This window comes from Microbacterium sp. 16-032, assembly GCF_041079455.1.
GTDB classification, from domain to species: Bacteria; Actinomycetota; Actinomycetes; order Actinomycetales; family Microbacteriaceae; genus Microbacterium; species Microbacterium testaceum_A.
The window spans coordinates 512,023-569,693 of the sequence record NZ_JBFYGQ010000001.1; the positions used below are offsets into that span (position 1 = coordinate 512,023).

40 protein-coding genes and 2 tRNA genes (2 of these 42 only partly in view) are annotated in these 57,671 nt (G+C 68.5%); 22 read left to right on the forward strand and 20 right to left on the reverse strand.

Annotated elements, in window-relative coordinates; all coding sequences use genetic code 11:
- A protein-coding gene (locus AB6V31_RS02345) for a CCA tRNA nucleotidyltransferase (RefSeq protein ID WP_369363798.1) crosses the window boundary here: on the reverse strand, positions 1 to 20 show its 5' end (the start). 1,408 nt of this gene lie to the left of the window's left edge; 20 of the gene's 1,428 nt are visible here — the first part of the coding sequence; the start codon lies at positions 18 to 20; its stop codon lies off the left edge, out of view.
- A 53-nt stretch (positions 21 to 73) separates the two neighbouring features.
- Positions 74 to 1,588 (reverse strand): methyltransferase, encoded by a 1,515-nt coding sequence (locus AB6V31_RS02350; RefSeq protein WP_369363800.1) that lies wholly within the window; start codon positions 1,586 to 1,588, stop codon positions 74 to 76.
- Between the two features lie 107 nt (positions 1,589 to 1,695).
- Between AB6V31_RS02350 and AB6V31_RS02355 the strand changes: the two genes are divergently transcribed.
- The 4 genes from AB6V31_RS02355 (at position 1,696) to trxA (ending at position 6,983) form a co-directional block, all read left to right on the forward strand.
- Positions 1,696 to 3,942, forward strand: coding sequence for a DUF6049 family protein (locus AB6V31_RS02355; protein ID WP_369363802.1), 2,247 nt, complete (start codon positions 1,696 to 1,698; stop codon positions 3,940 to 3,942).
- Entirely contained in the window at positions 3,939 to 5,537 is a 1,599-nt protein-coding gene (gene murJ / locus AB6V31_RS02360) for a murein biosynthesis integral membrane protein MurJ (RefSeq protein WP_369363804.1), read from the forward strand. Before AB6V31_RS02355 ends, murJ begins: the two co-directional genes overlap by 4 nt.
- 74 nt (positions 5,538 to 5,611) lie before the next feature.
- Positions 5,612 to 6,598 (forward strand): thioredoxin-disulfide reductase, encoded by a 987-nt coding sequence (trxB, locus tag AB6V31_RS02365; protein WP_369363806.1) that lies wholly within the window; start codon positions 5,612 to 5,614, stop codon positions 6,596 to 6,598.
- A 61-nt stretch (positions 6,599 to 6,659) separates the two neighbouring features.
- Positions 6,660 to 6,983: a thioredoxin gene (gene trxA, locus AB6V31_RS02370; protein WP_056225032.1), complete on the forward strand. Its 324-nt coding sequence runs from the start codon at positions 6,660 to 6,662 to the stop codon at positions 6,981 to 6,983.
- Between the two features lie 252 nt (positions 6,984 to 7,235).
- Here the strand turns inward: trxA and AB6V31_RS02375 are convergent, their stop codons facing one another.
- The 4 genes from AB6V31_RS02375 to AB6V31_RS02390 form a co-directional block, all read right to left on the reverse strand.
- On the reverse strand, positions 7,236 to 7,583 hold the full coding sequence (locus AB6V31_RS02375) for a tryptophan synthase subunit alpha (protein WP_074694510.1): 348 nt from the start codon (positions 7,581 to 7,583) through the stop codon (positions 7,236 to 7,238).
- Between the two features lie 83 nt (positions 7,584 to 7,666).
- A complete protein-coding gene (locus AB6V31_RS02380; protein WP_056225037.1) occupies positions 7,667 to 8,641 on the reverse strand; it encodes a ParB/RepB/Spo0J family partition protein in 975 nt (324 codons plus the stop codon).
- Positions 8,641 to 9,558, reverse strand: coding sequence for a ParA family protein (locus AB6V31_RS02385; RefSeq protein ID WP_369363809.1), 918 nt, complete (start codon positions 9,556 to 9,558; stop codon positions 8,641 to 8,643). The genes AB6V31_RS02380 and AB6V31_RS02385 overlap by 1 nt, the downstream gene beginning before the upstream one ends.
- Positions 9,559 to 13,199: 3,641 nt before the next feature.
- Positions 13,200 to 13,754, reverse strand: a complete 555-nt coding sequence (locus tag AB6V31_RS02390) for a hypothetical protein (protein ID WP_369363811.1) — start codon at positions 13,752 to 13,754, stop codon at positions 13,200 to 13,202.
- 225 nt (positions 13,755 to 13,979) lie between these two features.
- Here AB6V31_RS02390 and AB6V31_RS02395 point away from each other — a divergent pair, with 225 nt between their 5' ends.
- Positions 13,980 to 14,558: a TetR/AcrR family transcriptional regulator gene (locus tag AB6V31_RS02395; protein WP_369363812.1), complete on the forward strand. Its 579-nt coding sequence runs from the start codon at positions 13,980 to 13,982 to the stop codon at positions 14,556 to 14,558.
- Positions 14,559 to 14,680: 122 nt separating this feature from the next.
- Here the strand turns inward: AB6V31_RS02395 and rsmG are convergent, their stop codons facing one another.
- Genes rsmG through rpmH form a run of 6 tightly spaced genes read right to left on the reverse strand, consistent with a single transcriptional unit; the run spans position 14,681 to position 17,751 of the window.
- The gene (rsmG, locus tag AB6V31_RS02400) at positions 14,681 to 15,310 is read right to left on the reverse strand and encodes a 16S rRNA (guanine(527)-N(7))-methyltransferase RsmG (protein WP_369363814.1); all 630 of its coding nucleotides are present in this window, start codon (positions 15,308 to 15,310) and stop codon (positions 14,681 to 14,683) included.
- A gap of 8 nt (positions 15,311 to 15,318) precedes the next feature.
- Complete coding sequence (locus tag AB6V31_RS02405; protein WP_056225050.1) at positions 15,319 to 15,822, reverse strand: R3H domain-containing nucleic acid-binding protein; 504 nt, start codon at positions 15,820 to 15,822, stop codon at positions 15,319 to 15,321.
- Between the two features lie 15 nt (positions 15,823 to 15,837).
- Positions 15,838 to 16,911 carry a membrane protein insertase YidC gene (gene yidC, locus AB6V31_RS02410; RefSeq protein ID WP_176786308.1) on the reverse strand — a complete coding sequence of 358 codons (1,074 nt, stop codon included), beginning with the start codon at positions 16,909 to 16,911 and terminating at the stop codon, positions 15,838 to 15,840.
- A gap of 2 nt (positions 16,912 to 16,913) precedes the next feature.
- Positions 16,914 to 17,270, reverse strand: a complete 357-nt coding sequence (yidD, locus tag AB6V31_RS02415; RefSeq protein WP_143017815.1) for a membrane protein insertion efficiency factor YidD — start codon at positions 17,268 to 17,270, stop codon at positions 16,914 to 16,916.
- Positions 17,267 to 17,605: a ribonuclease P protein component gene (rnpA, locus tag AB6V31_RS02420; RefSeq protein ID WP_056225054.1), complete on the reverse strand. Its 339-nt coding sequence runs from the start codon at positions 17,603 to 17,605 to the stop codon at positions 17,267 to 17,269. The genes yidD and rnpA overlap by 4 nt, the downstream gene beginning before the upstream one ends.
- 8 nt (positions 17,606 to 17,613) lie before the next feature.
- On the reverse strand, positions 17,614 to 17,751 hold the full coding sequence (gene rpmH / locus AB6V31_RS02425) for a 50S ribosomal protein L34 (protein WP_013584598.1): 138 nt from the start codon (positions 17,749 to 17,751) through the stop codon (positions 17,614 to 17,616).
- Positions 17,752 to 18,046: 295 nt separating this feature from the next.
- Here rpmH and dnaA point away from each other — a divergent pair, with 295 nt between their 5' ends.
- From dnaA to AB6V31_RS02475, 10 genes are all read left to right on the forward strand, one after another.
- Positions 18,047 to 19,471, forward strand: a complete 1,425-nt coding sequence (gene dnaA, locus AB6V31_RS02430) for a chromosomal replication initiator protein DnaA (RefSeq protein ID WP_369363817.1) — start codon at positions 18,047 to 18,049, stop codon at positions 19,469 to 19,471.
- Positions 19,472 to 19,922: 451 nt separating this feature from the next.
- Positions 19,923 to 21,074 carry a DNA polymerase III subunit beta gene (dnaN, locus tag AB6V31_RS02435; RefSeq protein WP_056225062.1) on the forward strand — a complete coding sequence of 384 codons (1,152 nt, stop codon included), beginning with the start codon at positions 19,923 to 19,925 and terminating at the stop codon, positions 21,072 to 21,074.
- A gap of 45 nt (positions 21,075 to 21,119) precedes the next feature.
- Complete coding sequence (gene recF / locus AB6V31_RS02440; protein ID WP_056225064.1) at positions 21,120 to 22,274, forward strand: DNA replication/repair protein RecF; 1,155 nt, start codon at positions 21,120 to 21,122, stop codon at positions 22,272 to 22,274.
- Positions 22,267 to 22,755, forward strand: coding sequence for a DUF721 domain-containing protein (locus tag AB6V31_RS02445; protein WP_056225066.1), 489 nt, complete (start codon positions 22,267 to 22,269; stop codon positions 22,753 to 22,755). The genes recF and AB6V31_RS02445 overlap by 8 nt, the downstream gene beginning before the upstream one ends.
- A 119-nt stretch (positions 22,756 to 22,874) precedes the next feature.
- A complete protein-coding gene (gene gyrB, locus AB6V31_RS02450) occupies positions 22,875 to 24,908 on the forward strand; it encodes a DNA topoisomerase (ATP-hydrolyzing) subunit B (protein ID WP_056225069.1) in 2,034 nt (677 codons plus the stop codon).
- Between the two features lie 47 nt (positions 24,909 to 24,955).
- Positions 24,956 to 27,586 (forward strand): DNA gyrase subunit A, encoded by a 2,631-nt coding sequence (gyrA, locus tag AB6V31_RS02455; protein WP_056225072.1) that lies wholly within the window; start codon positions 24,956 to 24,958, stop codon positions 27,584 to 27,586.
- Positions 27,583 to 27,984, forward strand: coding sequence for a DUF3566 domain-containing protein (locus tag AB6V31_RS02460; RefSeq protein WP_056225075.1), 402 nt, complete (start codon positions 27,583 to 27,585; stop codon positions 27,982 to 27,984). The genes gyrA and AB6V31_RS02460 overlap by 4 nt, the downstream gene beginning before the upstream one ends.
- 65 nt (positions 27,985 to 28,049) lie before the next feature.
- Positions 28,050 to 28,123, forward strand: a tRNA-Ile gene (locus AB6V31_RS02465).
- Positions 28,124 to 28,136: 13 nt separating this feature from the next.
- Positions 28,137 to 28,209, forward strand: a tRNA-Ala gene (locus tag AB6V31_RS02470).
- Positions 28,210 to 28,449: 240 nt separating this feature from the next.
- Positions 28,450 to 30,291 (forward strand): prolyl oligopeptidase family serine peptidase, encoded by a 1,842-nt coding sequence (locus AB6V31_RS02475; protein WP_369363821.1) that lies wholly within the window; start codon positions 28,450 to 28,452, stop codon positions 30,289 to 30,291.
- Positions 30,292 to 30,315: 24 nt separating this feature from the next.
- Here AB6V31_RS02475 and AB6V31_RS02480 read toward each other — a convergent pair whose 3' ends face one another.
- The 8 genes from AB6V31_RS02480 to AB6V31_RS02515 are packed head-to-tail and all read right to left on the reverse strand — an operon-like array spanning position 30,316 to position 42,712.
- Complete coding sequence (locus tag AB6V31_RS02480; protein WP_369363822.1) at positions 30,316 to 31,578, reverse strand: ATP-grasp domain-containing protein; 1,263 nt, start codon at positions 31,576 to 31,578, stop codon at positions 30,316 to 30,318.
- Positions 31,578 to 32,567: a hypothetical protein gene (locus AB6V31_RS02485; protein WP_369363823.1), complete on the reverse strand. Its 990-nt coding sequence runs from the start codon at positions 32,565 to 32,567 to the stop codon at positions 31,578 to 31,580. The genes AB6V31_RS02480 and AB6V31_RS02485 overlap by 1 nt, the downstream gene beginning before the upstream one ends.
- Positions 32,564 to 33,826, reverse strand: coding sequence for an acetyl-CoA carboxylase biotin carboxylase subunit family protein (locus tag AB6V31_RS02490; protein WP_369363824.1), 1,263 nt, complete (start codon positions 33,824 to 33,826; stop codon positions 32,564 to 32,566). The genes AB6V31_RS02485 and AB6V31_RS02490 overlap by 4 nt, the downstream gene beginning before the upstream one ends.
- Positions 33,826 to 34,578, reverse strand: coding sequence for an ABC transporter permease (locus tag AB6V31_RS02495; RefSeq protein ID WP_369363825.1), 753 nt, complete (start codon positions 34,576 to 34,578; stop codon positions 33,826 to 33,828). Before AB6V31_RS02495 ends, AB6V31_RS02490 begins: the two co-directional genes overlap by 1 nt.
- 56 nt (positions 34,579 to 34,634) lie before the next feature.
- The gene (locus tag AB6V31_RS02500) at positions 34,635 to 35,465 is read right to left on the reverse strand and encodes an ABC transporter permease (RefSeq protein ID WP_369363826.1); all 831 of its coding nucleotides are present in this window, start codon (positions 35,463 to 35,465) and stop codon (positions 34,635 to 34,637) included.
- Entirely contained in the window at positions 35,458 to 36,492 is a 1,035-nt protein-coding gene (locus AB6V31_RS02505) for an ABC transporter ATP-binding protein (RefSeq protein WP_369363827.1), read from the reverse strand. Before AB6V31_RS02505 ends, AB6V31_RS02500 begins: the two co-directional genes overlap by 8 nt.
- A gap of 8 nt (positions 36,493 to 36,500) precedes the next feature.
- Positions 36,501 to 37,241, reverse strand: coding sequence for a thioesterase II family protein (locus AB6V31_RS02510; RefSeq protein ID WP_369363829.1), 741 nt, complete (start codon positions 37,239 to 37,241; stop codon positions 36,501 to 36,503).
- Entirely contained in the window at positions 37,238 to 42,712 is a 5,475-nt protein-coding gene (locus AB6V31_RS02515) for an SDR family NAD(P)-dependent oxidoreductase (RefSeq protein ID WP_369363831.1), read from the reverse strand. Before AB6V31_RS02515 ends, AB6V31_RS02510 begins: the two co-directional genes overlap by 4 nt.
- Before the next feature lie 229 nt (positions 42,713 to 42,941).
- On the opposite strand from AB6V31_RS02515, the gene AB6V31_RS02520 reads away from it, so the two are divergent.
- The 7 genes from AB6V31_RS02520 to AB6V31_RS02550 all read left to right on the forward strand — a co-directional run.
- Entirely contained in the window at positions 42,942 to 48,257 is a 5,316-nt protein-coding gene (locus AB6V31_RS02520; protein WP_369364123.1) for a beta-ketoacyl synthase N-terminal-like domain-containing protein, read from the forward strand.
- 30 nt (positions 48,258 to 48,287) lie between these two features.
- A complete protein-coding gene (locus AB6V31_RS02525; RefSeq protein ID WP_369363833.1) occupies positions 48,288 to 48,923 on the forward strand; it encodes a GNAT family N-acetyltransferase in 636 nt (211 codons plus the stop codon).
- Complete coding sequence (locus AB6V31_RS02530; RefSeq protein ID WP_369363835.1) at positions 48,920 to 49,528, forward strand: flavoprotein; 609 nt, start codon at positions 48,920 to 48,922, stop codon at positions 49,526 to 49,528. Before AB6V31_RS02525 ends, AB6V31_RS02530 begins: the two co-directional genes overlap by 4 nt.
- Entirely contained in the window at positions 49,525 to 52,122 is a 2,598-nt protein-coding gene (lanKC, locus tag AB6V31_RS02535) for a class III lanthionine synthetase LanKC (RefSeq protein ID WP_369363836.1), read from the forward strand. Before AB6V31_RS02530 ends, lanKC begins: the two co-directional genes overlap by 4 nt.
- Before the next feature lie 161 nt (positions 52,123 to 52,283).
- Complete coding sequence (locus AB6V31_RS02540; protein ID WP_369363838.1) at positions 52,284 to 53,543, forward strand: hypothetical protein; 1,260 nt, start codon at positions 52,284 to 52,286, stop codon at positions 53,541 to 53,543.
- Between the two features lie 2 nt (positions 53,544 to 53,545).
- On the forward strand, positions 53,546 to 53,785 hold the full coding sequence (locus AB6V31_RS02545) for an acyl carrier protein (RefSeq protein WP_369363840.1): 240 nt from the start codon (positions 53,546 to 53,548) through the stop codon (positions 53,783 to 53,785).
- On the forward strand, positions 53,782 to 57,671 hold the 5' portion of the coding sequence (locus tag AB6V31_RS02550; RefSeq protein WP_369363842.1) for an AMP-binding protein. 883 nt of this gene lie beyond the right edge of the window; the window shows 3,890 of its 4,773 coding nt (coding positions 1–3,890); the start codon lies at positions 53,782 to 53,784; its stop codon lies beyond the right edge, outside the window. The genes AB6V31_RS02545 and AB6V31_RS02550 overlap by 4 nt, the downstream gene beginning before the upstream one ends.

The following is a 57,671-nucleotide window of genomic DNA, read 5'->3' on the forward strand; positions in this document are numbered from 1 at the left end:
CCCTCAGCCATGTTCAGCATGCCTTCGAGCCTATCCGGGGCCGCCGACGGCTCCGTCGGGCAGTCGCGACGCGTCAGTCGTCGGCGAAGCCCAGCAACCCCGTCACCAGCAACTCACGCACCCGCGGCAGCAGGTCGGTGCGCAGGGCCTCGGCATCCACCTCCATGAGCTGGGCGATCGCATCGATGAGGGCTCCCACGGCCAGGTCGCCGTCGCAGGCGCCGACGAGGGCCGCGAGCCCCGGGTCCACCTCGAGCGTGCGCGCGAAGCCGCCGCCCTGTCGGAGCTCGATGACCGAGGGGTCCTCCTCGCCCGGTCGGTGGTGGCGCGCCTCGGTGACGTCGGGAGCCACGCGCAGCACGCTCGAGGCCAGTCCGTCGTCGTCGAGCAGGGCGGCCCGGTCATGGGCGGCGAGGGATGCCGAGAGGTGCGGTCCGAACGCCGATTCGCCTCCGCCCGAGACGCGTTCGTACCGCGCGAGGGTCGGCCCGCCCGCGAGGGGGCGCCGCAGCAGCACGTACCCGAACCCGACGCCGGTCACTCCCCGTGCCGCGAAGTCGTCGAGCCACGCGTCGATGAGCCGCGCGTACTCGGGTGTGCCGGGAACGGTGCCACCGTCACGCACCCACAGCTCGGCGTACGCGAGGGGGTCGAGCACTTCGCGCTCGATCACCCACGCGTCGAGCGACGAGCCGACCCACCCGCGCACGCGGTCGAGCCCCGACTCTCCCCACCGGTACTCCCAGTTTCCCAGCGACTGCGCCACCGCCCCGGGCGCGAGATGTTCCCCCACGCCCGAGATGACCGCCGCGACGAGGGAGTCGCCCTCCATTCCGCCGTCGCGGTACTCGTACGCCGGAACGCCGGCGACGCGCGGCGTGATGACGAACGGGGGATTGGATGCCACTCGGTCGAACGTCTCGCCGGCGACGGGCTCGAACAGCGAGCCCAGGCGGGTCTCGATCCCGTCCACGCCGTTCACGAGGGCGTTGAGGCGGGTGAAGCGCAGCGCGCGCTCGGAGATGTCGGTCGCGACCACGTGGTCGACGAGCCGGCGCAGTCGGAGGGCCTGGATGCCGCAGCCCGTGCCGATGTCGAGGGCCGTGCGCGCTCGGCGGGTGAGTTGCAGGCGCGCGAGGGTCTGGGAGGCCCCGCCGACGCCGAGCACGTGGTCCTCGGGGAGCGGACCCTCGAGGGCCGCCTCGTCGAGGTCACTGGCGATCCACCACTCGACCTCCCCCTCGTCGTCGGCGAAGGCCTGAGGCCTCACGAGCACGGCGGGGGTCACGGCATCCCCCGAGATCTCCAGCAGTCCGAGCGCGGCCGCTCCGTCGACGCGCAACGTCGGCAGCGCCGCTTCGGCGTCACCGCGCGGGACGGGCAGCCCGAGCCCCCACAGACGACCCAGCACGGCGAGCGCATCGCCGCGCTCACCCAACGCGCGCGTGGCCGGGCGGCGGAGACCCCTCGCGACGGCGTCGTCGGCCTGGGGTCCCCAGGCGGCGCGGAGGGCGGCGCTCGTGTAGTCCGCGGTGCGGAGGTCGTCGGCGAGGGCCTGGCACAGCTGGGGATCGGGTTCGGGAAGCACCGGTCCATTCAACCGTCTGCGCGAGGCTATCGGGGGGCTTGTAGGTAGGCGGGCCTAGACTCGCAGGCGGTGCGAGGCCCCCTCGCTCCACCGACGCTCGTATGACCGTGACCTCCCAGCCTTCGGGCGCACCCGTGCCGCGGCGCTCCTTCACGCGCCGGCTCCTGGCGACCCTCGCCGCCGGGGCCATCGTCGCGGGCGTGGCGCTGCCGGTCTCGGCGGCTTCCGCTGCGACGCCGAGCCCTTCGCCGTCGGCTTCGAGCTCGCCGTCCGTGCTCATCGCGGCTCCCTCGGCGAACGGCATCCTGCGTCCCGGTGACGCCCTGTCGGTCGTCGTGAGTCTCGCGGCAGGGTCGTCGGCTGCGCCCGCCGGTCCCGTCGCCCTGTCGATCGGGTCCGCCCCTCTGGCCGACGACGCCTCCATCGATCGATGGCTCAGCGGTGACGCCTCCGGCATCGCCTTCCAGCAGGTCGCGACGGGAACCCTGGATGCCACCGCCTCCGGCGCCCAGTCGATGACCACCCTCACGGCACCGGGGACCGACCCGGCCCTCGCGAACCGCGCCACCGGCGTCTACCCGGTCCTCGCGACGAGCGGCGGGCTGACGGCACCGAGCGTGGTCGTCGTTCCGGCTGACGCGGGGGCGCAGACGCCGATCGCCCTCGTCGTTCCGATCACGGCGGCCCCCCTGACGCGCGGTCTTCTCACCGCGAACGAGCTGGCCGAGTTGACCGCGGTCGACGGTGGTCTGTCCGCGCAGCTCGACGCGGTGGACGGCACCGCGGCCACCCTCGCCGTCGATCCCGCGATCCCCGCGGCCATCCGGGTGCTCGGCTCGGCCGCCCCGCCCACCGCGGTGGCGTGGCTCCAGCGACTTCTGGCCCTGCCGAACGACCGGTTCGCCCTCCAGTTCGGCGACTCCGACGTCGCCGCGCAGCTGCACGCCGGGCTCACGGCCCCGCTCGGCCCCACCTCGCTGCAGAACTACATGGCCGCGGCTGACTTCGTGCAGCCCGCCCCGGCGGTGTCCGCCGTGTCGACGCCCGAACCGGCGTCCAGCACGACGCCCGGCCAGCCCTCGTATCCGTCCCTCTCGACGCTGCTCGACATCGGGGTCGCGACCCCCAACGTGTACTGGCCCGCGACCGGAACCGCGGGAGCGGACACCGTCGCCACCCTCGGCGCGCTCGGCAGCGCCGACGACCCCACCCACGTGCTCATCCCGTCGACCAGCGTCTCCGGCGGGGGGCGGCAAGCCTCCGCCCGCGTCGGAGGGGTCTCGACGCCGGTCTACGACGCGGAGGTCTCGCGCGCCCTCGCCGACGCGGCCGGTCAGAACGACAGCACCCGTCGCGGAGCCTCGCTGGCGGCAGCCCAGGCCTATCTCTCCATCGCCCGCACCGTCACCGCCGACCAGCCGGTCCTCGCCGTCCTCGACCGGGGCACCGATCGTTCGCGCGTGAGCCTGCGAGCGACCCTCGGCCTCGCCGCCACCGCGCCGGGGTATACGGCGTCGACCCTGCGCGCCGTCGCCTCGGTGCCGGCATCTGACATCTCACTCGAGGCGCCCGACGTCGATGCGGCTCGTGTCGACGAGGTCCGCAACCTCGTGAGCGACGAACAGAACGTCGATCGGTTCGCGTCGATCCTCGATCAGCCCGAGCTGCTCACCGGACGCGAACGCGCGGAGCTCCTCCAGGTCACGAACGTGTCGTGGACGGGGGATGCCGCCCGCCAGGCCGTCGCCGACCACCGCGCCGCCACGCGCACGACGCTCGACTCCGTCGGCATCCTGTCATCCGATTTCCGTCTGGTCAGTTCGAGCGCGCCGCTGCGCCCGTGGGTGCGCAACGACCTGCCGTGGCCGGTGACGGTCGTGATGTCCGTCCGCACCAACGACGCCCGCCTGCGCGTGCAGGACCGCACCACGATCGATGCCCAGGCCTCGGCCAACACACGCGTCGAGGTGCCCGTCGAGGCGCGTATCGCCAACGGTGAGGTCAGCGTCGACCTGCAGCTCTACAGCGCCTCGGGCGTGCCGATCGGGTCGCCCCAGGCGGTCGACGTCGAGGTGCGCGCGGAGTGGGAGAACATCGGCATCGTCGTCGTCGTCGCCCTCATCGTGGGCTTCCTGAGCCTCGGGGTCGTCCGCACGGTCGCGCGCCGCCGCCGGCTGCGCGCCGAGGAGGCGTCGTCCCCGGTCTCCGATGACGACGAGCCCGTGGATGGGATCGGCGTGAAGGATCCGGATGCCGACGGGCGCGGCCCCGCCGAGGACGCCGACGATCCCCTGACCGACGAGCACGCCCCCCACGAGAACCCTTCGGACATCGAGCAGGAGACACGCCCGTGAGCAGCATCGGACGGGCCAGTGTGCTCATCGGGGCCGGGACCATCGTGTCGCGCGTCAGCGGGGTGCTGCGCACCATCGTGCTCGTGGCCGCCATCGGGTCGATCAGCAGCGCGGGTGACGCATTCGCCGTCGCCAACCAGTTGCCGAACAACATCTACGCGATCATCTCGACCGGCCTGCTGACCGCCGTCGTCGTCCCGCAGATCGTGAAGGCCGCCGCGCACGCGGACGGGGGACAGGCGTTCATCTCGAAGCTGTTCACCCTCGGCACGGTGGGCCTGCTCGGCGCCACCGCTCTCGCGATGATCGCCGCACCACTCCTGGTGCACGTGTACGCGGGCAAGTTCACCGACGATCAGCTGGCCCTCTCCACCGCATTCGCCTACTGGTGCCTGCCGCAGATCTTCTTCTACGGTCTCTACGCCCTGCTCGGCGAGATCCTCAACGCCCGTCGCGTCTTCGGTCCGTACACGTGGGCGCCGATCGTCAACAACATCGTGTCGATCGCGGGCTTCGGTGCGTTCATCCTGCTCTTCGGGGGACAGCAGGTGCGCGTCGACGCGTGGACGCCCTCGATGATCGCCGTTCTCGCCGCCACCGCGACCGGCGGCATCGTCGTGCAGACGGCGGTGCTGATGTTCTTCTGGCGCCGCGCGGGACTGACCCTGCGTCCCGACTTCCAGTGGCGAGGCGTGGGGCTCCGACACATCAGCCGCCTCGCGGGCTGGACCTTCCTGATGGTCGTCGCCGGCCAGCTCGCCGGAATCGTGCAGTCGAACGTGCTCTCGGGCGCCTCCGGCAACGATCCCGCGATCTTCGCCTCGCAGAACGCCTGGCTGCTGTTCATGCTGCCGTACTCGATCATCGTGCTGTCGATCGGAACGCCCTACTTCACGCGGCTCAGCGAGCACGCCGCCGCGGGACGCGACGACGAGGTACGAGCCGACATCGCTCGCAGCATCCGCACCCTGGGGTTCTTCATCGTCGCGGCCACCGCCGCCCTCGCCGTGGCCGCCGTCCCCGCCAGCCGGATCTTCACGAACGGATCGGAGCAGGCCCTCGCCGCCGCTCCCGTCCTGTGGTGCTTCCTGGTCTGCCTCGTGCCCCTCGCCGTGCTCTTCGTCATCCAGCGCACCTTCTACGCCTACAACGACACTCGCACCCCCTTCTTCTTCACCCTGCTGCAGTGCGCGCTCGTCGCAGGAGGGGCCATCGCGGCCGGCGCGTTCGTCGATCGGTCGGACCTGGCCGCCGGCGTCGCCCTGACCCAGTCGTTCGCGAGCATCGTGCAGGTGGTCGTGGCGACGGTGCTGCTGCGCCGCCGCCTCTCCGGCATCGGCACGGGCTCCTGGCTGTCGGCACTCGGACGTTTCGCCCTCGCCGCGATCCCCGCCGCCGCGGCCGGGTGGGGCGTCCTGATCCTGCTGGGCGGCCCCGAAGGATGGATGACCAGCAGCGTCGCGGCCGGGATCGCCGGTGCCGCGGTGCTGGGTCTAGTCGTCCTCGCCGTGTACATCGGCATCCTGGCCCTGTTCCGCACTCCCGAACTCGCCCCGGCGCTCGCGCTCGGCCGGCGGTTCCTCCCCAAGCGCTAGCCCCCGGGGCCGTGGAATACCCCGCGGCTACCATGGGTTTCATCCGACGGAATCAACGAGAGGAAGGCGCAAACGTGCGTCACGTCATCATCATCGGATCGGGCCCGGCCGGATATACGGCCGCCATCTACGCTGCCCGAGCCAACCTCGAGCCCCTCGTCGTCGCGAGCTCCGTCGAAGCCGGCGGCGACCTCATGAACACGACCGAGGTCGAGAACTTCCCCGGGTTCCCCGACGGCATCCAGGGGCCCGACCTCATGGCCAAGATGCAGGCCCAGGCCGAGCGCTTCGGCGCCCAGGTGCTCTACGACGATGTCGTGTCGCTAGAGCTCGACGGTCCCGTCAAGAAGGTTACGCTCGGGAGCGGCAAGGTCGAAGAGGCCGTCTCGGTCATCTACGCGACCGGTTCCGCCTACCGCAAGCTCGGTCTCGAGGGCGAAGAGCGCCTGTCCGGCCGCGGTGTCTCGTGGTGCGCGACGTGCGACGGCTTCTTCTTCCGCGACCGCACGATCGCCGTGGTCGGCGGCGGCGACTCCGCGATGGAAGAGGCGAACTTCCTCACCAAGTTCGCGTCGAAGGTCTACATCATCCACCGCAAGGACTCGCTCCGCGCGTCGAAGATCATGCAGGAGCGCGCGTTCGCAAACCCGAAGATCGAGTTCATCTGGAACAGCGCCGTCGACGAGATCCTCGGAGACGAGGCCGTGAACGGTGTGCGCCTGCGCTCCACGGTCGACCACTCGACGCGTGAGCTGCCGCTGGACGGTCTGTTCGTCGCGATCGGCAACGACCCCCGCACGCACCTCGTCCACGACAAGCTGCAGCTGACCGACCAGGGCACCATCTGGGTCGACGGCCGCTCGTCGCGCACCTCGGTGGAGGGTGTCTTCGCCGCCGGTGACGTCATCGACCCCACCTACCGCCAGGCCATCACCGCCGCGGGCAGTGGAACCGTCGCCGCTCTCGACGTGGAGCACTTCCTCGCCGCCCGCGGCGAGGCCGGCGAGCCCGCTGTCGCCGAGAGCCCCATCGAGGGCCTCCCGGACGCCGCGGTCGTCTGAGGAACAAAACCCGGTTCACCGGCGTTTTCATCAACTGACGCTTTCACTAAGGAGAAATGCAATGACTGCCAAGGCGACGACCTCCGCAACGTTCGAGCAGGACGTCCTGCAGGCCGACGGACCCGTTCTCGTGGACTTCTGGGCTGAGTGGTGCGGACCGTGTCGCATGGTCGCCCCCGTCCTCGACGAGATCCAGAACGAGAACGCGGGAAAGATCACCGTCCTCAAGCTCAACGTCGACGAGAACCCGGACCTCGCGATGAAGTACCAGATCACCTCCATCCCCGCGATGAAGGTCTTCCAGGGCGGTGAGGTCAAGACGACCATCATCGGCGCGAAGCCCAAGTACGCGCTCGAGCAGGACCTCGCCGCGTTCCTCGGCTGAGACCTCTGACTCAACGTCCCCGGTGCCTCAGGGCGCCGGGGACGTTCGCATGTGCGGTCGGTCCGCGCTGAAGCAGAAAAGCCGACTCAGGATGCCATCACCCCCGGCGACGGCGCTGACGACGGATCTGATCGACGAGGCGCGCGGAACGGCGTCGATCACACGAACGCCCGCCGTGCAAGCGCTCACCGGCGATCTGAGGGCCGTTCGACGCTGTATCGACCCGGGAGTGCCCGAGCGGCGACCGAGGGCTCAGGAGGCGTCGAGCCTGACGTTGGCGTCCCACCGGCGGTGGGGTTCTTCCTCGCCCAGGATCCTCCACACGGCTTTCGTGAGCGGGGGGTAGTCGAGCGCGATCTGGCGAAGCACACGGTAGTTGCGCGAGCGGTTGGGGCGAACTCCGCCGTTCTCGAAGATGTTGTCGGCGCGCAGAGTGAGGACGACGAGTTCGTCGACACTGGGCAGGTCTTCCATGAAGTCCCACGGATCTTCACCGCCGCGCAGACGCTCGTGAATGAGGACCGCGAGTTCGTCGGAGGCTTCCGCGCGCAAGAGCTCGAGGCTGGCGCGACGGCGCGGGGTATCGTCGTTCGCTGTCACCGTTCCAGCGTACGTCGACCTACCGACACCGGGCGCGGGGCCGCGTTCGCTCGCCGCGAGATCAGCTTGCCGACGGTCCCGCTTCAGCCGGTGTAGCCCTCTTCACCCAGCGTCGCGAGGATGCGATTGAGGTCCTGAATGCTGGCGAAATCTATGCTGATCTGGCCTTTTTTGGCGTTGAGAGACACGCGGACCTTGGTGTCGAACCTGTCTCCGAGACGATCCGCGATGTCGTCAAGTCCCGACCGGCGCGATCCGGCCTTCGGCTTCTGACGAACGGGGGCGACACCCGGCATTTTGGCGGCAGCCTCAGCCGCGCGAACCGACAGGTCCTCGTTGACGATCTTGTCCGCGAGCTTCTGCATCTCTTTGGGGTCGTCCAGAGAGAGGATCGCGCGAGCATGCCCGGCGCTGAGAACGCCGGCAGCGACTCGCTGTTGCACCGGAACGGGCAATTTGAGCAGGCGGATCGTGTTGCTGATCTGCGGACGCGAGCGACCGATGCGCGTCGCCAGCTCTTCTTGAGTGATGCCGAAGTCCTCGAGCAGCTGCTGATACGCGGATGCCTCTTCGAGGGGGTTCAGCTGAGAACGATGAAGGTTCTCGAGCAGCGCGTCGCGAAGGAGATACTCGTCATCGGTCTCGCGGACCACCGCCGGGATGCTCTCGAGCCCGGCCTCGCGGGAGGCGCGCGTGCGTCGCTCACCCATGATCAGCTCATAGGTACCGTCGCCCTTGTCGCGAACGACCACGGGCTGGAGGACACCGAACTCGCGGACCGAGTGGACGAGCTCCGCGAGGTCATCCGCATCGAAGTGCGTACGAGGCTGACGAGGGTTGGGGACGATGGTCTTCGGGTCGATGTGCACGAGGCGTGCGCCCGGCACCGACACCAGCGCCGCGTCGTCCTCGGTGCGATCCGCCTCGGTCTTCGCCGCCGCATCCTTCGCCGCGGCGACCCCGTCGGGGAAGAAGACATCGACGGGACGCGCCTCCGACGGCTCCATCGTGGGGATGAGGGCGCCGATACCGCGCCCCAGACCGGTCCTCTTGGCCATCAGGAGCCCTTCTTGGTGGTGTCGCGAGCGACGATCTCTACTGCTGCCTCGCGGTAGGCGATGGCGCCCGCTGACTGGCCATCGTACGCGATGACGGTCTGCCCGAAGCTCGGCGCCTCGGACACACGGACGGATCGAGGAATGACGGTGTCGAGCACCTCGTCCGTGAAGTGCGATCGAACCTCCTCCGCGACCTGCTGTGCGAGACGCGTACGCCCGTCATACATGGTCAAGAGGATTGTCGATACGTGAAGACCAGGGTTCAGGTGCTTCTGGATCATCTGCACACTGCCGAGCAACTGGCTCAGCCCCTCGAGCGCGTAGTACTCGCACTGGATGGGGATCATGACCTCGTCGGCCGCGGTGAACGCGTTGATCGTCAGCAGTCCCAGCGAGGGAGGGCAGTCGATGATGACGAAATCGAGGTGATTGCCGTCGATCGCGAGATAATCCCGCAGCGCACCCCGAAGGCGATGTTCACGCGCGACCTGTGATACCAGCTCGATCTCGGCACCGGCGAGGTGGATGGTGCTCGGAGCACAGAGCAGGTCGGGGGACTCGGGGCTGACCTGCACGATATCCGCGAGAGGGAATTCATCGATGAGCACGTCGTAGACGCTGGGCGTATCAGCGTTGTGGGGAACGCCCAGGGCGGTCGACGCATTTCCCTGGGGGTCGAGATCGATGACGAGGACGCGAGCACCGACCGAGACGAGTGCGGCAGCGATGTTAACAGCGGTCGTGGTCTTGCCCACTCCGCCCTTCTGGTTAGAGACCGTGAAGACACGGGTTCGACCGGACAACTCGACGGTGGTCTCGTCGAGCACACGCCTCCGCGCCGAGAGATTCGCGATCTCACGTGCAATGGGGGAGTCCTCGAAGGATGACGGCGTGGCTGCCTCATCGGACTGTTTCACGTGAAACACACCTTCCCGTCGCCAACCCGATCAGTCTACCCGCGGGTGCTGACATTCCTGATGGGCGGATGAATTGGATCACGTGCAGCAGAGGCATGAGCGCCGGGGGCCCAGCCCGACTCACAAGGGGGTCGCACCCCCGGAGTGGGCTTCTGTGTTCGTTTCACGTGAAACGTCGCGTTCTTGTCTGACCATTTGGTGGTTGTGGTCTCGCGCTGCAAAGTTGAGTACGCGTAGCCCTGTGACGGATGTTTCACGTGAAACATGTGCGGAGAATTGAGACTCCGCCGAAAATGCGCAGAGGAAGGTCGCCACACAACCAGTTTTCGTGCGTTCGGCGCTTTGCGTCAGCTGCAGGTTCTCTGCTCGAGCTGAGCTGCAAGACGTTTCACGTGAAACATGCGATACCGCGGCTTGCTCCGCGCCTCCTCATGCTGGGCTGGCTTGGTGCGACCGCCGTGAGCGCGGCCATGCGTCCGTTCGGCTGGGGAGGTCATGTTTCCGCGACTATCCACGAGAAGTTGCGCAGTCTCGCGATCACTACAAACACCCCACCCAGGACGGGGAGGGCGTAGTCCATCGGGGCGCGAGGAACTGACCGCCATCATCAGCAGATGTCGACGAGCCCCAGCGATACAGGATGACGGCGACTCCTGGCGACAACAGGGAACTCCGAGTCTCGTCGCAAGCGCGACCAGCCAGCCCGTGTCTCCGGGAGGCGTTTACGTTCTTGTCACCCGCGCCAGCGCACAGTCTTCAGGCTGGCCTCACAACCTGGGCGTGTGACGCACGGTTGCGCGCGATGCACACACCCGAGAGCACTCGTACGGCTGCTGGCGGCACACGTCCTGGACCTCCGACCCGGCAATGGCTCCGGGAGCTCACACGGCAGCGGATTCGGCACGTGCGATGCGAGCCGCGCCGCCGCGGGCATCACGCACCGCGAACGGGAGCGAACCGGAATCAGACGGAGTCGGGCAGTTCCACGAGACGGCGGGCGCCAGCCTGAGGGGATCCACACCTCTGCGAGAGCCGGGCACGGCCCAGGGGGTCGGCCGGAATCACGCGGGGTTGAGCAGCTCCGTCCGACGACGACCGCCGACCCGGTGCGAGCCACGCCTTCGTAAGAGCCGCGCGGGGCACAGGGGTCGGCCGGAATCACGCGGGGTTGAGCAGCTCCGTGCGACGACGACCGCCGACCGGGTGCGAGCCACGCTGGCGTAACTGCCAGGGCACGACGCAGGGGAGCGGACCGAGATCAGGACGCGTCGAGCAGTACCGCCAGAAGACGACCGCCGGCCACCGATACCAGCGAGTCGCTCGATGCCCACGTGGGCGATGAGCGGCAGGGGAGAAGAACTCGCACCACAACGGCATGAACCCGCGGCCGCCGTGCGTAGAGCGCGCTCCGCCGGCCGCGCCCGCCACCAGTCCTCCCGCGAGGCCTGCGCGGTGAACGGACGCACACACCTCACGCAGGCGGGCAATGCCAGGCCTGAGCCACCTTCGACCCTTGGCCGGGGACTGAGGCCCCTCTCGAGACGAGCCGAAAGCCTTGCGATCTCACCGGCTTCCAGGCTCGATTGGGTGGATACCGGTGACTCACCGGCCGGGTCCCCAGACTGCGGCGCGACAGCTGCGCTCGATCGGCGGACCGTCGGCGATACATGCGCGTTCGGATGACACCTGGGGCGTTCACGTCAGCGTGCGGTAATCAGGGGTTCTGCGCACGGCCACCTAAGCGCCGAGCTCCGCCACCATGTGGCCACAGCGCTACGCGTCGATATTGGCACGCGCGTCCGACGTGGGCCTACCAGCTTCACGCACGTCCCGCGCGGTGCGATGTTTCACGTGAAACGTCGCGTGAGTTGATCCCAGTAGGGCTCGGCCTTCTTCCAAGGGTTGGCAATCAAATCGTCCGCTATTCAGGCGTGCCCTGCACTCCCCGGTCCTCGACAGCATCAGGCCGTGGGCCTCGGGCCCGACAAGCAGCCCTCTTCCGTCCCCAGGAAGACCAGTGCACGAGCGAGAAGAGATCGACCGCCAGCGCGGAACGGCTTTGTCACACCCATTGCCTACCGATACCCGAATGGAGAGCAACCGCACGCGCTCCGTCCGCGTTGAGCCCGCTCCCAAAGAGGTGTTGGTCACCAGCCCAGATCACTCCACCGCTGGAAGCAGGCGAGCCACTGCCGCCCGTGTCCTTCACCGTGGTGCCATCCCGACGGGCGCGGTCGTATTCGTGGGCGCAACCGGACCGCCGTGAAGCCGCGCTTCACGTTGTCAAAGGGAGGTCCTGCTGCCTTTCGTCTCGTCCCGCGAAACATGACCGACGACATGTTTCACGTGAAACATACCCCGCGCCTTCCGCACGAAGCGACCAGGTGGGTCGTGGCTGACCTTCTGACGCAGCAAGGTTGCCGGCTCCGCGTGATCAATCGCGCACGGCTGCAGCGCCCGGTCCGTGACACCCACTCCATCACGACGGGTTCCGGGGGAGGGGATTCCCGCTTCTCGGTGCATGACGTCCGCCGGGGGAGCAGTCTTCTTCAGGTGGCGGCCCGAGGGCCACGCGAAGCGGTGTCGGGGGAGGGGCTGCGCGCCTACGTCAGAGCGCCGTCCGTGTCGCGCTTCCGTGGCGGAAAGCACTTCAGGGAGGAGGGCGGCACCACTGCGACACCCCGCGCTCCCCACAACAACACGAGTAGAGCGACCAAAGGTGATTCGGTGCTGTGAAGCAGCGCCCTCGACATTCGAGAACGCATCGGACCGCCAAACGCTGGCTAGCCCGCCCTTAGAGACTCCCCGCAGCCCCAAGGAGGGCCTCATGCCTCACCCCCGCGGATGGCATCGCGCCAATCTCGGAAGACGACAAACTCGGCCCACCGATAGGCGCTGGGTGGCCACGAACGAGCGCGAAGGCCGGCGGAGCAGAACAGATCACCCATCGCGAAAGCAATCCACTCTTTCCACACCTCTCGACATGGACCGAGCCGACAGGGACCCGCTGCACCAGGATGATCTCCACCACTCGCCGAGCTCGAGATCGTCTGCAGAGAAGCCCAGCTCCAGCACCATCCGCGACCGTCAAAGGTTTCACGTGAAACATCGCAATAAGAGCCGCGCGTTCGCACTGCCGCCGGCCAGGGGGAGCGGAGCATTCGGTATGCGACCAGGACCCGGCATCACACCCCACCCGCGGCCGGCACACACCCATCGACGACGAAACCACTAGCGGCCGACTGCGGCTTGCTGAAAGGCTCGGGACACTTAACGTACTCCCCGACCTCAGCCGTAAAGTGTTGTCCCCGATCGCCGACAACACCCACGCGGACCCGGACAGTCGTTCGATCACCACCATGAGAGAGCGCACGAGACATCCCTACCCACGGGATGCCGAGTTAGCGCGGACCACTCTCAGCGGAAAGGACGGCCCACCCCACCAGACGCGGGGGCCTGCCCAATGACCAGGCGCTGGCACCCGGACCCCGGTTCGCTCCACACAACCGCCACGTCGAGACAACCTCCCCACCGGCTTGTTCAGCGCCCGTTTCACGTGAAACGCACGCGTCTCGCGCTTGGTGTCCCACCGTCCCACCACTGCAAGGCACGCGCGCTCGATCCTGCCGAAAGCGCAAGCATCACGTTCGCGTCTCACAGAAGCAGCTCGAGCTGATCGACGACGAGATCGGGACGCGGGACGAAGGGATGGTGGCCGGGCGCAAGCTCGACGAACCTTTGCGCACGAGCAGCATCAACGCGCTGCAGGACGACAGACGTACTGCGGTCCTCTTCGGCACACGATGTACGTCGAATCCACCCCGTGCCAGCCCGCGCACGAGACCGGAGTCGCGAAAACCGACGTGGATTGAATCGTGACTCGGTCCCAGGCTTCGGACTGGATGGCGGCATCGGCGTCTTGGAGGAAATCGCCGCCCGAACGACGAGACATCCTCTCCCTCGAGCTCGAGGAGCCCTCCATCGCCGAGCTTCACGCGCACCAGGTCAGGGTCATCGCTCATGATGCCTCCTTGCGATTGACCCACCTGCGGCAGATAGGAGGTTGCGTACAGCGGCTTCTTCACCGCAGGATGATGGCCCGCCTCTGCGATGACGGTGCGGCCGTAGGAGTGGCCGACGACAACCGCCGCATCCACCTGATCCAGAGCGAAACGCAGGTCCGCGGCATCCGCCACCAGACCTCCAGACGCGGGCCAGCCGTCTCACCGCACGAAGGAAGCGCGACAGCGCGGCTCACGATCCCGGTACGGTCCCGTAGGAGATCAGCCGTCGGCTTCCATCACCACGCGCCACCCCGCACCAATGCTCCGTGCGCAGACACGACCTCCATGGCCGCGCCCGTTCGTGTTGACCCCGCGTCAAGGTTAGACGTACCTGCTATTACGTGAAATGATCGCACCGTGGGCAGACAGAAGCAGCCGGCAATCGCAGAAGACCTGTTGGATCAATGCGCCGAACACGCTCTTACTCACGGGCTCCCCGATGGCCTCGAGCCGTTCGCCCAGGCGACGGGCACATCCGCCCGGATGCTGCTCTACCACTTCGGCACCCGCGACGAATTGTTCCGCGCCGTGCTGCGTCGCGCACGCGAGATGCACCTCGCCTCCTTCGGCGAGCTGCTCCGGGTCGTCCCGGGGGAGAGCTACACGCACACGCTGGCCACAGCCTGGGTGGGTGTGACCGAACCCGAGGGCCAGTCCTTCTTGCGGATGTTCACGCAGCTCCCTGAGCAGCGCGAGAACTCGCTGTGGCCGGGCTTTCGCGCACGAGCGACCACCGACTGGCTCCCGCTGCTCGCCCAGGGTCTGTCGACGATCGACCCGCCGCCGTCCGCAACGCTGGTCCTCGCCGTCATCCGCGGATTGATCATGGACCTGGATGCGACGGCGGACTTCCGCCGCGTCGATCAGGCCTTCACCATGTTCCTCCGGAGCATCGACCCGGGTGCACCCGAGGTGTCACATCCGCACGACCCGTAGCTCGGACCGGCGCCCCGCCGGCGGTCGACCACGACCTCGCGCGCTCGTCGACGACGACCCGTGACGTCGGGATGCCGTGTGATTCGGCTCGCTCGCGACCGTCAGTCCGACACGCAGGTCTCTCAGTGCGAAACAGTGGCCACGAACACGCGCGTGGGTTCGTCGAGCACTCCCTCGCCGACGACCTCGATCGCGACGTCAGTCAGCCCGAACTTCCGCACCTGCTTCGCGGCCGCGTCAACCTCGGCGCCCACGTTGGCGCCCTTCAAGAAGACGAGTCTGCCACCTGGTCGAACCAGGGGAGCGGTGAACGGCAGAAGCGTGCGCAGAGCGCTGACCGCGCGGGCCGTCGCCACGTCGAACACCCGCCCCTCGGACCACTCCTCGCCACGCATACGCGCGACGGTCACATTCTCGAGTTCGAGCTCAGCCACCTGCTCCGACAGCCACGCGGTACGGCGCTCCATCGGCTCGATGAGCGTCCACTCCACGTCCGGACGAGCGATCGCGAGCACGAGACCCGGCAGACCCGCACCCGATCCCACGTCGACGGCGCGCCCCTGGAAGTACGGCGCGGCGATCGCGCTGTTCAGAATGTGGCGTGTCCACAGTCGCGGCACCTCGAGCGGGCCGATGAGCCCGCGTTCCTCCCCGTGAACGGCGAGATTCCGCGTGAAACGACGGGCCTTCTCGATGTGATCGCCGAACAGCGTCAGCGCTGCGCCCGGCTCGGCCTCGAGCTGTTCCGGCATCCGATCACTCAGCCGCGACGGATCACGGTGTGGCGGTCGGCACCCTCACCGAACGACTCGGAGGTGAACCCGCGGTCGGCGGCGATGTCGTGCACCAGCTTGCGCTCGTAGCTCGACATGGCCGGCAGCGACGCCTGCGATGCTCCCTCGTCGAGACGGGCGATGGCCCGGTCGACGAGGTTCTCGAGCTGCCGCTGACGGGCGTCGCGCGATCCGCCGATGTCGAGGATCAGGCGCGAGAACCGTCCCGTCGAGTTCTGCACCGCCAGACGCGTCAGCTCCTGCAGCGCCTGCACGGTGTCAGGGTGCGACAGAGTGGACAGCGCCGCGGCATCCTCGGCCTCCACCGAGACGTACGCGCGGCCGGCGCGCACGTCCATGGCGAGGTCGCCGTCGATGTCGGCGATGTCCAGGAGACCCTCGAGGTAATCGGCGGCGATGTCGCCCTCCTGCTCGAGCTGCTCCTCGGTGGCGGCGGTCTGGTCGGGGGCGATCTGATCGGACGTCGTCATCGTGATCTCCGGTTCTCAGGAGGCGGGTGCGGAGCCGGCGTTGCCGGCGGATCCACCCGCGGCACCGGTGTTCTTCGTGGACTGCTGCTTCTTCGCACGCTGCTTTCCGACCGGCTGCTGACGCTTCGGCTGGGCTGCGCGAGCCTTCTCAGCCTCTTCGAGGAGGCGCTCCTGCTCGGCGCGATACTTCTCGACCGGGACGACCTTGCCCGACGAGTCGATGGCCTTGCCCTTGCGCGCCAGGCGCTCCTCGCGAGCCTTGGCGGCGTCGGAACCGGGCGTCGGCATCTCACGGATGACCACGAACTGCTGCACCATCGTCCACAGGTTGCTGACGAACCAGTAGATGACGACACCGAGCGGGAAGAAGACGCCCGAGAAGATGAAGGCCAGCGGCAGGATGTAGAGCATGATCTTCTGCATCTGGTACGCCTGACCGGTCTTGGCCTCGGGCGACAGGTTCTTCGAGATGATCTGCAGCTGCGTGAAGAACTGCGAACCGATCATGAGCACGACGAGCGTGAGCAGGATAGCGACGGTGACCTGCCCGTCGGGCTGGCTCCACGCCGTGACGAGGTTGACGTGCATGGATGCCACATCGAACAGGCGCGCGTCGTAGAACTCGGTCGTGAGCTCGGGCGTGAGCAGGCCCACGCCACCGATGCCGCTCGCCGCGTGCTTCGAGACGTCGTTCAGCACGCTGAAGAGGGCGAAGAAGATCGGCATCTGCACGAGCAGCGGGAGGCAGCTCGAGACGGGCGTCGTCCCGTGCTTCTTGTACAGCGCCATCGTCTCGCGGCTCATGGCCTCGCGGGAGAGCTGGTCGCGCTTGCCCTTGTACTTCTCCTGAACCTTGCGCAGCTCAGGAGCAATCTCCATCATCTTGCGCTGGCTCTTGATCTGCTTCACGAACAGCGGGATCAGAGCGGCGCGCACGATCAGCACGAGGCCGACGATCGACAGCACCCAGGTCAGACCGGCGGCCGGGGCCATGCCCAGCGCGGTGAAGAGCGCGTGCCATCCGACCAGCACGAGTTCGACCATCCATTTCAATGGCCAGAGGATGGTCCCAATGAGATCGAATTGCACGATCAGTCCTTTCGGGAGGGCACGACGAATCCGTGCCGAGTGAGTTCGTGGCGGAAGGCCCGATGAGGACGGACGTCGTCGATGCCACCCTGAGCCCAGGGATGGCAGCGTGCGAGACGGGCCGCGGTGAACGCGATGCCCTTCACGAGTCCATGCTGCTGCACGGCGCCCACCGAATAGGCGGAGCAGGACGGGTAGTACTTGCACACGTCGCCGTAGACGTGCGAGATGGTCGCTCGATACGCGTGCAACAGCGCCAGCCCCGCATTGCGGGGGAGGAGCGGGATGGATGCCACGACACCGTCGGCCGAGAGACGGCCAGCCCCCGTGGAGGAGGTCGGGAGAGTCGAAGCGCTCATACCGATGCTTTTCGTTCGAGGCATCGCACCACATCGGCGCGAAGCGTCGGATAGTCGACGGTCGCCGCCGAAGGCAGCGCACGGATGACAATCGAGGCGCCCCCGCGAACAGACGGGAGCGCCTCGGCGCACACCGCCTTGAGGCGGCGGCGAATGGTGTTGCGGGTGACCGCGGAGCCGACCTGGCGGCTCACGATGAAGCCGAACCGGGGCGAACCACTTTCGGCCGAGGTTCCGACGTAGGTCACGGTGTGCGCTCCGGCACAGCGAGTGCCCCGTCGGACCGTGGCTTTGTAGTCCGATCCGCGGGTGAGTCGGTTCGGCTTCGCGAGCACCGGGGCTGTCAGGCCGAGAGCTCGGTGCGGCCCTTGGCGCGACGGGCCGCGAGGATGCCACGGCCGGCGCGCGTACGCATACGGGCGCGGAAGCCGTGCTTCTTGGCGCGGCGGCGGTTGTTGGGCTGGAAGGTGCGCTTGCTCATGGGTCACTCCGGAGGTGATGTCGCCCGATGCTCTTCTGCCGGGGACGGGGGTCGGGACTGCCGTATAGGCATAAGTCAACCGACTAAGGCTACGTCGCGAGCGGCGTTAACTCAAACCGAGAACGCGACCGCCCATTATCCCCAGGCGTTGTCCACAAGCGTGGCAAAGACACGCGACCGAGTCCTACAGTGGATTTTGCTCCGACTGAGCCGCGAACTAGCGTGGCCCCGGAAGTTATCCACAGGTTCGACGCGACACGTCGATCTCCCGTCGCGTCAAGATCCCGGAGGGGATATGTCTCTGCACGAAGCACCGGATGTGCCCGTCTGGTCATCCGTGCTGGACCAGCTTCTCACCGATGATCGCGTCACCCCGCAACTCCACGGCTTCTTGAACCTCGCCGTTCCACAGGGTGTGATGGGCGGGACGCTCTATCTCGACGTGCCGAACGATCTGACCGCGGCGCAGTTCAACAAGCGCATGCGCGCCCCCATCCTCGAGGCGCTCGCCCAGGTACAGGGAGACGACCCGCAGATCGGCACGTTCCGAGTCGTCGTCAACCCCGACGTCATCGAAACCCAGCGCAGCTCGTCGGCGGCGCCGAGTGAAGAGCGCGCGATACAGGCCGCCCCCACGCACGCCGCCCTCAAAGAGCAGGCACCCGAGGCGATCGTTCCCGCGTCCCGCAACGACACGCGCCTCAACCCGAAGTACACCTTCGACAATTTCGTCATCGGCCAGTCCAACCGCTTCGCCCACGCCGCCGCGGTCGCCGTGGCCGAGGCGCCGGCGAAGGCGTACAACCCGCTGTTCATCTACGGGGACTCCGGGCTCGGCAAGACCCACCTCCTCCACGCGATCGGCGACTACGCCGCGAGCATGTATGCCGGCATCCGTGTCCGCTACGTGTCGAGCGAGGAGTTCACGAACGACTTCATCAACTCGATCGCCAACAACCGCGGCTCTGCGTTCCAAGCGCGCTACCGCGACGTCGACATCCTCCTGATCGACGACATCCAGTTCCTGCAGGGTCGCGCCGAGACGCAGGAAGCGTTCTTCCACACTTTCAACACGCTGCACGATCACGACAAGCAGGTCGTCATCACCAGCGACCTTCCGCCGAAGCAGCTCACCGGCTTCGAAGACCGCATGCGGAGTCGCTTCGAGTGGGGCCTGATCACCGACGTGCAGGCACCCGACCTCGAGACCCGCATCGCGATCCTGCGTAAGAAGGCCCAGAGCGAGCGCCTGCTGATCCCCGACGACGTGCTCGAATACATCGCCACGGTGGTGTCGTCGAACATCCGTGAACTCGAAGGCGCCCTCATCCGCGTCTCGGCGTTCGCGAGCCTCAACCGCTCGACGCTCGACATGTCCCTGGCTCAGACGGTGCTGCGCGACATCATCGACCAGGACGACGCGAACGTGATCTCGCCGACCGACATCATCACGGCGACCGCCCAGTACTTCAAGCTGTCGGTGGACGACCTGTACGGCTCGAGCCGCTCCCAGGCCGTGGCCACCGCCCGACAGATCGCCATGTACCTGTGCCGCGAGCGCACGAGCCTGTCGTTGCCGAAGATCGGGCAGCTCTTCGGCAACCGCGACCACACGACCGTGATGTACGCATACAAGAAGATCAGCGACCTGATGAAGGAGCGTCGATCGATCTTCAACCAGGTGTCCGAGATCACGAGCCAACTCGGACGCATGCGCTGAGCGCCCGTCTGCCGAAGGGGTCCGACCACGATCGTGGTTCGGGCCCCTTTCTCTTTTTCGGCCTCTGATCAGGTTCTGAAGAGCGCTCAGCAGCAGTTTTCACCGAGGTTCTGCACAGTGTGGAAAACCTGTGGATAACTCTGTTTTCCTCGGGATGATCTGTGCACTGCGCTGTTAACACTGTGGAAGACGGGCGACCGCCCCCGCGACCCCGACGCGTTAAGTGCCCAGGCTGTCCGCAGCTCCTCCACAGTTAACGGAGCCCGACATCCCTGCTGTTAACACGCGTGTCGAGAGTTATCCACACTCTCCACAGCTGTTAACAAGATGAAGATTCCAAATCATTGTTAAGAGAGATTCGATGACCTTGCCGTGGAGACGTCGGTCGACAGGCTCGGTCGGACGTGGGCACTAGCATGGGTAAGCCATACCCGCCGTCAAGGGAGCACCCGTGAAGTTCCACGTCAATCGCGATGTGTTCAGCGAAGCCGTCTCGTTCGTGGTCAAGCTCCTGCCGCAGCGCAATCCGCAGCCGATCCTGGCCGGTGTGCTGATCGAGGCCAACGAGCAGGGCCTCACCCTCGCCGCCTTCGACTACGAAGCATCCGCGCGGACGACGATCGAAGCGACCGTCGACGAGCCGGGCACGATCCTGGTCCACGGCCGCCTCCTCAGCGACATCGCCAGCCGTCTGCCGAACGCACCCATCCAGATCGCCGTCGACGACGACGGCGGCATCCTGCTCACGTGCGGATCGGCGCGGTTCACGCTCGCCTCCATGCCGGTGCAGGAATACCCCGCCATCCCCGAGGTCACCGGAGAATCCGGCCTCGTGCCGGCCGACGAGTTCGCCACGGCCATCGCGCAGGTCGCCTTCGCGGCGTCGCGCGACGACGTCACGCCCGTCCTCACGGGTGTGCAGCTCGAGGTCTCCGGCACGCGGCTGAGCCTGGTCGCGACCGACCGCTACCGCGTCGCCCTGCGCGAGATCCCGTGGGACGGCGGTGCCGCGGCATCCGACGAGCCCACCTCAGCCCTCGTGCCGGCCCGCACTCTCCAGGAGGTCGGTAAGACGTTCGCCCACGGTGGCGACATCTCGATCGCGTTCTCGGGTTCGGGAGATCGCGAGATCATCGCCTTCTCGTCGGGCAACAAGACCGTCACCTCGCTGCTGATCAAGGGCAACTTCCCGCCGGTCCGTCGCCTGTTCCCCGCGCAGACCGAGCACCACAGCGTGGTCAACACCGCGGAGCTCATCGAAGCCGTCCGTCGTGTCGCACTCGTGCTCGACCGCTCCGCGCCGCTGCGTTTCACCTTCGGTCCCGACGGCGTCTCGATGGATGCGTCCGGCACCGAGCAGGCTCGCGCCACTGAGTCGGTCGACGCGACGCTCGTCGGCGACGAGGTCACCCTCGGTCTCAACCCGCAGTACCTGATCGAGTCGCTGGGTGCCGTGCGCAGCGAGTTCACGCGCATCACCTTCACCTCGAGCGACAACGCGAACAAGCTCAGCCCCGTGCTGGTCACTCCGCAGACGTCGGTCGAGAAGGGCGGCGAGGGGACCTTCAAGTACCTCCTGCAGCCCAACCTCCTCCTCCGCTGAGTTGCGTCTCGCTGCCGTGTCGGAGGTGGCGGGTAGTCTGACTCGGTGATCGTGGAGCAGCTGGGACTGAAGGACTTCCGCAATTACGCGGAAGCCGACGTCTCGCTCTCTCCGGGAGCGAACGTCTTCGTCGGTCGCAACGGTCAGGGCAAGACGAATCTCGTCGAAGCCGTCGCGTATCTGGCCACCCTCGGCTCGCACCGCGTCTCGAACGACGCGCCCCTCGTCAGAGACGGAACGGATGCCGCGATCGTGCGCGCGCGACTGGCCCACGGCGAGCGGAGCGTGCTCCTAGAGCTCCAACTCAATCGCCAGGGCGCCAACAAGGCACGGGTCAACGGCGTCAATGTGCGGACCTCGGAGCTTCCCCGGTACGCGCAGGTGGTCCTGTTCGCTCCCGAGGACCTGCAGATCGTCCGGGGGGATCCCTCCGCTCGTCGTCGCTTCGCGGATCAGCTGATCGTGCAGCGCACCCCGCGCATGGCCGCCGTCCTCGGCGACTACGACCGGGTCCTGCGCCAGCGCAGCGCTCTGCTCAAATCGGCGCGCGCCCGCGGCCTCCGCGGCGACGCCCTCAGCACCCTCGACGTGTGGGACGACAAGCTGGTCACCCTCGGCACCGAGGTGATCGAGGCGCGGAGCGCGTTGGCATCCGATCTCTCCGATCCCGTCGCCCGGGCGTACGCCGCGATCGCCGGCGCCGATCACGAACCGCGCCTGTCGTGGGCGCTCTCGGTCGGCGGGGGCGACCCCGAAGAGGGCGACGCGGTCGATGGTGCGGGCTCGAGCGAGCCGCTGGCCGACCAGTTCCGCGCGGCCCTCGTCGCGAAGCGACCGGCCGAGCTCGAGCGCGGACTCACGCTAGTCGGACCCCACCGCGACGACCTCGTGCTGCGCGTGCGCGGCCTGCCGGTGAAGGGTTACGCCTCGCACGGCGAATCGTGGTCCGTCGCGCTCGCGCTGCGGTTAGCCTCGGCCGAGATCCTCCGCGCGGAGTCGCGGCTGGGAGACCCCGTCCTCATCCTCGACGACGTCTTCGCCGAGCTCGACGCCGGACGCCGGACGCGATTGGCGGAGCTCGCCGGCGGGTACGAGCAGGTCATCGTGACCGCCGCCGTCGAAGAAGACGTCCCCGACGGGCTGCGCGCTCATGTCGTGCGCGTCGATGCCGGGCGCATTCGGGACATCGACGATGAATGACGACGCGGAGATCCCCGAGACCATGTCGACGTATCTGCGTCTGCGCGGTCTCGAGCCGTCGCCGTATCGCAAGAAGAAGCGTCGGCGCCGCGCCGACGACGGCGAGAACGCCCCGTTCACCCCGGGGCGGGACCCGCGCGGGTTGGGCGATGTGCTGTCCTCGCTCACCAAGTCCGCTGGATGGGACCCCCAGCTCTCGCGCGAGGACCTCGTGCGCACGTGGGACGAAGTCGCCGGAGCCGACACCGCGGCGCACACACGTCCCGTCGCCCTGGACGGCGGAACCCTCACCGTCCAGGCCGATTCCACGGCGTGGGCCAAGCAACTGCAGTTCATGCGCGCGCAGATCCTCTCGGAGATCCTCCGCCGCTTCCCCGATGCCGGTGTCGAGGCGATCCGGTTCGTGGGCCCCGACGTCCCCTCTTGGAAATGGGGGCCCAGAGCCGTTCCAGGCCGCGGTCCGCGCGATACCTACGGCTGAGCCATGGTCGATCCCGGCTTGACGTGATTTATCCCCGCATTGGGGCGTACAAGCCATTTCGAAGGCCCTTCCGCGATAGGATGGAGGTTCCGACGAACCGATCTGGAGCGCGCGTACCCATGACGTCCGAAAACCCCGACAGCGTTTCCGAGGAACCCGAAGCGACCAGCAAGAAGGTTCCCAACGAGTACGGGGCAGACGCCATCCAGGTGCTCGAAGGTCTCGAGGCGGTCCGCAAGCGACCGGGCATGTACATCGGCTCCACCGGTGAGCGCGGCCTGCACCACCTCGTGCAGGAGATCGTCGACAACTCCGTCGACGAGGCCCTCGCCGGCTACTGCGACACCATCGAGGTGACGATCCTCAGCGATGGCGCCGTGCGCGTGGTCGACAACGGTCGCGGCATCCCGGTTGACATGCACCGCACCGAGGGCAAGTCGACCGTCGAGGTCGTCCTCACCGTCCTGCACGCCGGCGGCAAGTTCGGCGGCGGCGGCTACGCGGTCTCGGGCGGTCTGCACGGTGTCGGCTCGTCCGTCGTCAACGCCCTCTCGACGCGCCTCGAGGTCGAGGTCAAGCGTCAGGGTCACGTGTGGCGTCAGTCGTTCCGCGACGGCGGCGTGCCCCTCGCTCCCCTCGCGCAGGGCGAAGAGAGCGACGCGACCGGCACGACGATCACCTTCTGGCCGGATGCCACGATCTTCGACACCATCGACTTCGACTACGACACGCTGCGCACGCGCTTCCAGCAGATGGCCTTCCTCAACAAGGGTCTGCGCATCAGCCTGCGCGACGAGCGCCCCCAGTCGCTGATCACCGAGGGCGAGCCGGGTGAAGAGGTCACCGACGCCCGCCACGACACGTTCCTCTACGAACGCGGCCTTGTCGATTACGTCGAGCACCTCAACCGCGTGCGCAAGGCCGACGTGGTCAACGACGAGATCATCGAGGTCGAGTCCGAGGACACCGAGCGCAAGATCGCGCTCGAGCTGGCCATGCAGTGGACGACGGCGTACACCGAGAACGTCTTCACCTACGCGAACACCATCAACACCCACGAGGGTGGAACGCACGAAGAGGGCTTCCGCGCCGCGCTGACGACTCTCGTCAACCGCTACGCGCGCGCGAACAACCTACTCAAAGAGAAAGACGACAACCTCACCGGCGACGACATCCGCGAAGGTCTCACCGCCGTCATCTCGGTGAAGCTGTCGGAGCCGCAGTTCGAGGGCCAGACCAAGACCAAGCTCGGCAACACCGAGGCCCGCGCCTACGTGCAGAAGGTCGTCGGCGACAAGCTCGGCGACTGGTTCGACCGCAACCCGGCGCAGGCGAAGAACATCATCCGCAAGGCGATCGACGCCGCCACGGCTCGCCTCGCCGCCCGTAAGGCGCGCGAGACCGCTCGTCGCAAGAGCGTCTTCGAGTCGGCCGCGATGCCCGACAAGCTCAAGGACTGCACCTCGAAAGACCCCTCGATCAGCGAGATCTTCCTCGTCGAGGGTGACTCGGCCGGCGGCTCGGCCGTGCAGGGTCGCGACCCGCACACGCAGGCGATCCTGGCGTTGCGCGGCAAGATCCTCAACGTCGAGCGTGCGCGCCTCGACCGCGCACTGGGCAACAAAGAAGTGCAGGCGATGATCCAGGCTTTCGGCACGGGCATCGGCGAAGACTTCGACATGGCCAAGGCCCGGTACCACAAGATCGTGCTCATGGCCGATGCCGACGTCGACGGCCAGCACATCACCACGCTGCTGCTGACCCTGCTCTTCCGCTACATGCGCGGACTCATCGAGGCGGGCTTCGTCTACCTCGCGCAGCCCCCGCTGTACCGCCTGAAGTGGTCGAACCACCCGCACGAGTACGCGTACAGCGACCGCGAGCGCGACGCGATGCTCGTCGACGGTCAGGCCTCCGGACGCCGCATCCCCAAGGACAACGGCATCCAGCGCTACAAGGGTCTCGGCGAGATGAACGACCACGAGCTGTGGGAGACCACGATGGACCCCGAGACCCGCACGCTGAAGCAGGTCACCATCGACGACGCCGCCTCGGCCGACGAGATCTTCTCGGTGCTCATGGGAGAAGACGTCGAGTCGCGTCGCAGCTTCATCCAGCGCAACGCCAAAGACGTCCGCTTCCTCGACATCTGATCCGCACGACAGATCTCGCTCCGACGTATTCACGAAACTGAGAAGACATGGCTGACGACACCACTCCCGGGCCCGCCGACGCGCGCGAAGAAGGCGCTCACAACCACGGCAAGATCGACCAGGTCGACCTGCAGCTCGAGATGCAGCGGAGCTACCTCGACTACGCGATGAGCGTCATCGTCGGGCGCGCCCTGCCCGACGTCCGCGACGGCCTCAAGCCCGTGCACCGCCGTGTGATCTACGGCATGTACGACGGCGGCTTCCGCCCCGACAAGTCGTTCTCGAAGTGCGCCCGCGTCGTCGGCGAGGTCATGGGGCACTACCACCCGCACGGTGACGCCCCCATCTACGACGCCCTCGTGCGTCTCGTGCAGCCGTGGTCGCTGCGCTACCCGCTGGCGCTCGGCCAGGGCAACTTCGGCTCACCCGGCAACCAGGGCGCGGCCGCCCCGCGTTACACCGAGACCAAGATGGCCCCCCTCGCGCTCGAGATGGTGCGCGACATCGAAGAAGAGACCGTCGACTTCGAGGACAACTACGACGGCCAGACGCAGGAGCCCACGGTCCTGCCTGCGCGCTTCCCGAACCTGCTGGTCAACGGCTCGGTCGGCATCGCCGTCGGTATGGCCACGAACATCCCGCCGCACAACCTGCGCGAGGTCGCGGCCGGTGCCCTCTGGGCCCTCGAGAACCCGGATGCCACGCGCGAGGAACTGCTCGAGGCGCTCATGGAGCGCATCCCCGGCCCCGACTTCCCCACGCACGCCCAGATCCTCGGTACCCGTGGCATCAAGGACGCGTACCGCACCGGGCGCGGCTCGATCACGATGCGCGCCGTGGTCAACATCGAAGAGATCCAGGGCCGCACGTGCCTCGTGATCACCGAGTTGCCCTACCAGGTCAACCCGGACAACGTCGCCGTCAAGATCGGCGACCTCGCCCGCGAGGGCAAGATCACCGGTGTCGCCGACATCCGCGACGAGAGCTCGGGTCGCACCGGTCAGCGCCTGGTCGTCGTGCTCAAGCGCGATGCGGTCGCGAAGGTCGTGCTGAACAACCTCTACAAGCACACCCAGCTGCAGGAGAATTTCGGCGCCAACATGCTGGCGATCGTCGACGGCGTGCCGCGCACGCTCTCGCTCGACGGCTTCATCAGCCTGTGGATCGACCACCAGGTCGAGGTCATCGTCCGCCGCACGCGTTACCGCCTGCGCAAGGCCGAAGAGCGTATGCACATCCTGCGCGGCTACCTCAAGGCGCTCGACGCGCTCGACGAGGTCATCGCGCTCATCCGTCGCTCGCCGACTGCTCAGGACGCCAACGAGGGGCTGCAGAAGCTCCTCGACATCGACGACATCCAGGCGCAGGCGATCCTCGACATGCAGCTGCGTCGGCTTGCCGCCCTCGAGCGCCAGAAGATCGTCGACGAGGCGACCGAGCTCGAAGCCCGCATCGCGGACTACAACGACATCCTCGCCACTCCCTCCCGCCAGCGCACCATCATCCGCGACGAGCTCACGGCGATCGTCGACCGCTTCGGCGACGACCGTCGCACCGAGATCCTGCACGGGTTCGACGGCGACGTCTCGATCGAAGACCTCATCGCCGAAGAAGAGATGGTCGTCACCGTCACCCGCGACGGCTACATCAAGCGCACGCGCAGCGACAACTACCGCTCGCAGCACCGCGGCGGCAAGGGCGTGAAGGGTGCGCAGCTGCGCGCCGACGACGTGGTCGAGCACTTCTTCGTCACCACGACCCACCACTGGCTGCTGTTCTTCACGAACAAGGGCCGCGTGTACCGCTCCAAGGCGTACGAGGTCCCCGAGGCCGGGCGCGATGCGAAGGGCCAGCACGTCGCGAACCTGCTCGCGCTGCAGCCCGACGAAGAGATCGCGCAGATCCTCGACATCCGCGACTACAGCGTCGCCACGTACCTCGTGCTCGCCACCCGCAACGGTCTGGTCAAGAAGACCCGTCTCGACGAGTACGACACGAACCGCCAGGGCGGCGTCATCGCCATCAAGCTCCGCGGCCAGGTCGCGGACGACACCGACGACGCCGAGCAGGGCGGTGCCGACGAGCTGGTCAGCGCGATGCTGGTCGACGAGGGCGACGACATCCTCCTGATCAGCCGCCTGGGGCAGTCGCTGCGCTTCTCCGCCACCGACAGCGCGTTGCGCCCCATGGGCCGGTCGACGTCGGGCGTGAAGGGCATGGACTTCCGCGAGGGCGACAGCCTGCTCTCGGCATCCGTCGCCAAGGACGACGAGTTCGTGTTCGTCGTGACCGAGGGAGGCTATGCCAAGCGCACCGCCGTCACTGAATACCGGATGCAGAATCGCGGCGGTCTGGGCATCAAGGTGGCCCGTCTGACCGACGACCGCGGCGTGCTCGCGGGCGGAATGATGGTGTCGGAGGGCGACGAGGTCCTCGTGGTTCTTGCCAGCGGCAAGGTGGTACGCTCTGCCGTGGCCGAGGTCCCCGCCAAGGGGCGCGACACCATGGGTGTCGTGTTCGCACGAGCCGGAGGTGATGACAGGATCATCGCCATCGCTCGCAACGCAGAGCGGAACCTGACCGAGACGACGGAGACGATCACGGAGCCCACCGCTTCTTCCGCGGATGAGGCCGACGCCTCCTCTTCCGAGACCCCCGAGGAAAGTACTGACGCATGAGCACGGTAGCCGACAAGCTCGCCAAGAAGTCGACTCACAAGACCCCCGCCAAGCAGGTCCGCCTGCGCCTGGTGTACATCGACTTCTGGTCGGCGGTGAAGCTGTCGTTCCTGGCGGCGGTCGCTCTGGCCATCGTCACCGTCGTGTCGTACTTCCTCATCTACCTCGTCGTCTCGGCGACGCTGCTGACGAAGCTCGATGAGTTCTTCACGAGCTTCACCGACGGTGGGGCGACCCTGTCGCAGTACGTGGGCCTGCCGCAGGTGATGGCGTTCGCCGCCATCGTCGCCATCCTCAACCTCGTCATCGTCACCGTGCTCGGCGCCGTGATGGCGGGTATCTACAACCTGGCGGTGAAGGTCACCGGTGGCCTTCTCGTCGGGTTCACCTCGAACTGACGCCGATTCGTCAAAACCTCGCGAGTCCGGTAAAGTCTTCGAGGTTGACATCACGTCAGCGAGACGGGGCTATAGCTCAGGCGGTTAGAGCGCTTCACTGATAATGAAGAGGTCCCAGGTTCAAGTCCTGGTAGCCCCACCCCTTCCCTCGCGGGGCCTTAGCTCAGTTGGTAGAGCGCCTGCTTTGCAAGCAGGATGTCAGGAGTTCGAATCTCCTAGGCTCCACACATCTGCACGCGTGGCACCCAGCTGCTGCGATCGGTCTGCACATCTCGCACCGGCTGCACTGGTCGGGAGCATCCGGATCATTGCGCGTCCACACGGTGAATGCCAGCATCACAGCCCGATGACGAGCGGTGGGATGCCGTAGGCATGGTGCCCGTGGGACATTACGATGGCGAAGTGGCCGCTCCTTTAGTCTGCCGTCCATTCGGGACCTGGCCGTCGGACATTTCGGTCTCGACGGTGCTCGATAACACGTCGATCGTCGACGGGCCGCGCTCCGACGGACATCGGCCGTACTGGGCAGAGGTGCGGTTCGACCAGGGCGGCAGGTGCGGCGTGTGGACGTTGCATGACGGGACGCCCACTGAGCTGACCGGGCCCGACGAGGACGTGCGCAGCACCGTGTACGAATACGGCGGCGGCGCATGGAACGTCGATAGCGGGATCTTCGCGTACGTCGACCACCGCTCGCAGTCCGTGAAGGTTCGGGAGGACGGGATCACCCGGACGCTCGCCACGATGCCGCCGGGCATCCGCGTCGGCGACCTGTCGGTGAGCGCGTCGCACCGCAGCATCGTGGCGGTCCGAGAGCGGTGGCGGGACGAGGAGAGCGATCCCGAGCACGCGGTCATTCGGCTCCCGCTCGACGAGCCAGGGCCGATCGTGATCGACGACGCGCACACGGTCCTCTCCGGCCGCGATTTCTATGCCGCCCCACGCCTCTGCGACACCGGCGAGTTGTGCTGGGTCGAATGGGACCACCCGGAGATGGCCTGGTCACGGACGAGGATCCTGACCGGCCCGATCGGCGACCCGGAGGGAGCCGCCACGCTGGTAGCGGGCCGGGACGACGAGTCCGCCCTGCACCCGACGTGGGCGCGGGACGGCGACGGCGCCTGGACGCTCCTGTTCTGCTCGGATCGATCGGGCTTCTGGAACCTCTATCGCTGGGACGGGTCGCGCGTGCTGGCCCTCGCGCCGATGGATGCGGATCTCATCGGCGCGCCCTGGGCACTCGGCGGCCAGCCGTTCGCGCCTCGCGCCGACGGCAGCATCGTGTGCGCCTGGTACGCGGACGGGTCGCACGTGCTCGGAACGCTCATGCCCGACGGCCGGCGGGTGGCATGGCGCGAATGCGCCCAGGTCGGACGGATCGCCGCGGGCCCGGACTGGGTGGCTGTCGAGGCGGCCTTCGTCGACGAGCCGGGCGGCGTCCTTGTCGGAGCAACGGGCCCCGGCGTGACGAGCGAGCCGGCATGGCGGCGGGTCAGCCGCACCGTCGAGGCGGTCCTTCCGCCGGAGGCGATCTCCCGACCGCGCCCGATGACCTGGAATGGCGATGCCGGGCCCGTCCACGGCTGGTACTACCCACCCGCGAGCGCCACGCACTGCGGGCCGCAGGGCGATCGCCCGCCGCTGATCGTCCTGATCCACGGCGGTCCGACGAGCATGGCGCACAGCAGCTTCGCTCTCGATCGTCAGATATGGACGAACCGGGGCTTCGCGCTGCTCGACGTGAACTACTCGGGAAGCACCGGCTTCGGCCGTGAGTACCGCGGCCGGCTCGACGCTCGGTGGGGCGAGCTCGACGTGTCCGACTGCGTGAGAGGGGCTCAGGAGGTGGGGGCGGCCGGGCTGGCCGATCCCGACGCCGTGATGATCCGAGGCGCGAGTGCGGGCGGCTTCACGGCCCTGCGCGCCGCCGCAAGCAGCGAGACCTTCGCCGGCGTCGTGAGCATCTACGGGGTCACGGACGTGGCGTCCATGGCCAGGGACACGCACAAGCTCGAGTCCCGATACATCCGGCGACTGGTCGGAGACCGGCTCGAGAACGCCTCGGCGTCGCCCCTGGGCTCAACGGGTCTCGGTGCCATCCGCTGCCCCGTCCTCATCCTGCACGGCAGCGAAGACCGCGTCGTGCCCATCGACCAGGCCCGCCGGCTCGCCGAGTCCCTCGGGGAACGCCGCGTGCCGTGCGAGCTGGTCGTCTTCGACGGCGAAGCCCACGGCTTTCGAGACCCGCGCACTCTGCACCGCTCGTTCACCGAGGAGCTCGCCTTCTACCAGCGGCTGCTCTCATGACCGGTCGCCCGGAGTTGGTCATGCCTACGGTCGCGCGGCCCCGGGCGGGAGGACGGGGTCCGGCGCGATCCTGATCCGGGTCTGAGCGATCGCCCGCAGCCCCGAACGGATCGCGCGCCGCGCCGTCGTGCCCTGGGCGAAGACGGCCATGACCCGGTCATCGTTGTCGGACACCGGCCGCGTGTCCATCCGCACCGTGTTGTTCAGCTGCACGTGGGTCACGTCGTTCGAGCCTCGGGCGAGGTCGAGCCCCTGCACGCCGACAAGCCTTCCGTATCGGTGGGGTGCGGGGTAGAGGACGACGGTGGGCGTGCCGTCCTCGGGTCCGTGCCCTGTCAGATCGACGCGTTCGAGTGGGTCGCGCCCCAGCAGGACGTCCGCCCACAGCTGGTAGGTGTCGATCCCCACCGAGCCCTGCGTCAACTCCGGTAGTTCGCCGCCGAGCCGGAGCTGCGACTCGAGCAGGACCGGTCCGGACGCCGTCATCAGGACCTCCGTGTGAACGGGACCTGTCGACACCCCGAGAGCGTCCAGCGCCGTCAGGACGACCCGCCCCACCTCGTCCCAGGCCGCCTTCGGGAGGGGAGCCGGCATGCCGGTGCACATGATGATCGGGCGGTTCTGGGCGACGAGCTCGAACCCGATCATCAGGAGGTGGTGACGGCCGCGGTGGGATAGCGTGTCGACCGTCAGCAGATCGCCGACGACCTGCTCCTCCACGAGTACCCGACCCGTTGGGCTGTCGGGGGTGGTCTGTGCCGCCCACTCGAACGCTCCCGTCGCCCGTTCGGCATGAACGTCGACCGTCACCCCGCCGCTCCCCGAACCGCTGACGGGCTTCACGACGATGGGCCAGCCCACCTCGTCGCCGAACGCTACGGCCTCGGCGGCCGTTCGCACCTCACGATGCCGGGGCACGGGGAGCCTCGCCGCATCGAGCAATTCGCGGTACGCGCGCTTGTCGTGCACCTGACGCACAACGCGGCTGTCGTCCCCGCCACCGAGTCCGAGCCTGTCTCGGATTGCCGCGGCCGTCGCCATGTTCGGATCGTCCGTGGCAACCACCGCTGTGAACCGCGCGGCGGGTTGCGCCGCGGTGATCATGTCCACGACCCGTCCCGGGTCGTCCGGGAGGTCGAACACCCATCGGTGATCGCCGGGGCTGGGATGGCGGCCAAGCCCGTCGGTCGTCGACACCACGCTCGTGGTGAGGCCCTCCTTCCACATCCGCTCGATCACCGGACTGTGGACGCCCAGGAAAAGGAAGTGGGGCTCCGGCTCGGTCATCAGAACCACATCCGCTCGAGCGCGCCCGCGAAGTCCGCCGGCACGTCAACGATCGGCTGAATGAGGCTCAAAGCTTCACGGGCGGCCGCGAACGCCTCATCCGGCTCGTCGGCCTCGGCGCAAACCCGAATCAGATGGTCGCCGGTCGCGGAGAGCGCGCCGACGCGATCGCCGTCCTGGAACAGGCGCACCACCTCGCGGACGCCCGGCACCGCCTTCGCGGCCTCGATCCCTTCTATCGCGATGAGCGTGCCCGCGGCCTCGGTCCCCAGCGCGGCGATGGCGCGGTAATCGTCGGGCGGGGAAAGGTCTCGCCGCAGCGGTCGTCCGATGGTCGCAGCCAGGACGATGTCGTTCAGGTCGCGCCCACGACCGTGCAGCAACTCCCGTGTGCCATCTCCGGCCCGCCACGGTATCAGTGCCAGGACCTCCGGCGAATCAGGCGCCAGGCGCAGCTCCACCGAGCCGAGGAAGGGCTCGGGGACGTGCTCCTCGAGCAGTCGGCGCAGTGCCCTCGCTTCCCGCCCTGCGGGGTCATCCCCCCGTTCGATCTCCGCCAGAACGTGCGCTGTGCCCGGATCCCTGACGAGGCGGGTGACGGAGAGGATCGTCAACGTCGCTCCGCTGCGTACGACACGGACGCGGATGTCCGACTGGCCGGCGGTGGGGACCGGGGAGGAGACAACGCCCAGGACGGGGACGCCGAGTGCCTCAGCGCAGCGCGCAGCGATATCGCTGTGCTGGTCGTCGATGCACCAGACCAGGCCGACGGTCCGGCCCGCTTGGAGCGCTCGCGCCATCGCGGTCCAGTGCTCCGGCGGCTCGTCGCGGTGCATGCCGATCAGGCCACGGTGCCGCCAATCTGGAAGCGAGCCCTCGGTCAGCTGGGGCATCGGAACGAGATGGAGGAGAGGCACCTGCTCCGCCGTCGACGCGAGCACGGAAGGATGGCGTCCGAACCTGCCGATGACCAGCACGGCGGCGTTCATCCGACGACCTCTTGAGCGATGGGCAGCACCGTGTCGGGAGCGACCCGGAATCGCACGCTGGCGAGCGCGCGGCGGGCTTTCGCCGTAGCCTGCCGGTGCGAGCGCGCCGTGACGAGCGCGCCGACGGGAAGATCGTCCAGGGTTTCTACGCGACGGCTGCGACGTGGGGGCAGACCGATCTCTCGCACCCACCCGACGCCTTCCGAATCCTCCGTCGGGAGTCCGGTGCGCGACAGGTAGTCACCGGGGCAATGAGGGCCGCCCCAGAGCATGACGCTCGGCAGACCGTTCCGCGGCGCCACGGCGGCCTCGTCGAGGAGCTCCAGCGGATCCCCGCCGATCCAGCCAGCCACGCAGAGCCGGTACGGATCGAGGCCCGTCGCGGCACGGGTCAGCTGGGGGAAGTCACCGCCGAGCCGCAGCTGCGTCTCGATGAGCACCGGCCCGGTCTCCATGAGGATCAGCTCCGTGTGGGCGGGCCCGTCGACGACGCCCAGGGCGCTCAACGCACCGAAAGTCGCCTCGACCGCTTTTTCCCAGTCATCCGCAGGGATCGGCGCCGGCGCCCCGGTCATCACCACGACGGGACGCTCCAGCGCCACGAGCTCGAACCCCACCATCACGAGCCGATGAATGCCGCGGTGGCTGTGCGTATCGACCGTCAGCACCCTGCCGTAGGCCTGCTGCTCCACTGCCACTCTGCCTGACGGGGTCTCTCTCGACCGTCGGTGTGCGCGCGCCCACGCGCCGCGCGCGCCCTCCCGTGTGACGCCGACCGACGCGCCCGTGCTGCCCGAACCGATCGCCGGCTTCACCACGATGGGCCAGCCGACGGCGTCACCGAAGGCGATCACGTCGTCGGCGGTGGCGGCCTCCGTGCCACGGATGCTGTCGAATCCCGCGTCGACCAACCGACGGCGATAGACCGGCTTGTCGAGCGCGGCCGCCGCGGTCGCGACGGAGTTCACGTTCGGGACGGACAGGGCCTCGTTGATCGCCGCGGCGGCCACCATCGTCGTGTCGTCCACCCCGACCGCCCGGCTCACTGGCCGAGACCGATGCAACGCCATCGCGACTTCTACGGCCTCCTGCACATCGATGCGGCCGACGATCATGACGCTCTGGTGTTCGCTGAGCGACCGGTGGGTTCTGGCGGCCTCCGTGTCGCAAATGAGGCTGGTCTCGGCGCCAGCGTTCCACAGCATGGGCCTCATCGGGGTGTCGTCGCCCAGCAGCAGAATGTGGGTCGTGTCGGTCATCAGTACTGTCCCACCGTTCCGCGACGGCGGACCCGCCGCGCGCATGCACCGAAGATCACCACACCGACGACGAGCGTGAGCAGGGATTCGCCGATCGCGATCAGCCAGGTCATTCCCCACGGCTGCATGAGCGTCCCGCCGAGCAGCACGTGACGGAGCAGGTCGAGGATCCACGTCGTGGGCAGCGCCTGGGAGAAGCCGAGCAGCGCGCCGGGGAGCACGGTCACGGGGAACGCCACACCCGAGAAGACGGCGACGACGGACCCGAATGAATCCAGGATCGACTCGCCCTCGCGGAAGATCAACAAAAGACCGGATAGGGCGAAACCGTAGCCCAGGGTCGCAGCTAGGAGGGTGAACAGGATCGGCACCACCCAAAGGATCTCTGCGAGCGAGTATCGCGCGCCGAACGCGACGGCACCGCCGATGATGATGAGCGATGCGGCGAACGTCAGCAGGAAGCCGGTGAGCCCGGCCCCCAGCGCCAGGAGTCGGGGCGACGCCGGGCTGGCCCACATGAACTCCAGCGTGCCGGTCTCGCGCCCGCCGCTGATGTCGCCGGTCATCGTCCACACCACACCGACCAATGCGGAGGAGACGACCATGCCGAGCGCCAGCCACCCGAGCAGATCGGATGTTCCGGTGTGCTCCTGAAGTCCGACCGCGGACCCGTCGACGAGGAAGGCCGCTCCCAGCAGCAGCGCGGGCAGCACCATCTGCGAGAGGGGAGTGAAGACGAGCAGATTCGTCATGCCGAGGGGATAGCGTGCCGCCGTCCGAAGGTGGCGTCCGACGACCGCGATGACACTCAAAACTGCCCCAGCCTGCCGGTGACGCGGGCGCGGGCGAGGACGAGCTTGAGATTCACATCCGACAGCACAATGAGCACAACGGCGACGAGCAGCAGGTATGCGACCCGCCACCCGACGGGGCCCGTGGGATCTGCTCCGAGAATCCCCTCGCGAAGCAGGAGGATCGTCTGGGTCGGTGGCAGCGCCTGGCTGATGTATTGCAGCGCCTCCGGCAACACGGCGATCGGGTAGGTCACGCCGCACAGGATCGAGACGACGCCCTGGGCGATCGCGATCAGCCCGCCGGAGTCCCTCGTCAGCACCGTCAGGGAACTGAACATGCTGCCGATCGCGAGCAGGGCGGGCGTCGAGATCAGGACGACGAGCGCGAGCGTGACGAGGTCGCCGCCTCCGAGCTCGACCTGCATGGTCGACCGCATGAAGAAGGCGACGACACCGAACATCAGCACCGTTGGCACCATCGGTGCGACGCTGCTGGCGAGCAGCATCGTGAGGCGGGAGATGGGACTGAGCAGGATGAACTCGAGCGTGCCGCGCGACCGCTCGGCCGACAGCGCGGAGGCGGGACCGTAGAGGATGACCGACACCCACATCAGCACGGCCCATCCCAGGTAGATGAACCCGCCGACCTGGCTCGTGCCACTGAGCTGGGCGAAGGATTCCTGCGCCTGCGGGGACTGGCCCGAGAACCCGAGCGCCTGCAGGTAGTACATCTGCGGCAGGATGACGGCCGTCAGCATCACCATGATGTAGCTGGCGCGGTAGCGCCACATCTGCAGCAGGTCGCGGATGATGATCGCCCTGGCGGCCGTGAGTTGGTCAGTCATCGTCGTCATCGTCACCTTCATCACCGTCCTCGTGCTCGATGTCGCGTCCCGTCAAGCTCAAGAACACGTGGCGTAGGGAAACGGGCTCCGCGCGCAGGCTGTGCACCTGCCAGTCGCGCTCGATCGCACGGGTGATGAAGCGAGCTGAGAACGACTCCGTGAATCGGCCTCCCAGCGTCAGATGGTGAAGCCCGTCGTCGCTCGTGCGACGTGCGATCACCTCGACGGGGGTGTCGAGCTCCGTGATCAACTCCTGCAGCTGACCCTCGAGCCGTGAAGCCTCGATCGTGCAGCTGAACGTCCGCGTGGCGCCGAGCCCCTCGACCAGAGCCGCGGGGCGATCCTCAGCGATGAGCCGGCCCTGGTCGATGATCGCGACCCGGTCGGCGACGGCCTCGGCCTCCTCGATGTGATGCGTTGTGATGAGGATCCCGTGCCCAGCTCCGCGGAGGCTCGTGATCAGGTCCTGCAGCGATGCGGTGGCGTGCGGATCCAACCCGGAGGTGGGCTCGTCCATGATGATGGCGCGCGGATTGCCCAGCAGCGCTCGCGCGATGATGAGGCGCTGACGCATACCGGTGGAGTAGTTCTCCGCGTAGTCGTCGGCGCGGTCGGCGAGGTCGACGCGCTCAAGAGCCTCGGTGACGGCCGCGCGTGCCGCGCGGCCCCTGAGGCCACGCAGAGAGGCGAAGAACCGCAGATTCTGCCGGCCCGTCAACTTCCAGTACAGGCTGCGTTCGCCACCCAGGACGACGCCGAGTTGGCGCCGTGCCGCGTCGTCATCGCGGACGACATCGTGCCCGGCGATCGAGATGCTGCCCGACGTGGGAGTCACCAGCGTGCACATCATCTTCACGAGCGTCGACTTGCCTGCGCCGTTGCGTCCGAGGAGCGCGACGATCTCGCCGCCCGCGACCTGCATGGTGACGCCCCCGACAGCCGGGGGACTGTCGCGACGGCCGCGGGTGGGGTAGGCCTTCACCGCGTCTTTGACGTCGATCACAGGCCCCTGCGTGGTCTCTGTCACGTCTTGAGTCATCCGTCCATTACCTTCGATTCTGATTCTCTCAGTGTGTCCGCGACGAGGTTGACGAGCAGGTCGTGCTGGACTGCGTCCGGAAAATGCCCTCCGGGCAGAACATGCCAGGCGAACTGAGCGGTCGTCGCCGACTCCCATTCGGAAAGCACGTCCACCGGGACTGACCTGTCATCCTTGGCGCCGACCACCGTGAGTGGGACGGGGATGGTTCCAGCGCGTGAGAGTGCCGTCTCCGCGACCGCGAGATCCGCCCTGACCAGGCGAAGCGTCCACGACATCAACTCGTCGTCAGCCAGTTCGTCCGCGGACATACCTCCCCAATCTGCGATGCGCTCCCTGAGGCGGCGGTCGGACAGGCGGAAGAGAGGGCTTTCCGGATCGGGACGTTGCGGGGGACGCGCAGCCACAAGTACGACGTGCCGCGGCAACGGAAGTTCCTCGCGGATCAACGCATCGACGACGTGCATCGCGAGGGCTGCACCTACGCTGCGGCCGAGCAGAGCGAATCTTCCCCCGGCGATCGCTGCGCCGTGTGTGCGGAGGACATCCCCGACGAGGTCGGCGACGGATGTGGCCAGCGGTTCCGACACCCGTGAGTCCCGTCCGGGATAGAGCACCGGCTCGACGGCGTAGTCACCGATCCGCTCCGGCCAGTCCGCGAACGCGAGGCGTCCCGTGCCGGCCGGCGGAAGGCACAGCAGCGTCGCCCGCGGCGCGGGAGGTGCCGCCGAACTCACGACGGGTTCCTGTCTACGACCGACTCCAGCGACTCGGCCAGCGTTCCCAGGGTCTGATTGTCGAACAGCGTGGTGATCCCGATCGATCGGCCGATGAGCGTGCGGATGCGCGACGCGACCTGAACGGCGACGAGCGAGTTACCGCCGAGATCGAAGAAGTTGTCGTCGAGGCCGATCCGATCCACTCCGAGCACGCTCGACCAGATTCGGGCCAGTTCTACTTCGACGTGACTCGACGGCATCCGGAAGTCCGCGGAGCTCGCGTCGGCATCGGCGGTGCGGTCCGCGCCGAGATGAACCTCGCTCAGGCGCTCCTCGACCAACTCGACGTCGAAGCCGGCCTCGGCCCGGATGGCGTGGTTGACCCCCTCCGGGGTGACGACGATGTGCGACAGCGGATAGCCCGCGAGGATCCTCCGCAGTGCGCTCTTGCCGACCTCCACCGTGATGTTGCTGCGATCCGTATGGGACGTCGCCGGCACGGCGGCCGTCGTCAGGGCGTCGCGCATGCCCTCAGTGAACCGGCCCCGGTCGATGCGCCGCATCGCGAAGCCGCGAACCTCGCAGAGGAGTTCGCCGCTCGCGTCATAGAGATCCGCATCGACAACCGTGACGTCGGACGACCGGTCGTCACGGTGCCGGATGTGGGAGAAGACGTGGCCGGTGAGCGGGGCGCGCCAGCGGATCAGCTCGTAGCTCATCGGCAGGTAGGTCTCGTCCCGGCCCTGGATCATCGGGTTGTGCTGGCCCTCCGCGACCGCCACATCCAGGATCGCGGGATGCAGCAGCAGGGCGCTGCGGTTGGCCGGGGCGTCTGGGTCCGGCGAGGGGCACAGCTCAGCCAGCGCGTAATCCGGCAGGCGGGTCTCGACCAGGTCTGTCATCTCGTCGTGACGGGTGCTGGCGATCCGCCACCTGCTGCCCAATGACAGGTATGCGGAAGGCCGATCCAGCTCCTCACGCGTGAGTTCGCCCGGCAGTGAGGCGGCGAGGGCGCCGAGATCGATGGACCGCGGCGCGACCACGCTCGTGGGGCGCAGCACCGCAACCAGCAGCGGCGTCCACTCGCGCGTCGCTGTCGTCGTCGACGAGATCTCGACAGAGGCATCCCATTCCTGCCCCTTATCCACCTGTCGCAGACGCACTCGCAGGACGACCGGGCTGATGACCGGGGCGGCCTGGAGGTGCACGACGTCGGTGATCTCGGGTTGTCCGCCGACGGTCTCGGCATAAGCGGCGCGCACCATCTCGATCAGCGCGGCGCCGACAACCGCCTCGTCGCCGCCGATGACGTGCTCGGAGCTGGTCCAGTGTCGGCCAGGCCACAGGTCGCGCTCGAAGGCGACCTCGGCGGCCGTGCCCGCGAGTCGGCGGTCGAGAAGGGGGTGGTCGGCGGACGACACATCGGCACCGTCCTGCAGCGCTCGGAACGCCGCCGGCGCGGCGGCGTTGAGGTCCTCCACCATCCCGACCCCGGTCCACCCGCCCCAGCCGATCGAGATCGAGCGCGTGCCGCGCTCGCTCGCCCACTGCGCAAAGGCATCGACGAAATTGTTGGCGGCGCAGTAGTCCACCATGCCGAAAGTGCCGGTCACGGCCGTGATCGAGGAGTACAGCAAGAAGAAGTCGAGTTCTGAGCCGAACGCGCGGTAAAGGTTCGTCGTGCCCGCCAGCTTCGGGGCGAGTACGGCGTCGGCCTCCTGCGGCGTTCGCATGGCGAGCATCCCGCCGCCCGCCACGCCGGCGCAGTGCACGACGCCCGCCACGCGATGGCCATCAGCGGCCAGTTCGCGCGAAAGTCGTTCGACGTCCTCCGCCAGGCTCACGTCGACGCTGCGCACCGTGACGCTAGCTCCCAGCGCCTCGAGGTCCTCGATCTGCTGGATCCTGCTCGCCGTCCGCCGGTCGTCGGATTCCCGAATCAGATGCCAGTCCCTCCGGTCCGGTAGGCCCCTTCGACCGAGCAGCACCAGACGTGCGGGAGCCGCCTCGGCCAGGACACGAGCCGCCTCCAGCCCGAGACCTCCCAGCCCGCCGGTGACGATGTACGTCGCGCCTTCCCGGACCGGCAGCCGCTCGGGCTCGGGTAGGCCGAGATCCGAGTACTCGAGCGTGTAGCGGCCGTCGGCGCGGAGGGCGACGCGGGCCGCCGGGTCCGGGCGTCCGAGTTCGGTCACGAAATCGGAGGCTGCGACGTCCTCGCCGCGTCCGCGCAGGTCGACGTCGATCGATCGCGCGGCGACCCCCGCGATCTCGCGCCCCATGAGCAGGACCGGCCCAGACACGATGGCCTCGGCGGGGTCGAAGGCGTTGCCGCCAAGCCCCTCCCTGTTGGCGGTCGCGACACTGACCGTGCAGTTCAGATCGCCGACGGCCGCGAGCGTCTGTCCGAGCACGAGCAGCTCATGGAACCGGGCGCGCGCCTGCCCCGCAATGCGGTCGACATCGTCGAACGGCGAGGGTGCGTCCGGCACACGGGCATCGACGACATTGAACCGACCGTCGGTGCCGCCGTGGAACGCGTGGATCGCGGCCGCGAGCTCTGAGCGGCTGCCGAGATCAGCGGTCCAAGATGTCCCTTCGATGTTCCACGGGCCAGAGCCGAGCAGGATGACGTCGGCGCCGGATCGCGTGAGTCCGGCCGCCACCGCTCGCCCGAAGCCGCCGGCGCCGCACAGCACCAGCCATCGTCCCGGCGCGGGCTGCGCACCGATCGTGGGCGTCGTCTGACGCCAGGAGGGCATGCCGAGCGCGCCGTCGTCGAGCGTACGCGGCGCGTCGGCCGGCTCCACCGGACTCTCCGTCGGGTCCGCGTCGACCCAGTAGCGGCGGCGCTCGAACGGGTAGGGCGGGAGGCTGACCCGTCGGGGAGGACGATCCCACGTGCGCTCCCACGACAGCTCGGCCCCGGCCTGCCACAGCGCCGCCCGCACCTCGGCCGGGGAGGGCACAGCGCCCGTGCGCCGATCGGCCGCCAGTGTCGTGGCAGACCGGGTGGCCGGGGACGACGCGGTGACGAAGCTGCTCAGCACGCGTCCGGGACCGGCTTCCACCCACGCGAGGTCGTACTCGCGCGCGACGGTCGCCGCTCCGCGCTGGAACTGCACCGGCCGCCGGATCTGATCCGCCCAGTATCCGGGGTCTGTCGCCTGCGCGTCCGTGATCCAGTCGCCGGTGACTCCAGAAACGAAGGGGATCCGGGGCGTCGACCACGTCATTGCCGAGGCGATCCGCTCGAACTCGGAGAGCGCCGGCAGCATGAGCGCGGAATGGAAGGCGTGTGACGTGCGGAGCCGCTGAACGGGCACGCCCGCCTCAGTGAGGATGCGCTCGGACTCGGCGATGTCGTCTACGGTGCCCGCGATGGTGATCGACCCCGGCGCGTTCACCGCGGCGAGGTCGATGCGCTCGTCGAGCCGATGAGCGACGTCGCTCCAGTTCGCCGCGACGGCGGCCATCGCCCCCTGCGGGCAGCTGTGCATCAGCCTGCCGCGTGCGCACACGAGGACGACCGCGTCCTCCAACGACAGCACGCCGCTCAGGTAGGCGGCGGTGAGCTCGCCGATCGAATGGCCGGCCATCGCCGCGATATGGAGTCCCCATGACTCCAGGGTGCGCGCGGTCGCCACCTCGACGGCGAACAGGAGCGGCTGAGTGACCCACGTCTGGGCGAGGAGGGCGGCGTCACCGGACTCGGATCGCAAAAGCGGTTCCAGGTCGACTCCGATCTGCTGCCGCACCAGATCGAGAATCGGCTGCGCTGCGGCGCGGAACGCCGGCTCCGACCACAGCGAAGAGGCCATCGCGGGGAACTGCGTGCCCTGCCCTGGGAGGAGGAGGACGATGTCCTCGCTGCTGCGCGCACCGACGGCCGCACTGCCAGCCGCCGCCCGCAGCATCTCGACGGCGTGCGCCGTGTCGGTCGCAACAACGGCGCTGCGGTGGTCGAAGCGGGCCCGGCCGGACTGCAGCGTCCACGCCACGGACGACAGGTCCGTCTCCGGTCTTGCTTCAAGATGCGCGGCCAGGCGCTCGCGCGCCGCAGCGAGCGCTGTCGGCGTGCGCGCCGACAGCGGCAGGACGACCGGCCCCCCCGTCGGCGGCGACGGGAGGGGTGACGGAGCCTCCTCGACGATGATGTGCGCGTTGGTCCCGCCGATTCCGAACGAGCTGACGCCCGCGCGCCGCTTACCGACAGCCCACTCGACGGCCTCTGTCGCGACGTAAAAGGGGCTGTCGTCGAGGTTGAGCCGCCGATTGACGTCACCGACGTTGATCGTCGGCGGAATGACCCCGTTCTTGAGCGCGAGACAGACCTTCGCCAGCCCCGCCATGCCGGCAGCCGGGCCGAGGTGGCCGATGTTGCCCTTGACGGAGCCGAGCGGCACCTCGCCACGTCGCGTGTCGCCCGCCGACTGGAAGGCGCGTCGCAGACCCTCTACCTCGATCGGGTCGCCGACCAGGGTCCCGGTGGCGTGCGCCTCAACGTACCCGACGTCCGACGGATCGAGCTCCGCGTCCGCCAGCGCCTCCCGTATCAGCATCGCCTGCCCGGACACGCCCGGAGCGGTGAAGCCTGCGCGGTCCTGTCCGTCGTTGTTGACGGCTGAGCCGCGGATCACCGCGTGAATGGGATCGCCATCGGCGATCGCGTCGCTCAGCCGTCGAAGCAACGCCACGCCCACGCCCGTGCCGAAGATCGTGCCGCTCGCGTCCTCCGAGAACGGGCGGATGTGCCCGTCTTTCGAATAGATTCCGCCCTCTGACCACGTATAGCCGGCGCCGTAGGGCAGTTCGACCTCGACGCCGCCCGCGAGGGCGAAGTCGCATTCGCCCGCACGCAGCGACTGGCAGGCGAGATGGATTGCGACGAGCGCGCTCGAGCACGCGGTCTGCACGGTGATGCTCGGCCCATGCAGACCCAGTCGATACGAGACGGCTGAGCAGAGATAGTCCGGGCTGTTGCTCACCTCGATGGCCATCTGTCCGACCGCGTCGCGGACCCTGGCGTTCTTCGCCACCTGGTCCTGACCGTAGTAGTTGTTCGCCATTCCGCCGAAGACCCCCACGTGTCCCGGCACCGAGGTGGGGTCGTGCCCCGCGTCCTCGATCGCGGAGTAGCAGTGCTCCAGGAAAAGCCGGCCCTGCGGATCGCGGATCTCGGCCTCGCGCGGTGTGAACCCGAAGAACGCCGCGTCGAACTCGTCCGCTCCTTCGATCAGGGGTGCCACGGGCACGAAGTCAGGGTGATCCCGGTCAGCGGCAGCGACGCCAGCGGCGTCGAGATCCGTCGGCAAGAGCGCCGTCAGAGACTCCACTCCGCCGGTGAGATTGCGCCAGTACTCGTCCAGTGTGTTAGCTCCGGGGAACCGGCAGGAAAAGCCAATGATGGCGATGAGATCGTCGTTTGTTTTCGCGGACGCAACGTCAGCATCCGTGACGGCGCCAGGCGCATTGTGATGAAGTGACACGGCCGATTCGCTCCAGACTGACCGACAAAGGAATACAGGTTGGATTCAGGATGCAGCAAGGCGAATATACCGAGAGGGAACCTTTTTTGCGAACGTTGCTGGAATAGCGATCCGTGTATAGGCTGTGGTCCAAATCGTGGCGGGGGCGCGAAATGCCCTGGACTTCGCTGGAGGGTCAATGGGGGACGGGGTTGCTGCCGGGCGAGACGACCGGGTGGCCGTAATCGGCATGAGCCTGCGATTTCCTGGGGCGAATTCGCCCGAAGAACTCTGGGCGAACCTGATGGCAGGGCGTGAGTCGCTCACTCACCTCACGGACGACATGCTCCGCGCCGACGGCATCAGCGAGCGCAAGATCGCTGACCCGCATTATGTGCGCCGTCGACCCCTGATCGACAATCCCGGGCACTTCGATGCTGCGCGATTCGGACTGACGCCGCGAGAAGCGCAGATCATGAATCCGCAGCATCGCCTTTTTCTTGAGGCGTGTGACAGCGCATTGCAGCGCGCCGGAATCGATCCCGCTCAATCCCCCCAGATTGGCGTCTACGGTGGTGCGTCGCCGAATCGGTATATCGATGACATTTATTTCGATTCCGAGCTGAGCATGATCTTCGGCGACGTCGCGATCGAGATCTCGAATCAGCCGGACTACCTCGCCACCCGCGTGAGCCATGCGCTCGGGCTGACCGGTCCCGGTGTGAGCGTCCAGACCGCGTGCTCGTCCGCCCTCGTCGCCGTCCACCTCGCGAGGCAGGCGCTGCTCACCGGCGAGTGCGACCTCGCGCTGGCCGGGGGCGTGAGCGTTGAGTTGCCGTACCACTCGGGCCGTCTCTGGACCCCGGGTAGCATCTTCTCTCGCGACGGGCGCTGCCACGCATTCGACGCCGCGGCCACCGGCACGAGCTTCGGGTCCGGCGTCGGGGTCGTCCTGCTCAAGCCGCTGGCGAAGGCGATCGCCGACGGGGACCACATCCACGCGGTGATAGCCGGCTCGATGACCAACAACGACGGGGGTCGGCGCGCGGGCTTCACGTCCCCGGGCGAGGATGGCCAAGCGCAACTCGTCCGGCGGTGTCTGTCCGACTCGGGCGTCGACCCTCAGGCCCTCGGATACATCGAGGCTCACGGGACAGGGACCCTCGTCGGCGACCCGATCGAGTACAAGGCCCTCTGCTGGGCGCTCGCCGATCTCGGGTACGCGGGTCCCGACGTCCCGAAGATCCCCATGGGATCGGTCAAGACGAACATCGGGCACCTCGGCCCCGCCGCGGGCATCGCGGGGCTCATCAAGGCCGTGTTGACGGTCGAGCACGGCACGATCGTCCCTTCGCTCAACTTCAGCGAGCCGAACCCCGCCATCGACATGGCGGCCAACCCGGTCGAGGTGGTGACCGCCACGACCCCGTGGCCGCGGGCCGCCGAGCGGGTTGCGCTCGTGAGCTCGTTCGGCATCGGCGGAACGAACGCGGTGGCCGTCGTCGCCGAGGCGCCGGTGATCGAGCGTCAAGTGGAGCCCGCGCCTCGCTCGGCTGGTCGCGCCCAGGTACTTTCGCTGTCCGGAGCGACCGCAGCGCACGTGGAGGAATACGCGGGCGCTCTCGCGTCGATGCTCGACGTCACGGGGGATGCGGACTACGCGGGAGTGGCCCGTACCGTGCGATCCCGTTCGTCGCATGCGCATCGGACCTTCGTCGTCGCTTCCGGGCCTGCGGAGGCGGCCGAGGCGTTGCGCCGTGGACCTCGCGTGGTGAAGGCGGCCGCCGGCCGGGGGCTTGGGTGGCTGTTCCCCGGTCAGGGCACGCAGTCTCCGGGGATGGCGGGCAGGATCGGCTCGGGGGTCGTGGGTTTCGAGGCGGCGCTCGACGAGACCTTGGAGGAGTTCGCCGCTCTCGGGTTGGATGGGCTGCGGGATCTCGTCGTTCATGCGCGGATCGCGGCAGACCTGCCCGGCGCCGATGACGGACCCGCGGCGCAACTGCGACAGACCGTACTCGCGCAGCCGGCGCTGTTCGCGATCGAGTACGCCCTCGCGAGGGCGTGGTCTGATGTCGTCGAGGAGCCGCGGGTGCTCGTCGGTCACAGCGTCGGGGAGTATGCGGCCGCGACGATCGCCGGTGTCATGACGCTGCGCGACGCATGCCGCATCGTGGCGGCGCGAGGGCGACTGATGCAGGAGATGCCCACCGGATCGATGGTCGCCATCATGCGCGCCCTACCGCAGGTGAGTGCGCTCCTTCCCGACGAGCTCGACGTTGCCGCGGTGAACGGGCCGTCGTCGTTCGTCGTCTCCGGTCCCAGTGACCGGATCGACGCTCTCACCGCGAAGCTGAAGCTGCTGGGTATCGAGCACACGCCGCTGCGCACGTCGCACGCGTTCCACTCCCGAATGATGGAGCCTGCCGCCGACGCGCTCCGCGACGTGATGGCGACGGTGGATCTGCGGCCCCCCAGGATCCCGATCGTCTCCACGGTCACAGGCGACTGGCTCGACGACGCGTCGGCCACCGATCCGGACTATTGGCGTCGTCAGATCATTCAGCCGGTGCTCTTCGGCGACGCGGCGGTGCGTGCCGCCGAGGTCGCCGACGTGTTCACGGAGCTCGGTCCCGGCGACACCCTGAGCTCGCTGACGCGGGTGGCGGCGGAGGTGCGGTGCGTCCCCGTGCTGCCGCGCGCCGCGGATCCGACCACCGACCGGTACCTTCCCGCGCTGGGCGAACTGTGGGCCAACGGCGCCGCCGTGGATTGGTCGGCGGTCGAGGAGGACGAGCCCGCGCGCAAGCGCGTCGTCCCTGCCGCTCCCTATCGGTACGAGCAGTACTGGATAGACGACGAGACGACCGAGGACGAGGACGACGACGACGAAGACGAGAACGGCCCGCTGCCGGTGCACAAGTCGGCGCATCTGCCGATGTGGCGGCCGGCGCCCATCACGGCCGGAGAGCTGACAGGTCCGTGGCTGGTCATCCACGACGGGTCTCTGTCGACGGTCGTCGATTGCCTTCGCGGGGACGGCGCCCGTGCCGTCTCCGTCACGGGCCCGGATGCTCCTGCGGCACACGCCGACGATCTGCGGACCGGCCCCCAGACGGACTGGCGGATGCTGATCGACCGCCTGACGGATGACACTCTGCGTCCGGCCTGCGTCGTCTACGGGTACACCGCGGACCCCGCCGCCCGTACCGACGCGTTCTTCGATCTGCTTCACCTGCTTCAGGCGGTGTCCGAGGCGTGGTCCGGCACCGGCATCGTCATCCGCGTCGTCACGGTCGCGGCCCAGGCAGTCACCGGGGAGGAGACCGTCGATCCGCTCGGTGCGCTGGCGCAGGGCGCGACGGTCGTGGCGAACGAGACGCCGGGCATGACCGCGGGAACGCTCGATCTCGCGCGCTGGCCGGAGACCAGGGCGGATGCCGCACGCGTCGCCCGAGAGCTGCGGCAGGAGAATCCCGAGACCCGAGTGGCGATCCGCCGGCGCGGCCGCTGGACGCTCGAGTTCGCCCCGTTCCCGGTCGCAGAGATCGCCGACGGCGCTCCCGCTCCGATCCGTCCCGGCGGCACCTACCTCGTCACCGGCGGAACCGGCGCCATCGGCATCGAGATCCTCCGTCACATCGCCAGCACGCCGGGTACCCGCGTCGCCCTCATGTCTCGTGGCGGCCCGGCGGCGATGGGGTTCGAGGACGCGCGCCTGCAGGTGCCCGTCGAGGGCCGCAGCATGCCGTCGCGTCTGCGCGCCGCGCTCGAGCGCGCTTCGGAGAACGGCGTCGAGGTGGTCGCGGTGGCGGGCGACGTGTCGGTGCCGTCCTCGCTCGCGACGGCGCTTGCGACCGTTCGCAGCGCTTTCGGCACCATCGACGGGGTCTTCCACGCCGCTGGAGTCGCTGGCGGTCAGCTCGCCGTCCTGCGCGCCGACGACAGCGCCGCGCGGGTGCTGCGTCCCAAGGTGGACGGCACGATCGCCCTGCACGAGGCGCTCCACGGCGAGGCGTCGTTCCTGATGCTCTTCTCGTCCATCATCGCCATCACGAGCGACATCGGCATGGTCGACTACTGCGCCGCGAACAGCTTCCTCGACGCTTTCGCGGCACGACACTCCGATGACCGGACCCGCGTCGTGTCCGTGAACTGGTGCGGCTGGTCCGAAGTCGGGATGGTCATCGCCGAACGATCGGTCGCCTCGGACCAGCTGCGCGACGCCGAGATGGGCATCACGTCGGTTCCGTCCCGGCACCCCCTGCTCGACCGCCAGATCACCAGCGCGGCCCTGCCGACGTACACGGCGCTGGTTCCACCGAGGACGGACGACTATCGCGACGACCACCGCATGACGGGCGAGCGCGCGATCTCGGGAACCATGCTCGTGGAGATGGTCCGCGGTGCGGCGGAGGACGCGACGGGAGCTCCCGTCGCACTCCACGACGTCGCGCTCGGAGCGCCTGTCATCGTCGGAGCGATGACCGAGCTGATCGTGTCGGCCGTCGACGCCGGACCGAACGGGCAGTACAGCTGGCAGGTGACGGCGCGGGCGTTCGGTTCGCGCGAGGCGCGCACCCAGACCGCCCTGATCGCGAGGAGCCTCCCGGCGACGGGGGCGCGGCCGCCCGTCCTGCCCCTGGATGCGATCCGCGACCGGTGCTCGTCGATCGACTGGCTTCCCACGTTCGACGACCCCGCGAGCCCGGTCTCCATCGGCACGCGCTGGCGCGCACTCGAAGGCATCGCCGTCGGGGCGGGGGGAGAGCAGCTGCTCGACCTCGTCATCGCCGATGGCGTCGAAACCGAGGGGTATGGGCTCCATCCGGTGCTCCTCGACAACGCGACGGCGCTGGGGCTGCTCCTGCCGGACGTCATCACGCCGGGCCTGTCGTTCTTGCCGTCCGGATATCGAAGGATCGAGTCGTGGGCGCCTCTCCCGACGCGGGCGCTGTGTTGGATCCGTCGGCGCGCCGAGGAGGCGGTCGACGGGGAGTTGTCCTTCGACATCGCGATAGCCGATGAGGACGGGCGGGTGCTGGCGGCGATCGACGGGTTCACGATCGCGATCATGGATGCCGCTGCACCGTTGCGACCCGCAGTGGAGCTCGCGGAAGATTCGGCATCCGAGGACGACGACGTGCGGCACGACGACTACCTCTTCAGCCCGGACGAGGCGTTGGGACTGATGGACGCGCTGCTGCGACAGGATCAGGCCGACCACGTCGTGCTCTCCCGCAGGCCGCTCGACAAGCGCCTGAACCGCATCGACAGGTATCTGCAGGACGACGAGCCGGCGCCCGAGGTCGAGGATGAGAGCCTCGGCGATCTGACGCCGGTCGAGGCCACGCTCACCCGCATGTGGCGCAGCGCGCTCGGCCAGTCCCATGTGTCGCCCGACGACGACTTCTTCGCGATCGGAGGCAATTCCCTTCTCGCAGTGCAGATGGTCTCCCGGATCCGCAGAGAATTCGGGGCGACGCTCTCCGGTCGCGTCCTCATCGAGAACCCGACGGTTCGAGGGCTGGCGCGGGCCATCGATTCGGAACAGGCCCTCGCCCACTGATCTCCCCCAGGCGACGAAAGGACGACAATCATGCGCGGTGACCTGGTGTACCTCGACCGAGTTCGGGACTCTGACGACGCCGAGCGCCTCGCCGAGTGGGGCGCGGGCATCTCTCAGGTGTATTCATCCGGCGGCCCGACGATCATGACGCGAGAGCAGGTAGAGGCGGCGGTGCGGTCCCCGGGGTTCAACGTGCTGATGGTGCGTGCGATCGACGACGACCAGCCTGTGGGGATGGTGACCTGGCAGCAGAAGACCTACCACGGCTCCTACACGACGGGCGTCGCCATCGGGGATGCCGAGCGCTGGGGATCCGGCATGGGCATGGAGGCCATGATGCTGCTGGTCTCGCACCTGTTCCACACGCTCAACGCGCACCGCCTGCACATCGAAGTCGCGGCGTACAACATCGGGATGCTGCCGATCTTCACCGGAGGGATGGTCAAGATCGAGGGCGTCCTGCGCGATTACTTCTTCGTCGACGGCGAATACCACGACTGCATCGTCGGATCGATGCTGCGGGACGAGTACTACCGAATCGCCGAGACCTTCGGCGGCCCGCCTCACGCGATCTCCGCAGACCACAAGGCAGCCGCGCGCGAGCTGGTCTCGACGATGCTGGAGGAACGCGGCCTGGGCGTGCTCGGACGATCGGGCACAGTGTGAGGCGTCTGACGATCCTGGCCACGGGTTCGGTCGTCGCCAGCGGTCTGCCCTCCGCCCTCAAGGCGCTGCGGGCGCAGCGACCGGAGCTGGAGGTGCGCGTCGGCTTGACGAACAGCGCACGCCGGTTCGTGACGCCCCGGGCCGTCGCGATGCTGTGCGGCGCGCCGCCGATGATCGATGCGTGGTCAAACGACGAGCTCGGCGAGAGGGCGGAGCATGTCGAGATCGAGGAGTGGCCGGATGCGTTCGCCGTCTACCCGGCGACGGCACATTTCGCTGCGCGGCTGCGGCTCGGGCTCTGCGATACCCCTTTCCTCACCGCCCTCGCTTCCACTCGGAAGCCGATCGGCATCGCGCTGTCGGTGCCGCCGGGGATGGTCGAGAATCCGGCCTTCAAGGAGCACCGCGCGACGCTCCGCGAGTGGCCGAATGTGCTTCTCGCCCCGACGCACGAGGGTGTCAGCCTCACCACGGGTCGCGCCGCCGAGGGCGCCGCGGGGCCCCTCTCGGAGGTCGTCGGTCTGCTCGACCGGTGGTTCGCCGCCCCTGACGATGAGCGCCCCCTCGCGGGGCTGAGCTGGGACTGGACGGCGAGGGACGCATGAGCGCCGGCCACCTCGAGGCGTATGCGGCCGCCGATCCCCTCTTCTTCGACTCGCCCGTGCACGCGACCGGACAGGACGAGTCTCGCCTGCCCTCGCTCTCGCTGCCGTCGGGCTGGACGCGCAGCGAGCGGGGAATCTGGGAGGTCGCGCATCCGCCCGGCGGCACGGGCCGGGACGCGGGATGGAAGATCCACCTCGCCGCCGACCACACCACTGCCCTGCGGATCAGCGAGCTCGTCGTGCCGTACTGCGTCGAGCACGGCCTGAGGTTCAAGAGGCTCGCCTCGATCGAGACCGTGAAGCTGATGTGCGCCAAGTACGCTCCGCGCGCCAGCAGCGGGAAGTTCATCACCATCTACCCCGCCGACGACGACGCCGTGATCGAGATCTGCCGCGACCTGCACGAGCGGGTTCGGCACCTCCCCGGTCCGCGCATTCTTTCGGACCTGCACTGGCTGGACGGGCCGCTGGCCATCCGGTACGGCGCGTTCCGCGGCCGGCCTTACGTCGACGAGCACGGTGCGATCGGTCAGCTTATGCCCGCGCCGGACGGTCGCATGAGGCCGGATCGGCGCGGCCCGGTGTTCTCGGTTCCGGACGGTGTCGAGGTGCCTGGCGGCTTCCGGACATCCGCCGAAGCGGACGCGGGCGACTCGCTGCAGCGGTACCGCGAGTTCTCCGCCCTGCACTTCTCGAACTCTGGGGGCGTCTACCGCGCGTGGGACACGGAACACGAGCGCTGGGTCGTGCTGAAGGAGGCGCGCCCGAGCGCGGGATTCGATCGGACGGGTCGCAGCGCGCAGGACCGGCTTCGCGACGAGTCGGCCGCGCTCCGTGCGCTGACGGAAGTCCGCGGCGTGCCCGATCACGTCGCGGACCTCACCGTTCAGGGGCACCTCTTCCTCGTGCAGGAGTTCGTGGAGGGCGAGTCGGCGTACGTGTGGTCCGGGGCGCGGCAGCCGCTGTCCAATTTCAGCGACGCGACGGGGCCGGAGCTGCGGGAGTACGTCCGGCAGGTCGCTGAGGTCGTCGGCGCAGTGGGCGAGACCCTTCGGGCCCTCCACGAGCGGGGTGTTGCCAGCGACGACGTCCACCCGGGAAATGTGCTCATCGCGGCCGATGGAACCGTGACCTTGATCGACCTCGAAGCTGCGAAGCCCGCCGCGGAGCAGCGGCCGGCGTCCTTCCAGGTGGCGGGGTTCGGCTCGAGCCGGCAGACGGCCGCCGAACGCGACGAGCACGCGCTGGACATGCTGGCCTTGTGGCTGCTCCTGCCGTATTCGCGCATCGTGGCGCTCGATCCCGGCCAGCTCAGCCGGCACGTCGACTGGGTGCGCAGCACGTATCCGCTCGGCCGGTCGCTCGCTGCACGGCTGGATCGGCTCTCGCCGCAGCGTCCGAGCGATCCGCCGCGCCCGGAGATCTCGGTCTCGACGCTGACGGCGGGCATCCTCGAGACGGTGACGGCGGAACGATCCGACCGCCTTCTGCCAGGGGCCGTCGAAGCTTTCACCTTCGGTCACGCGTGTCTCGGCTACGGTACGAGCGGCACGCTCTGGGCACTCGCGGCCACCGGCTCAGCGGTCCCGGACGACTCGGTCGACTGGCTAGCCGAGCGCATCAGCTCTCCCACGGGCTACCACGGTCTGTACGTGGGGGACGCGGGGGCCGTGTGGTGCGCAGCGTACCTCGGTGCGTCGCGGGAGACCGTCGGAGAGGCCGCCGAGAGGCTGGCTTCCAGGCAACCGCCGGAGCAGAACAGCATCGCCGTGTGGGGAGGCATCGCTGGCGACGGCCTCGTGCTGCTCGATCTCGACCGCCGGTTCCCGCATTCCGGCTTCGCCGATCGGGCGATCGGCTACGCGGAAACGTGCCGGAAGGCGCTGCGCGAGGGTCGCGCCCTGCCGGCCGGCTACTTTCACGGCTGGTCGGGGGTCGCGCAGTTCCTGCTGGAATGTCACCGACACACGGGGGACAAGCTCTGGCTAGGCGAGGCGGTCACCGCGCTCGGGCGCGATCTCGACGCCTGCGTCGAGCACGGGAGGTCGGGGACGCGCGTCGCCCTGCCCGATGGCCGCCGCATCGCCTACCTCGGCCGCGGGAGCAGCGGCGTCGCCGTGGTCGCCGACGAGATCCTCGAACACGCGGACGTGCCAGCGCTCCGTGCGTTGCTGCCTGGGTTCGCCGTAGCCTGCTCGCGGGCGATCGTCGCCTATCCGGGTCTCGGTACCGGACGGGCGGGCACGATGGCGGTCCTCGGGCGTCTGATCCCGCGGCTCTCGGAGCATGAGGATGACCGGGTGCGGCTCTCCGCACTGAGCGGGATCCGCCGTCACCGGGAGATGCTCGCGCATCAACTCGTGCTGTCGCCCGGGGGGCATCTCGCGGTTCCGGGCGAACAGGCGCTGCGGCTCTCGACGGACCTCATGCACGGCGCCGCGGGCGTGCTGCTCGCCACGGCGCAGATCGATCAGGGCGGTTCGTTCCTGCCGTTCTTCACAGACCGGGTCCCCGTGGCCCCTGCACACTTCGTCGCCGAGTCGGGCGGGGGAGATCCCAGAATGCGAAGAGGAGGTGAACATGCAGATTCGTGATGTTGCTGAGCTCCAGGCGCTGGAGACGGTGGAATCCAGCATCCAGGCAGCGGACAGCTCTTGGAGCCTCTTCTGCTGACAAGTAAGCGGGTGGCCCCAGGCACGTCTGGGGCCACCCGCCGATCCCCCCCCGTGAGAGACCCGCTCGTGAAAGGAGATCCGTGATCGAGTCCGCATCCCGTGCCCCGTTGCAAGGCGACGTGCACAAGCAAGCGCTGAACGTGACGCTCGAGGTCGACATGGAGGTCGCCGACGAGCTCGTCGGAGAAGCGCTACTCCGAACCGTCCGTGCCCATCCGAGTCTCTCGGGTGGCTCCGAGCCGACCGTCGACGGGGTGGACTTGCGAGAGACGGCGCCGGCGGCCCGCCGCACCGCGGCATTCGACGTGGCGGAGGAGTTTTGCCGGACAGTATTCGACGCCGCAGGGCCCCGTGTCCGCGCTTGCCATGTCCGGCTGGGCGAATCGTCGCTGATCGCGCTCGCGATCGATCCGGGCGCGTGCGACGCGTGGTCGGCCAACATCATCGCCGACGAAATCTCCGATTACATCGACGCGCATCTTCACGGCGTGCCGGTCGAACCGGTGATGTCGGACGACGGTCCGACCGTCATGGCGCGGCGCGCTGATGCGGCCCTCAGCCCACAGGGGCGGGAGGCGAGGGATGCCGCGCGCGAGCGCGCCGGCGGGCTGAGCAGGGCATGGTGGCCGGAGATCCTGACGACGGGCGAGCCGTGCGGGACCCCGACCGAGAGCGGAATGCGCGATCTCGATGACGCGGCCGCCGAAGCGCTGTCGGCGAGGTGTCGCGCGGCGCGCGCATCGATCTTTCCGCTCGCGCTCCTGAGCCTGCAGCTTCTTCAATCGGACCCTGTCACGCCGAGAGCGGTGATCTCAACGTTCGCGGCGCGCGAGAGCGAGGAGGACTACGTCACGGTCGGTCACCTCGCCGTCGACGTCCTGGTCCCGGCGACGCTGCGGGGACTGACCGTGCACGAGGCGCTGACCGCGATCCGCGACGATGTCTTCGACATCCTCGGGACCCCTGCGGTGCCCTGGCAGGAGGCGGCGGCCGAGACCGGTGTGGCCAGCGGTCTGACGGTCTCCGTGCTCTATCTTCCGGCGCAGTTGAGCGGGGGCTCGACATCCGCGTCGTCGCATGTGACCAGGGCATCGATTTCGGTCTGCCCCACCGGCGCCGACCTGGACCTCTTCGTGATCGAGCGTCCGCCCGTCGACGATCAGGGGCGTACGCCGCTGCTCCGGCTCGGCGGCATGCTCAATCGGCAGGCGGACGGATTCGACCTCACCGCGGTTCTCGAGCGGTGGGCGGCATGCCTGATGGAGCTCGCGACGACGGACACGCCATGGCCCGAGCTGCCGTGGCCCGCTGTCGCGAGCAGGATGACGGAAGGAGCGTGAGGGTGGTCGCCATCCCCGCCTTGGAGGACGTCGTAGCCGTCTGGAGAGACGTGCTGCGACTTTCGGACGCTGACGAGGACGTGTCGTTCCTCGAACACGGAGGGACGTCGCTCACCGCGGTCAGGATCAGAGCTGCCCTGCAACGGCAGCTCGCTCTCGACGTCGACGTGTCAGCGCTGGTCGACAACCCGAGCCCGCTGATGCTCGTGGAGTATCTGGAGGACACCGAGGGCGTCGGGTGACCGAGGCCCCGCTGGTCTGCGATGTCCTCCGCGCGGCCGCGGTACAGGATCCGGATCGGGTGCTCGTCGCCGACGAGCACCGCAGCCTGACGGCGGCGGAGCTCTGGGACTACACGTCGAAGCTGCTCGGAGTGCTTTCAGCACGTGACGTCGTCGTCGGGGATCGTGTCGCGGTGATCGCCCGCCGCGACGCCGCCACCGTGCGCCTCGTGATCGGCCTGCTCGCCACGGGGAGGGTGCCGCTGGTCATCGACCCCGCGCGGGATGACATCGGCCACCGCCTCGAACGCGCACGTCCCGTGCTCGTGCTCGACGAGCGCGAGGAGGTCGGCCTCGCGCCCCGCGCGTTCGACGAGGAGGTCCTCGCCGGCGCCCCCGGAGACCCCCGCCCGCCGGCACGCGACGCCGCCGCCTACCTGATCTTCACCTCCGGAACGACCGCCATGGCGAAGGGTGTCGTCACGACCCAGCGCGGACTGGCGCACGCCGCCGTCGACTGGCTCGCGGTGTACGGTGTGCCCGCTGGGCATAGCGGCGGGCGACTGCAGTTCGCCGGAACGGGGTTCGACGTCTTCTACTCCGACGTCGTGCGGGCGCTCACCGGCCGGTACCGGCTGTTCATCTGTCCCGAGGAGGTGCGGCTCGATCCGGCGCGGCTCGTAGCGCTGCTGCGCAAGGAGCGCATCGACATGGTCGAGCTCACGCCAGCGGTGGGGGCGCTCGTGCTGAACGAAATCGAGGCGACCGGCCTCGGGCTGCCCGATCTGCGCCAGCTCGCTTTCGGCGGCGAGGCGTGGCGCGTCGCCCAGTACCGAAGGGCACTGCGGCTGCTCCCCGGGCGGCGGATCATGAACACCTACGGCCTGGTCGAGACGACGGTCGACAACTTCGTGTTCGATCCGGGAGATGCGCTCTCTGGCGTCCCGGATGAGCAGATCATGGCGATCGGGAGGCCCTTCCCCGGCTGCGACGTCATGCTTGTCGACCCCGAGACGGGCGTCGCGACGACGGATGAAGGCGAGCTCTGGATCGGGGGCGCGTATGTCGCCGCGGGCTACCTCGACGAGGAGGGGCGCATGACACCAGACGCGCTCGTCGTCGACGTCGACGTCGATGAGCACGGAGAGGACCGCCCCTGGTTCCGCACCGGCGACGTGGCTCGCCGCGACAGCGGCGGCACATACTGGTACGTCGGCCGCATCGGCTCGGTCGTCAAGCTGCACGGGCAGCGCGTCGATCTCGACGCCGTCGACGCGATCGTCTCCCGGTCGACCGGAGGCGGAACGTGCGTGACCGTCCTGCTCGACGACCAGGAGACCCTCGTGACCGTCGTCGTGGCCCGACCCGACGTTTCGCTCGACGCCGACGAGGTGCGGGCGGTGGTGACCCGCGAACTCGGCCCTTTGGCCACTCCGTCCCGTGTCCTGCGACTGCCGGAGCTGCCGCTGAACCCGAACGGCAAGGTCGACCGCCGGGCGACCGCGATGCTCGCCTCCTCGTTCCACGAGAGCGGTGGCGCGTCGATGGGCGAAGCGATTGCCGGCGCGGGCGGCGTGGGGGAGCCTCTCGCCGCGATGACGGACTTCTGCCGCCGGGAGCTGGGGCTCGAGCGCGTCCATGATGACGTGCCCGTCGCGGAGCTCGGCCTCGACTCGCTCCGCGTCGTCCGACTGCTGGCGATGCTCGGGCGCGAGTACCGCTGTCGGCTGCCCGTGGAGCTCGTCTTCAGCGGCCCGACGCTCGCGGAGATCGCCGCGCAGGTCGAGGCGCGGCGCGGACAGGAGGGCATAGGGGCGCCGCGCAGGTCGCGCACCGGATACCCGCTCACGCACGCTCAGCAGGAGCTGCTGGTCCATGGCGCGTTGCTCCCGGATCCGGCCGTCTACGTCGTCCCCCTCGTGCTCCAGATCACGGGGACGATCGAGCCCGCGCGAATCGAGGCGGCGCTCCAGGCCGTCGTCGCGGCGCACGAGCCGCTTCACTCGCGGTATCTGTGGTCCGAGGAGGGCTGGCGCGCCGAGCTCACCGAGCCCCGCCTGACCCTCGCGGTCCTCGACGACGGCGACGACGTCTCGCAGGAGTCCCTGCTCGCGACGCCGTTCGACCTCGCGTCCGAGCCGCCGATCCGGGCGTGGCTGTTGCCGGACGGCCCAGGGCGACGCCGGCTGATCGTGGCGATGCACCACGTGGCGACGGATGGTGGCTCCGGTCAACTCTTCATCGATCAGCTGGTCGAGGAGCTCCGGATGCCGGGAGCGACGGCAGCGCCCACACCGGGCTTCGGTGATCTGGCGTCCGAGCAGGTCGCGCCGAGCGAGGCGGATTTGGGCTACTGGCGCGATCTGCTCGCGGGGGTCGTCGCCGGCGCGCCACGCGACCCGGCGCGCAAGGGGTTCGCGCATCGCTTTCGGAGGGCGCTGGGCAGGGGGCTGACGCGTGAGTTGCGAGCGGCCGCGCACGCCCATGGCTGCACGACGTTCGCCGTGATGCTGGCGGCGCTCAGCGAGTGCGAGCGGCGGTGGAGCGACTCCGAGGACGTCCTCATCGGCTATCCCGTCAGCCGCCGTGAGTCAGCCGCCGCCGAGCCGCTGATCGGCATGTTCATCGACACCGTCGCGTGCCGGGTCCGGGTCCCCCCGGCCCTCACGGCGCGCGCGATGATCGAGAAGGTCAGGGACCAGCTCGCCGCTAACGGTCGGCACCTGGGCCCAGCCTGCCAGCAGGTCCTGCAAGAGCAGACCCGCGGTTCGGGACGACCGGCGTTCTCGTGCTGGCTCAACCACCTCGGCGCGAAGGAGCGCGTGCCGCCGTCGCCCGGGCTGTCGGCGAAGGTCGTCGAGACGGACCAGCTCGGGGCGATTTTCGACCGCACCTTTTACGTGTACGACGACGAGGACGGCATCGAGATCATCGCCGTCGCCGCTGCCGGCGTTCCCCGCGCGGTTGCGGAGAGCCGCCTCGATCAGCTTCTCCGCATGATCGCGCGCGTGGTGCGCTACGCCGACGAGCCGCTCGCGGACGCGGATCTGTCCGATCCCCTTGCCCCCGTCGCCCGTGTCGCTCCTCGCCCGGCCGAGCGCGTCCTCCCCTTCGCTGCGAGCGCTCGGCGTAGGCCGGAGAGCACGGCGCTGCTCACCTCCGCGGGGATCACGTCTTACGGCGAGCTCGCGCATGCCGTCGCGGCGTATCGCTGCGACGACACGATGCTCGAGATGACGCGCAGCGTCGAGGGGGTCGTGGCCCTTCTCGCGGGGCTCTGCCGACCCGGGCTGACCGCGCTGTGGGACCCGGCGCAGCCCGAGGCGTGGCGCGACGCCTACGGTGCCGCGATCCGGGAGACGGCGGTGCCGGACGACGACGTCGCCCGGTATTGCCTGCCCTCCTCCGGGTCATCCGGTGCGCCCCGCGCCGTGGTCTCGGATGTCGACACGCTTCTCCATGTCCTCGAGGACTACCTGTCGGCGCTGAACGTCACGCCATCCGACCGCTTCCTGCTCACGGCCGGACTGGCACACGACCCGGTGCTACGCGATATCCTCGCGCCGCTGCTGGTGGGGGCCAGCGTGTCGATTCCCGATCGACGTCAGTGGCACGACCCGAGGGCTCTCGTCGACGTGATCCGCACGAGCTCGCCGACCGTACTCAACCTCACGCCGCAGTTGGCGCGATTGCTGGTCGCCGCGGCGGGCGGCACGGTGCTGGAGAGCGTGACCCGGATCGTCCTGTCCGGAGACGTGCTCCGCGCCGACGACATCTCCATTCTGCGGAGGGCCTTCCCCGCTGCAACGCTCTTTCACGGATACGGGTTGACGCAGACACCGCAGCTCATCGCGCTGCAGCCGCTGACCGACGACCTGACGGAGCCGCTCATCGGGCCCGCCCGGCC

Excerpts from the sequence above, each read along its gene's own strand:
- AB6V31_RS02460 (WP_056225075.1), top strand. The coding sequence starts at position 27,583 with ATGAGCACGGTAGCCGACAAGCTCGCCAAGAAGTCGACTCACAAGACC.
- gyrB (WP_056225069.1), top strand. The coding sequence starts at position 22,875 with ATGACGTCCGAAAACCCCGACAGCGTTTCCGAGGAACCCGAAGCGACC.
- AB6V31_RS02525 (WP_369363833.1), top strand. The coding sequence starts at position 48,288 with ATGCGCGGTGACCTGGTGTACCTCGACCGAGTTCGGGACTCTGACGAC.
- AB6V31_RS02380 (WP_056225037.1), bottom strand. The coding sequence starts at position 8,641 with ATGGCCAAGAGGACCGGTCTGGGGCGCGGTATCGGCGCCCTCATCCCC.
- dnaA (WP_369363817.1), top strand. The coding sequence starts at position 18,047 with ATGTCTCTGCACGAAGCACCGGATGTGCCCGTCTGGTCATCCGTGCTG.
- AB6V31_RS02480 (WP_369363822.1), bottom strand. The coding sequence starts at position 31,578 with ATGACCGAGCCGGAGCCCCACTTCCTTTTCCTGGGCGTCCACAGTCCG.
- AB6V31_RS02445 (WP_056225066.1), top strand. The coding sequence starts at position 22,267 with ATGAATGACGACGCGGAGATCCCCGAGACCATGTCGACGTATCTGCGT.
- gyrA (WP_056225072.1), top strand. The coding sequence starts at position 24,956 with ATGGCTGACGACACCACTCCCGGGCCCGCCGACGCGCGCGAAGAAGGC.
- AB6V31_RS02495 (WP_369363825.1), bottom strand. The coding sequence starts at position 34,578 with ATGACGAATCTGCTCGTCTTCACTCCCCTCTCGCAGATGGTGCTGCCC.
- trxA (WP_056225032.1), top strand. The coding sequence starts at position 6,660 with ATGACTGCCAAGGCGACGACCTCCGCAACGTTCGAGCAGGACGTCCTG.
- AB6V31_RS02485 (WP_369363823.1), bottom strand. The coding sequence starts at position 32,567 with ATGAACGCCGCCGTGCTGGTCATCGGCAGGTTCGGACGCCATCCTTCC.
- yidD (WP_143017815.1), bottom strand. The coding sequence starts at position 17,270 with ATGAGCGCTTCGACTCTCCCGACCTCCTCCACGGGGGCTGGCCGTCTC.
- AB6V31_RS02520 (WP_369364123.1), top strand. The coding sequence starts at position 42,942 with ATGAGCCTGCGATTTCCTGGGGCGAATTCGCCCGAAGAACTCTGGGCG.
- rsmG (WP_369363814.1), bottom strand. The coding sequence starts at position 15,310 with ATGCCGGAACAGCTCGAGGCCGAGCCGGGCGCAGCGCTGACGCTGTTC.
- AB6V31_RS02490 (WP_369363824.1), bottom strand. The coding sequence starts at position 33,826 with ATGACCGACACGACCCACATTCTGCTGCTGGGCGACGACACCCCGATG.
- AB6V31_RS02500 (WP_369363826.1), bottom strand. The coding sequence starts at position 35,465 with ATGACTGACCAACTCACGGCCGCCAGGGCGATCATCATCCGCGACCTG.
- AB6V31_RS02405 (WP_056225050.1), bottom strand. The coding sequence starts at position 15,822 with ATGACGACGTCCGATCAGATCGCCCCCGACCAGACCGCCGCCACCGAG.
- lanKC (WP_369363836.1), top strand. The coding sequence starts at position 49,525 with ATGAGCGCCGGCCACCTCGAGGCGTATGCGGCCGCCGATCCCCTCTTC.
- rpmH (WP_013584598.1), bottom strand. The coding sequence starts at position 17,751 with ATGAGCAAGCGCACCTTCCAGCCCAACAACCGCCGCCGCGCCAAGAAG.